This window comes from Pseudomonas fuscovaginae SE-1 (assembly GCF_000364705.1).
GTDB lineage: Bacteria > Pseudomonadota > Gammaproteobacteria > Pseudomonadales > Pseudomonadaceae > Aquipseudomonas > Aquipseudomonas fuscovaginae_A.
In genome coordinates this window covers 1-48,078 of the sequence record NZ_AQOH01000054.1, presented here as the reverse complement: position 1 = coordinate 48,078, position 48,078 = coordinate 1, and the positions used below count along the sequence as shown (strand labels likewise).

Here is a 48,078-nt window from a genome sequence, read left to right as displayed (position 1 = left end):
GGCGAGCGGGCTTGCCCGCGCTGGGGCGCGAAGCGGCCCTGAAACCAGCTACCGCGCTCTACCTGATGCAGCGCAGTAGCCGATTTTGCGGCTGCGTTGCAGCCGAGCTCGGGCAAGCCCGCTCGCCACACAAGCCTGTAACCACACGGAGCGGTTAACCAAGCCCGATCAACACAAGTAGGCGCCCCGCCAGGCGCCAGTGCCGGCTCAGTTCCAGCCGGCACGGTCCATCAGGCGGATCGCCTCGGCCTGGCGCTTGCCGGCAATCTCCACCGGCAGGGCGTCGGGGACGAACTTGCCCCAGCTCGCCACTTCCGCCGACGGCGGCACCGCCGGGTTGGCCGGGAACTCCTGGTTCACGTCGGCGAAGATGCGTTGGGCCTCCGGCGTAGTCATCCACTCCACCAGTGCCTTGGCCGCTTCCGGGTGCGGGGCATGCCTGGTCAGGCCGATCCCCGACAGGTTCACGTGCACGCCACGGTCGCCCTGGTTCGGCCAGAACAGCTTCACCGCCAGGTTCGGGTTCTGCTTGTGCAGGCGCCCGTAGTAGTAGGTGTTGACGATCCCGACGTCGCACTGCCCGGCGTTGATCGCCTCGAGCACCGCGATGTCATCGGAGAACACGTCGGTGGACAGGTTGTTCACCCAGCCCTTGAGGATCTGCTCGGTCTTTTGCGCACCATGGACTTCGATCAGGGTGGCGGTCAGCGACTGGTTGTAGACCTTTTTCGCCGTGCGCAGGCACAGGCGGCCTTCCCATTGCTTGTCGGCCAGCGCCTCGTAGGTGGTCAGGTCGGTCGGCTTCACCCGCTCGGTCGAGTAGGCCAGGGTCCGCGCACGCAGGCTCAAGCCGGTCCACTGGTGGGCCGAGGAGCGGTACTGCAGCGGAATGTTGCTGTCGATGGTCTTGGAGGTGAACGGCTGCAGGATGCCCATCTGCTCGGCCTGCCAGAGGTTGCCGGCATCGACGGTCAGCAGCAGGTCGGCGGTGGCGTTCTCGCCCTCGGCCTTGATCCGCTGCATCAGCGGCGCTTCCTTGTCGGTGATGAACTTCACCTTGACCCCGGTCTTCTGGGTATAGGCGTCGAACACCGGCTTGATCAACTCGTCGATCCGCGAGGAGTAGACCACCACTTCATCGGCAGCGTGGGCGGCGCCCGCCACCAGGGTCAGGGCCAGGGCTGTCAGTAGACGCTTCGGTACCGGCATGGGAGCGTTCCTTCGGATTCGGAATGAGCGCGAAATGATAAGGACTCACATTTACGCGCTCAACCGAAGTCGGAACGGAGGCGTTACCAGATGTTGCACGATCCCCTGGAAACGCCTCAGGCCCTGGCCAGCTCCGGCAGGTCGCCCGTCAAACCCAACGCCTGGCGCACGAACAGCGCCTTGGCCTCGGGCATCTGCTCGACCATTTTCAAGCCGGCGTTGCGCAACCAGCGCAACGGCAGCGGATCGGCCTGGAACAGCCGCTCGAAGCCCTCCATCGCCGCCATCAACCCCAGGTTGTGGGGCATGCGCCGGCGCTCGAAGCGGCTGAGCACCTTCACACTGGCCAGCCGCTCACCGCGCTCGATCGCCCGCAGCAGCACTTCGGCCAGGACCGCGGCATCGAGGAAACCCAGGTTCACGCCCTGTCCCGCCAGCGGGTGGATGGTGTGGGCCGCATCGCCGATCAATGCCAACCCCTCGGCGACATAACGCTTGGCGTGGCGTTGGCGCAGGGGCACGCAGACTCGCGGGTCAACGGCGAGCACCTCGCCGAGACGCCCCTCGAAGGCGCGCTCCAGCTCTTGGCGGAAGGCTGTTTCATCCAGCGCCATCAGGCGCTCGGCTTCGCCCGGGGTGGTCGACCAGACGATCGAGCACCAGTCCTGCTGGCCATCACGCTCCAGCGGCAGGAACGCCAGCGGGCCGTCATCGGTGAAACGCTGCCAGGCGGTCATCCGGTGCGGCTTGCCGCTGCGCACGCTGGTGACGATGGCATGGTGCATGTAGTCCCATTCCCGCGTTGCACAACCGGCCAGGCGCCGTACCGCCGAGTTGGCACCATCGGCGGCCACCACCAGCGGTGCCCGCAGCTTGCGGCCATCGGCCAGGGTCAGCAGCCAGTCATCGCCCGAACGGCGCATCTGCTCCAGCCGCGCATTGGCCAGAAGGCCCACGTCGCAGTCGTGCAGACGATCGAGCAAGGCATCCTGGACCACCCGGTTCTCGACGATATGCCCGAGCACCTCGGCATGCACGCTGGCCGCCGAGAAGTGGATCTGCCCGGTGCCGCTGCCGTCCCAGACCTGCATGTCGCGGTAGGGGCTGGCACGCCGGCCGGCAATACCCGGCCAGACGTCCAGACGCTCGAGAATGCGCTGGCTGGCAGCCGACAGGGCGCTCACCCGGGGTTCGAACGGCGCCCGCGGATCGAACGGTTTGACACTCATCGGCCCGCCATCGAGCAGCAGCACCTGCAGGCCGCTGCCCTTCAACGCCAGGGCCAGGGCACTGCCCACCATCCCGGCCCCGACAATCAGCACATCTGCGCGCATTTCCATGCTTCAAGCCTTAAAAGTTATGTAGGAGCGTGGCTTGCCCGCGAAGCTTTCGGCGGCCTTGATGCCCTCTTCGCCGACGGCGCGATGCAGCTGTCGTACCGCGTCATCGTTGATCGCCAGCAAGCGGAGCGCCGCCCGGCCGGCTCCCACGGGATGTGAAGTGGTTGGCCGGTCAGACATCGGCACGCGTTCCCAGGCCCATGGCCTGGCGGGCGAACCAGCGCTTGGCCGGTGGTAGCAAATCGAGGCCCAACAGGCCGAGGTTGCGCCCCAGCGCGACCAGCGGCTGGCCACTGCCGAACAACCGGGTGACCCGGTCCGAGAAGCCGACAGTCAGCGTCTGGTCCAGGCGCTGGCGTTCCTGGTAGCCGCGCAGGGTGGCAAAGTCGCCCAGCGGCGCCTCGCTGGCCAGCAGGGCCTCGGCCAGGGCCTGGGCATCACGCAATGACAGGTTGAAACCCTGCCCGGCGATCGGGTGCAGGCTGTGCGCGGCATTGCCCAGCACCGCCAGGTGCGGACGAACCTGCTCCTCGGCCTCCACCAGCGTCAGCGGATACAGGTGTCGCGCACCGACCTGCTTCAGGGTGCCCAGGCGATAACCGAACACACCCTGCAACTCGCTAAGGAAACTGCGTTCGTCCAGCGCCGCGAGCCGCTGGGCGTCCATTCCGGGGCGGGTCCAGACCAGCGCACAACGGTTGTCCGGCAACGGCAGCAAGGCCATCGGCCCTTCCTCGGTGAACCGCTCGAAGGCCATGCCATGATGGGCTTCGCTCGGCGAAATGTTGGCGATCAGCGCGCTCTGGTTGTACGGCCGCTTGCGTACGCCGATGCCCAACTGCTCGCGCAGGCCGGAGCGGCCGCCATCGGCCAGCACCGCCAGGTCGCAATCGAGCACGGTCTCATCGTTGAGGCTCAGGCGATAGCCGTCCTCCAATGGTTGCAGGCGAGTCACCTCGGCCGGGCAGCGCCAACTGACCACCTCCCGATCCAGCCCCTGCCAGAGGCATTGGCCGAGCCAGGCGTTTTCCACCACATAGCCAAGGGCCGGCACGCCCTCCTCCATGGCCGACAGCCGCGCCGTGGAAAAACGGCCGCGGTCGGACACGTGAATCTGCTTGATCGGCTCGGCGCGCTGGGCAATCGACTGCCACAGGCCGAGCCGCTGGTAGATCTGCCGGGAGCCGAAGGACAGCGCCGAGGACCGGGCGTCGTAGCTCGGCTGGTAGCTGTCGCCGGGAGCGAAGGGTTCGATCAGCACGATCTTCCAGCCGCGCGCCTTGGCCCCGGCCTGAAGTGCCAGGGCCAGGCTGGCACCGACCAGGCCGCCGCCGATGATCGCCAGGTTGACCCGGCTCATGCTGCCGACACCCGGGCAGCGGCCATCAGGGCCTCGATCTCGGCCACGGTCTTGGGCACGCCGCCAGTCAGAATTTCACAACCTTGCCGGGTCACCACCACGTCGTCCTCGATGCGCACGCCAATGCCGCGCCATTTCTTCGCCACATTCTGGTTGTCGGGGGAGATGTAGATCCCCGGCTCCACCGTCAGCGCCATGCCGACTTCCAGCACGCGCCATTGGTCGCCGACCTTGTAGTCGCCGACATCATGCACATCCATCCCCAGCCAATGGCCGGCGCGATGCATGTAGAAGGCCCGGTAGGCCTCGCTTTCGATCAGTTCGTCGACGTCGCCTTCCAGCAACCCCAGCTCCACCAGCCCGCGGGTGATCACCCGCACCGTGGCTTCGTGGGCCTGGTTCCAGTGCTTGTTCGGGGCGATCTCGGCAAACGCCGCTTCCTGGGCCGCCAGCACCAGTTCGTAGATCGCCTTCTGCTCGGGCGAAAACTTGCCGCTGACCGGCCAGGTCCGGGTGATATCGCTGGCATAGCAGTCGATCTCACAGCCGGCATCGATCAGCACCAGGTCCCCATCGCGCAGCACGGCGTCATTCTGCTGGTAATGCAGGATGCAACTGTTGCGCCCGGCGGCGACGATCGAGCCGTAGGCCGGCATCTTCGACCCACCCTTGCGGAACTCGTAGTCCAGCTCGGCTTCCAGGCTGAACTCATGCAACCCGGCCCGTGCCGCCTGCATGGCCCGCACATGGGCACGGGCGGAAATCGCCGCGGCCTCGCGCATGACCTTCACTTCCGCTGCCGATTTATACAGGCGCATGTCGTGCAGCAGATGATCCAGGGCAACGAATTCGTTCGGCGGTTGCGCGCCGAGGTGCGCCTTGGAGCGGATCACGTTGATCCAGTCCATCACGTGCCGGTCGAATTCCGGATTGCTGCCCATTGCCGAATACACCCGGTCGCGCCCTTCGATCAGGCCTGGCAGGATGTCGTCGATATCATTGATGGGAAATGCGTCGTCCGCCCCGTAGTCGCGGATCGCGCCCTCCTGGCCGGCACGCAGGCCGTCCCAGAGTTCGCGCTCGGCGTTGCGTTCGCGACAGAACAGCACGTATTCGCCATGGGCCCGGCCGGGAATCAGCACGATCACCGCCTGGGGCTCGGGAAAACCGCTGAGGTACTGGAAATCGCTGTCCTGGCGATAGACATGCTCGACATCGCGGTTGCGGATCATCACCGCCGCCGCCGGCAGGATCGCGATGCTGTTGGGTTCCATCCGCGCCATCAACGCCTTGCGACGCCGGGCGTATTCCGCTTTGGGGATATGGGTCATGGGCAGACGGAACTCCCTGTTCGCACTCAGTGCAGCGAAGGCTTGGCCGCCGGCTCGGCCGGCCTGTTGACCTCGGTGAACAGCAGCAGCGGCGCGACACGCAGGTACTCCATGACCTCCATGTAGTCGTTCTCGCCGTCGTCGGACTCTTCCAGGGCGTCCTGGACCTGGGCAATGGCGGCCAGGTCCTGCAGCACCTCGGTGGCCTCGATGCTCAGGGCATTGGCGCGGTAGGTCAGGCCGAAACCGGCGAGGAAGCCCTGACACCACTGGCCCAGGGCGGCGGCACGCTCGGTCAGCGGTGCGTCGTCGCTGGGCAGCAGCAGGACCACGGTCATGTCGTCGCTGGTCAGTTCGCCCTTGACCATCTCCTGCAGGCCGATCAGGGCGTTACGCACGTTGTCCTGGGGTTCGCCTTCGAGCAGCTCGGCGGCATCCACCAGCCAGCTGTCGGCCTCGAAGCCGGCACCGGCACAACTGCGACCGAGCAACAGGCCATGCAGTTCGGCCGGCGACACCGGATGGCCGTTGCTGCTCAACAGGGTGGCAAAGGCGTTATAGGGGGAATTCTGAATAGGCATGGGCGGCTAGGCGCCGAACGGCGCAATGTCTAGAATGAAGGCCTTGTATCCTAGCATTCGGGGACCCGCCAAGACCATCGAGGCGGACAACTCGTTTGCCAGGGTCTGGACGAAATGTTTTCAACGCAGTCTGGTCGAGCACAGATACATTTCGTACAGAGCCTAAGCGCTCCAGTCACGACCGCTCATCAGTCATATTCAGTCGACATCAAAGTAGATAACGAATGGAAGACAACGACCTGCACGCGCTGATGGCCAGACTCGAACTGTTGATTACCCGGGTCGAGCAACTAAAAAGCCAAAATGGACTCCTATTAGCTCAGGAAAAGACCTGGCGCGAGGAGCGCGCACACCTTATTGAAAAGAACGAAATCGCCCGGCGCAAGGTTGAATCGATGATTGCGCGCCTCAAGGCCCTGGAGCAAGACTCATGAGTTCAAGCAATAACGTTACCGTGCAGATACTCGACAAAGAGTACTCGATCATCTGTCCCCAGGAAGAGCGCAGCAACCTGGTGAGCGCCGCGCGCTATCTGGACGGCAAGATGCGCGAGATCCGCAGCAGCGGCAAGGTGATCGGTGCCGACCGCATCGCCGTGATGGCCGCGCTGAACATCACCCACGACCTGCTGCACAAGCAGGAGCGTCCGGACGTGCAGGCCAGCAGTTCGACACGCGAACAGGTGCGTGACCTGCTGGAACGGGTCGATCTGGCGCTGTCTTCCGATTCGGACACCAGCAAAGGCTGATTCCCACAGCCCTTTCAGTTATACTGGCATCACTCCCTGGGGTGCTTGCCAGTTGACGATGTCCCTGAGCCGATTTGCACTACCCTGGAATTTGCACGTTGGGCCGGTGTGCATGTCCGCTAGACGGAAAGCCTTAACGCCTACTGCACCTTCCACCTTGAACTTTCGGGTTCAAGGGCTAAGTCGACAGCGGTTCATCCGGGGAGCCTGACTTCCAGGCCAGTGTCGGCACATGCCGACATTCGCCTTCACGGGCTGCCGTCCTGGCCGCTCCACTGCCTACAGCACGAATCCATGACCGAACCTGCGCCGCCTTCCCGCCCGCAACTTCGACGGCTGCTGCGCAAGGCGCGTCGCGCCCTCACGCCCAGCGAGCAACGCCAGGCTGCACGCGGCCTGTATCGGCAATTGGCGCAACACCCCCTGTTCCGCCAGGCCCGCCATGTTTCCCTGTACCTGCCGAACGACGGTGAAATCGATCCGCGCCTGCTGCTGCGCGAGGCCCAGCGCCGGGGCAAGCATACCTATCTGCCGGTGTTGAGCGCCTGGCCGCGGACCAAGATGGTGTTTCAGCGGGTTCGCCCCGGGGAAAAACTGCGGCCCAACCGCTTCCGCATTCTCGAACCACGGATCAACCCGGCCGCCCAGCGCAAGGTCTGGGCGCTCGACCTGGTGCTGCTGCCGCTGGTCGGTTTCGACCCGCTCGGCGGGCGCCTGGGCATGGGCGGAGGTTTCTACGATCGCAGCCTGGCCTACCAGTCGCGCCGCAAGAGCTGGCGCAAGCCAACGCTGCTGGGGCTGGCCCATGAATGTCAGAAAGTGGCGAGACTGGATCAGGCCAGTTGGGATGTGCCGCTGCGCGCAACGGTCACGGACAGTGCGTGGTATATCGCAGGCTGAAACGAGTGGAACAAAGGCGTCAACGCGAATGGCGACGCCCTTCTGGCGCAATCAACGCTTGAACAGGGTCGACTGCTGGGGCTGCTGCTGGGCGATCTCGACCGGAGCGTCCTTCTTGCCGGACCACAGGCCCTGGGCATAACCCGTTGTCACCACCCCCAAACCGAACAAAATAACCAAAGTCCATAGTAGATCCGGTTTGCGTTTCATCGATTGCCCCCCTAGGCAAATCACATACGATGACAGCAGCGGTTTGATGATTAGGCCGTGCAGCAGCGTCAAGCTTAAAATCCCGGCATTTTGCGATAACGTGAACCACTACGCAAACGCTGGCGTCAACCGACCGTCGGTTTGTGTGAAATTGCCCGACAAACTGCCCAAGGAGCACCACCATGGCCTACTGGCTGATGAAATCCGAGCCCGACGAACTCTCGATCGAAGGCTTGGCCAAGCTGGGCGAGACCCGCTGGGACGGGGTACGCAACTACCAGGCGCGCAACTTCCTGCGGGCGATGGCGGTGGGCGACGAGTTCTTCTTCTATCACTCCAGTTGCCCGGAGCCGGGGATCGCCGGGATCGGCAGGATCGTCGAGGCGGCCTACCCGGACCCGACGGCACTGGACCCGCAAAGCCACTACCACGACCCCAAGGCCACGACCGAGAAGAATCCCTGGAGTGCGCTGCAGGTCGGGCATGTCGAGACCTTCGCCAGGGTACTCGGGCTCGGCTACCTGAAACAGCAGGCCGCACTGGCGCAAATGCCACTGGTGCAAAAAGGTAGCCGCCTGTCGGTGATGCCGGTGACGGCGGAGCAGTGGGCAGCCGTGTTGGCCTTGCGCTGACGCCCTATTGTGGGGGCAGGCTTGCTGGCGATAGCGGGGGATCAGGAGACTCCACGCTGACTGAAAAATCGCTATCGCCAGCAAGCCGGCTCCTACAGGTGCGGCGTGGCACCAGAGAAGCCCGGGTTACTGCACGATCAGGTTGTTGAACAGCAGGTCTTCCACCTGCGGCTTGCCGGTCTCGTCGGTCAGCACCTGCTGGACCTGCTTGAGGGCTTCCTGGCGCATCTTTTCCTTGGCCTCGACGTTGCTCATCGAGTCCACGGTCTGCTGGGCGAACAGCGCCACCAGCTGGTTGCGGATCAGCGGCTCGTTGGCCTTGACCGCCTGGGCCGCCGCATCACCGGTCACACGCACCGCCACGTCGGCCTTGTAGACCTTGAGCTTCGGAGTGCCGTCCAGGCCATAGTTGCCCACGAATGGCGGGCTCAGGCTGATATAGCTGACCTTGGGCGCCGCGCCCTCGCCTTCCTTGGCTTCTTCCGCCATTGTCGCCATCGGCAGCGACAAGGCCACCATCAACATGATCCACGCTTTCACGATTCGCTCCTCAATCCAGATTGCGGTCTAGCATAGCGAGCCGTGCCAGATAGCCCAAGCACAAAGCTTATAGGCGACTATCAGGCCAGGGCATGCTCGTTGACCCTTCGACTCACACTCCTACACTTATCGGCCATCACTCCCAAAGGAATAGCCCGATGAAAGCCGTACTGTGCAAAGCCTTCGGCACTGCCGAAACGCTGGTGCTGGAGGAAATCGCGAGTCCGACGCCGAAGAAGAACGAAATCCTGCTGCAGGTGCATGCCGCCGGGGTGAACTTCCCGGATACGCTGATCATCGAGGGCAAATACCAGTTCAAGCCGCCCTTCCCGTTCTCGCCCGGTGGCGAGGCCGCCGGCGTGGTCACGGCCGTGGGAGAGAAGGTCAGCCACCTCAAGGTCGGAGACCGGGTCATGGCCCTGACCGGTTGGGGCAGCTTCGCCGAGGAAGTGGCGGTACCCGCCTACAACGTACTGCCGATCCCCGCCACGATGGACTTCACCAACGCCGCCGCCTTCAGCATGACCTACGGCACCTCGATGCATGCGCTCAAGCAACGCGCGCAGTTGCAGCCCGGGGAGACCCTGCTGGTACTCGGCGCCTCCGGCGGTGTCGGCCTGGCGGCGGTGGAGATCGGCAAGGCGATGGGTGCGCGGGTGATCGCCGCCGCCAGCAGCGCCGACAAGCTCGCCGTGGCCAAGGCCGCCGGCGCCGATGAGCTGATCAACTACAGCGAAACCAGCCTCAAGGACGAGATCAAGCGCCTGACCGATGGCAACGGCGCCGACGTGATCTACGACCCGGTAGGCGGCGACCTGTTCGACCAGGCCGTGCGCTCCATTGCCTGGAACGGCCGGCTTCTGGTGGTCGGCTTCGCCAGCGGGCGCATCCCCGAGCTGCCGGTGAACCTGGCGCTGCTCAAGGGCGCCGCGGTGGTCGGGGTGTTCTGGGGCTCCTTCGCCCAGCGCCAGCCACAGGACAATGCGGCGAACTTCCAGCAACTGTTCGCCTGGTTCGCCGAGGGCAAGCTCAAGCCGCTGGTGTCGCGGACCTATCCGCTGGCCGAAGCGGCCCGCGCCATCGATGAGCTTGGCCAGCGCAAAGCCGTGGGCAAGGTGGTGGTCCAGGTCCGCTGACACAGGTTTCATCCGGCCCTCGCGCCGAACAAGGCTATATTCAGCCCCATGGACCGACAGCGCCCAGCCCGGGCGCTGCTCCCGATCCCATGGAGGCACATCAATGATTGCGCTGCTGCACAAACTGCTACCCGGCGCCCTGCTGTTGTCGGCGCTGATACTGCCCGTCACGGCCCAGGCCCAGAAGACGCAGGGCCTGCGCGACACCACCGTGCTGATCGTCCGGCACGCGGAAAAACCCGACCAGGGCCGCGGCCTGAGCCCCAGGGGCGAACAACGCGCCCAGGCCTACGCCAGCTACTTCGACCCGCTCGAACTCAAGGGCCAGGACCTGATACCGCAACGCCTGATCGCCACCCGCGACAGCAAGGAAAGCGACCGCCCGCGCCTGACCCTCACCCCGCTCGCCCAGCGCCTGCAACTGCCGATCGAACAACCGTACGCCGACGACCAGGTCGACAAGCTGGTCAAGTCACTGGGCAAGGACAACCCGGCACCGGTGCTGCTGATCGCCTGGCATCACGGCCATATCGACAACCTGATCGAGGCCTTTGGCGGCGACACGAAAAAGCTGCTCGGCCACAAGCACTGGCCGGATGACGTCTACGACTGGCTGCTGGTCCTGCGTTTCGATGATCAGGGCAAACTGGTCGAATCGCGCAGCGAAAAGATCCAGGAACACCTGCTGCCCGGCGATGGCGGCCCACCCTGAAAACGTCCTTCACTTAATCCTTCGCGACATGTTCAAAAAACAACATCAAGAATGCTCCATTTCTTACATTTGTAGATGAGAAAGCCTGCTATTTTCGGTAACGAAAATGTAACATTCGCATCCGCAGTCAAAACAAGAAATCTGGAGCTCTTGAATGTTTGCCTTCTTTCGACCTGCCGCACACCGGGCTCCCCTGCCCGAGGAAAAAATCGACAGCACCTACCGACGCCTGCGCTGGCAGATTTTCGCCGGGATCTTCTTCGGCTATGCCGGTTACTACCTGCTGCGCAAGAACTTCTCGCTGGCCATGCCGTACCTGATCGAACAGGGCTATAGCCGTGGCGACCTGGGTGTGGCGATGTCGGCGATCGCCATCGCCTACGGCCTGTCGAAGTTTCTCATGGGCCTGGTGTCCGACCGCTCCAACCCGCGCTACTTCCTGACCTTCGGCCTGCTGATCTCTGCGGCGGTGATGTTCATTTTCGGTTTCGCACCCTGGGCCACGTCCAGCGTCACCATGATGTTCATCCTGCTGTTCATCAACGGCTGGGCCCAGGGTATGGGCTGGCCGCCGAGCGGACGGACCATGGTGCACTGGTGGTCGCAAAAGGAACGCGGCGGCGTGGTCTCGGTGTGGAACGTCGCGCATAACGTCGGCGGTGGCCTGATCGGCCCGCTGTTCCTGCTCGGCATGGGCTGGTTCAATGACTGGCACGCGGCGTTCTACGTACCGGCGACCGTAGCCCTGGCCGTTGCGGCATTCGCTTTCATCACCATGCGCGATACCCCGCAGTCGGTCGGCCTGCCGCCCGTCGAGAAGTACAAGAACGATTACCCCGAAGGCTACGACGCCAGCCACGAAAGCGAGTTCAGCGCCAAGGAAATCTTCGTCAAGTACGTGTTGCGCAACAAGATGCTCTGGTACATCGCCATGGCCAACGTCTTCGTCTACCTGTTGCGCTACGGCGTCCTGGACTGGGCGCCGACCTACCTCAAGGAAGCCAAGCACTTCGACGTCGACAAGACCTCCTGGGCCTATTTCTTCTACGAATGGGCGGGGATTCCGGGCACACTGCTGTGCGGCTGGATGTCGGACAAGATCTTCCGGGGCAACCGTGCCCTGACCGGCATGGTATTCATGGGCCTGGTGACCGTGGCGACGCTGGTGTACTGGCTCAACCCGGCCGGCCATCCGACCATCGACATGATCGCGCTGTTCTCCATCGGTTTCCTGATCTACGGCCCGGTCATGCTGATCGGCCTGCAGGCGCTGGAACTGGCGCCGAAGAAAGCCGCGGGCACCGCTGCCGGCTTCACCGGCCTGTTCGGCTACCTGGGCGGCTCGGTCGCCGCGAGCGCGGCGATGGGCTACACCGTGGACCACTTCGGCTGGGATGGCGGCTTCGTCCTGCTGGTGGCGGCCTGCCTGCTGGCCATGGCCTTCCTGGCGCCGACACTGCGGCACACCCGCGCGGTCAGCGAGAGCCGTAGCGCCATCGCGTAACCCACCTCTCCCTGTGGGAGCGCCGCCCGGCCGTCTCCCACAGGGACAATCCCATGTGTGCAGCGGGTTCAGTGCGAGCCCGAGCGACAGCGCTTGAGTCGCGCCTCCAGGTTTCGGTCCGGCATGGCGTGGCTGCGCAAGGCGCTGGCGGTCTGCTCGACATAGTCGCGGGTAGTGCCGTAGCGCCCGCAGGCGCTTTGCAGTACCTGGGTCAGAACGCTGTCGGGCAGGTTGCCGGCGTAGCTGGGCAGATGCCGCTCCAGGACGAAACCCAGCGCCTGCACGGTCTGCCCGGTTTCCAACCGGCAATTGAGCCAATGCGGCCGATAGGACGGCACCGGCATCTCGCGCTGCCACAGGGCATAGAGCGACGCCTCCAGCTGATCCTCCGGCAGCCGGTAGGCAAAGCCGCTGCAGGAGCCGCCACGGTCCAGGCCGAACACCAGCCCGGGCAACTCCGGCGTGCCGCGATGCTCATGGGACCACAGGTACAGGCCACGGTGATAGCCGTGCACCCGACCCCGCACGCGCTCCACCGCCGAACACTCCGGCCGCCAGATCAGCGAACCGTAGGCAAACAGCCAGACCGGACCACCCTTGTGCCGGGCCATCGTGGCCTGCATCGAGCTGAGCAATTGTTCGTGGGTCAGTTGCGCCCCCAGCTCAAGGCGCGGCGGATAAGCCAAACCCGATAACACAGGATCTGTAGCAGCCATGACGAATCGCGCGGGGCTCCTGAGTGGTTACCAGTTGTAAGTCACTTTACCGTAATAGAACGCGCCGCTGTAACCGTACGGCGAATAAGTGCTGTAGGCCAGGTTGCCGCCGCTGTTGGCGTAGGCGCTGAGCTTCTCCGGGTACTTGTCGGTGACGTTGTCGCCACCCAGGGTGAAGGTCCACTGCTTGAGCTTGTAGTCCGCCGCCAGGTCCAGCAGCCAGGCCGCCTTGAAGGTCTGGTCGTTGACCGCGTCGGCCTGATAGCTGGTGAACGAGCCGTAGCGGGTCAGGTTGCTGTGCAGCACCCAGTTGCCGAAGCTCAGGTCGTTGCCGAACGTCAGCTTGTGCCGGGGCGTGGTATCGCCCAGCAGGCCGAGCCGCTCACGCCGGTCCACCCGCACCAGGTTGACGCCCAGTTGATTGAGGATCGCCGGGTTGTCCTTCACATCGGTGACCTTGGTCCGGTTGTAGTTATAGCCCAGGGTGCTGTTCCAGCGCGCGCCGTTGTCCAGTTGATAGCGATAGTTGGCCACCAGGTCGATGCCGTTGGTGCTGGTATTGGTGGCGTTGGTGAAGTAACGCGCGCTGGTGTAGTTGATGTTGCCGACCCCGTTGGCCTGCAGATAGTTGATCGCCGCGTTGTTCAGCACCAGGTTGGACGACAGGCTGATGCGGTCACGGATGTCGATCCGGTAGAAGTCGGCCGTCACCGTCAGGTTGTCCGCCGGCTCCAGCACCAGGCCGAGGCTGTAGTTGCGCGACTTCTCCGCCTTCAGGTCCTCGGCCCCGAGCAGCCGCGCCACCTGGCTGTTGGCGGCGAAGGTTCCGGCCTCCTGGACGGTCGAGCCGATCAACTGCGACGAGGTGTAGGTGAAGTGCTGCTGGGCCAGGGACGGCGCGCGGAAACCATTGGAGATGCTGCCGCGCACCGCCACCTGCGGAGTGAAGTCGTAGCGCGCCGACAACGAGCCGCTGACGTTCGAGCCGAAGTCGCTGTAGTCCTCATGCCGCACCGCCGCCGAAGCGCTGAGCTTCTCGGTGAAGTGGGTCTCCAGGTCAAGGTACTGGGCGAAGTTGTGCCGCGCGTAACTGCCGGCATCCGCTGCGCGGAAACCACCCAGGCCGGAACTGCCGCTCTGGTAATAGGACTCGGGCTGGCCGGCGCTGATCTGGTAGCCCTGGCGCAGGTACTCGGCACCCAGCGCCACCGATACCGGGTACGGCAGCCAGCCGAGGCTGAACTCACGCGACAGGTCGAGGTTCAGCTGGCGCTGGTCGTTGCTCAGGGTGCCGTTGTCGAATTTGCGCGGGCTGTTCAGGCCCAGCGAGGTGTTGATGGTTTCGGTGCTCAGCTCGTACTCGTTCTTGCCGTAGTTGGCCGACAGGTCGTAGTGCCAGTCGTCCGCCAGCAGGCCGCGCAGGCCGACCACCAGCGAGGTGTCCTCGAGGTTGCCGTGGATCAGCGGCAGGTAGCCGTTGGGGAAAATCGCCGGAATGTTGTTCGACGCGTTGCTCGCCCGGTAGAACGCCGCGGTTTCGCCGCGACGCTTGCTGTAGCCGCCAAAGCTGTAGAGCTCGGCCGCGTCATTGAAGCTGTAGGCGGAGTTGAACTGCAACTGGCCTTCGTTGGTCGCCGGCTCACCCTGGCGGAACACCTGCTGGCCATAGGTCGTCGAGCCGACGCTGGCTGGACGGTAATCCTTGCCGGCACGGTTGGTGTAGTCGTTGTCGGAACCTTCCCCGGAAATGTTGAAGAAGCCGTTGTCGCCCAGCGCGAAGCCGCTGTTGCCATCGAGCTGGCGATGGATGCCGTCGCCCTTCCTGTATTCGCCGAACTTGCTGGAGATCGAACCACCGTGGTCGGCGCTCTTGAGAATCACGTTGATCACCCCGGCGATCGCATCGGAGCCATAGCGGGCCGACGCGCCGTCACGCAGCACCTCGATATGGTCGACCGCCGAAATCGGGATCGCATTCAGGTCGGCCGGGGCCGAGCCGCGTCCCACCGCGCCACCGAGGTTGACGAAGGCACTGGTATGCCGGCGCTTGCCGTTGACCAGCACCAGCACCTGGTCCGGCGACAAGCCGCGCAACTGCGCCGGGCGTACCAGTTCGGCACCGTCCACCAGCGACGGGCGCGGGAAATTGATCGAGGGAATCAGCCGCGCCAGGACCGTGCCCAACTCGTCCGAACCGTTGCTGCGCAGGCTGTCGCCGCTGATCACATCGATCGGTGCCAGCGAACCGCTGGCCGTGCGCTCCTGGGCGCGGGTACCGGTGACAATGATGGTATCGAGCTTCGGCGCATCGGCCGTGGTGTTCTCCGAATCGGCGGCAGCCACCGGGGTGAAGGTCATCGCGCCTGCGGCGGTCAGCAGATGAGCCGACAAAATCGCCGAGTACATCCGGTGTTGCGTGTTGCTCCCCATACCGCTCCCCTTGGAATCCAAAGTCGAGGCTTCATGCCTCGAGTTCGCACGATCGGTCCGTGTGGCGAACGGTGTCGGTCATTGTCTTGATGATTGGCAGATAAAAAGCCGGTGGTCCGATGGCATATAGCCTAATTGCATGTAACGAATAAATTAAATACCAGAAACGAATATGAATAAGCTAAACGCAGCATCGGTAAAAACCCCTACAGACCTTTCAGAGACCAAGGACTGACGCCCTGACCGCTCGCTACGTATAACGGCCACCTCCGCGAACCACCACGCCACCAGAGAGGCCGCCCACATGAACCGATCGATGCTCGCCGCCGCCCTTATCCTGTCGCTGGGCCCGGCCACCGCTGCGCTCGCCGCCGAGGAAGGCGCAAGGGAGAAGGGCTTCTGGTACGCCCAGACCAGCCTGTACAGCCGGCACTATTCGCCGGCCCCCGAACACAACAACCGCCAGGACCTGCTCGGCCTGGAGCGTCACGACGGTTCAGGGTGGCTATATGGCGCGGCGACCTTTCGCAATTCGTTCAGCCAGCGTTCGTACTACGGCTATGTCGGGAAACGCTTCGACAGCGCGCGCTACCCACTGTATGCGAAGGTGACGGGTGGGTTGTTGCAGGGTTATCGCGGCGAGTACCGCGACAAGATCCCGCTGAACCGCCTGGGGGTGGCGCCGGTGATCATTCCTTCGGTCGGCGCCCATTACGGACCGGTGGCGACCGAACTGGTGCTACTGGGGTTCAATGCGGCGATGATCACCACCGGGGTGCGATTTTGATGCATTCGCAGCGCTGTTGTGGCGAGGGGGCTTGCCCCCGCTGGGCGGCGCAGCCGTCCCCAGACCTGCCACCCGGAACTGTCAGGTAATGCGAGGTAGCCGGCATCAGGGGAGCTTCGCTCCCCAGCGGGGGCAAGCCCCCTCACCACAACAGCGCTCACGGTCTCAGTTGAAGGCCAATCAGGACCTGGGCGCGTAGGCGAACACATCGGCACGCATCTGGTGCGCGTCCATCCCCGCCTCGACCAGCGCATCCAGCGTCGCATAGATCATCGCCGGCGAGCCGCTGGCATACACCCGTACGCTCGACAGGTCGGCAATGTCCTCGCAAACCGCTTCGTGCAGCATGCCGCAGCGCCCTTCCCAGCCGCACAGGTCGCTGACCACCTTGTGCAGGAACAGGTTGGGCAACTTCTGCCACTCGTCCCAGTGCTCCAGTTCATAGAAGTCCTCGGGCCGTCGCACCCCCCAGTACAGATGCACCGGATGCTCGAAGCCGCGCGAACGGCAATGCTCGATCAGGCTGTGCATCTGTGCCATGCCGGTACCGGCGGCGATCAGCACCAACGGCGCATCCGGCAACTCGGCCAGGTGGGTATCGCCGAACGGCAGTTCGACCCGCGCCATGCGGTTGCGCCGCAACTGTTCGATCAGCTTGCGCGCGCTGGCTTCACGCGCCAGCACATGCAGCTCCAGGTCGCGCCCGGAATGCGGTGCCGAAGCCAGGGAAAACGCCGACTTCTCGCCGCTGTCACGCTCGATCATCAGGTATTGCCCGGCGTGGTAGCGCGGTGGCTTGCCCGCCGGCGCCCGCAGGCGCACCCGCCAGACATCGCCGCCGATCTCGACGCATTCGCTCAACTGACACGCCAGGCTACGCACCGGCAATTCTCCCAGGGCCAGGACACCATCCCAGAGCACCACACAATCTTCCAGGGGCTCGGCGATACACGTGTAGAACTCGCCATGGTCACGGACAGCGCCGGCCTGCGCGACCCGCCCTTCCACCAGCAGGGCCGCACAGACATGACAGTTGCCATTGCGGCAGCTTTGCGGGCAGTCATAGCCCAGCCGCCGGGCCCCGTCGAGAATCCGCTCTCCTGGCCGTATCTCCAGTACGGCTCCGGAGGGCTGCAAGGTCACACGCATCAATCTATTCCTAACTGATTCCAGATGGCATCGATCCGCCGGGTCACGGCTTCATCCTTGACGATCACCCGGCCCCACTCGCGCGTGGTCTCGCCGGGCCACTTGTGGGTGGCATCCAGCCCCATCTTCGAGCCCAGGCCGGAGATCGGCGAGGCGAAGTCGAGGTAGTCGATCGGTGTGTTGTCGATCATCACCGTGTCGCGCTTGGGGTCCATGCGCGTGGTGATGGCCCAGATCACGTCATTCCAGTCCCGGGCGTTGATATCGTCGTCGGTGACGATAACGAACTTGGTGTACATGAACTGTCGCAAAAACGACCAGACACCCAGCATCACGCGCTTGGCATGGCCCGGGTAGGACTTCTTCATCGTCACCACCGCCATGCGATACGAGCAGCCTTCGGGCGGCAGGTAGAAGTCGGTGATTTCCGGGAACTGCTTCTGCAGGATCGGCACGAACACCTCGTTCAGCGCCACGCCGAGAATCGCCGGCTCATCCGGCGGCCGGCCGGTGTAGGTGCTGTGGTAGATCGGCTTGATCCGGTGGGTGATGCGCTCGACGGTGAACACCGGGAAGTCGTCGACTTCATTGTAGTAGCCGGTGTGGTCGCCATACGGACCTTCCGGAGCCATTTCGCCCGGATGGATCACGCCTTCAAGGATGATCTCCGCGGTGGCCGGGACCTGCAGGTCGTTGCCACGGCACTTCACCAGCTCGGTGCGATTGCCCCGCAGCAGGCCGGCGAAGGCGTACTCGGACAGGCTGTCCGGCACCGGCGTGACCGCGCCGAGAATGGTCGCCGGGTCCGCTCCCAGGGCCACGGACACCGGGAATGGCTGGCCAGGGTGCTTCTCGCACCACTCACGGTAATCCAGCGCACCGCCACGGTGGCTGAGCCAACGCATGATCACCTTGTTGCGGGCGATCACCTGCTGGCGGTAGATGCCGAGGTTCTGGCGATCCTTGTTCGGCCCCTTGGTGACCGTCAGGCCCCAGGTGATCAGCGGCGCCACGTCGCCCGGCCAGCAGTGCTGCACCGGCAGTTTGCCAAGGTCGACGTCGTCCCCCTCGAGGACGATTTCCTGGCACGGCGCATCCTTGACCACCTTGGGTGCCATGGCAATGATCTTGCGGAAGATCGGCAGCTTCGACCAGGCATCCTTGAGCCCCTTGGGCGGCTCCGGCTCCTTGAGGAAGGCCAGCAGTTTGCCGATCTCGCGCAACTCGCCGACGTCATCGGCGCCCATGCCCAGGGCGACCCGCTCCGGGGTGCCGAACAGGTTGCCGAGCACCGGGATATCGAAACCGGTGGGCTTTTCGAACAGCAGCGCCGGGCCCTTGGCCCGCAGGGTGCGGTCGCAGACCTCGGTCATTTCCAGGATGGGGGACACCGGAACCTGGATGCGCTTGAGTTCGCCGCGCTGTTCCAGGCCGCTGATAAAGTCGCGCAAGTCGCGATACTGCATGCGTGAGCCTCGTAGGGTCCGTGGCGTTCGGGGAGGGCAGTGTACCCGGTTCGCCCCGATATCGTGCAAGCGACCACGCGCCCTGGCCGCCATCCAGACAGCAAAAAGCCGGGTTTCCCCGGCTTTTCTGCCCTGTTCGACTTACTTGCGCTTCATCGACAGGAAGAACTCATCGTTGGTCTTGGTCGTTTTCAGCTTGTCGACCAGGAACTCGATGGCCGCCACTTCATCCATCGGATGCAGCAGCTTGCGCAGAATCCACATGCGCTGCAGCTCGTCGTCGGCAGTCAGCAGCTCTTCGCGGCGGGTACCGGACTTGTTGATGTTGATGGCCGGGAATACACGTTTCTCGGCGATACGACGGTCCAGGGGCAGCTCCATGTTGCCGGTACCCTTGAACTCTTCGTAGATCACCTCGTCCATCTTCGAGCCGGTTTCAACCAGCGCGGTGGCGATGATGGTCAGCGAACCGCCTTCCTCGATGTTCCGCGCGGCGCCGAAGAAACGCTTCGGTTTCTCCAGGGCGTGGGCGTCGACACCACCGGTCAGGACCTTGCCGGAGCTCGGGATCACGGTGTTGTAGGCACGGGCCAGACGGGTGATGGAGTCCAGCAGGATCACCACGTCCTTCTTGTGCTCGACCAGGCGCTTGGCCTTCTCGATGACCATCTCGGCGACCTGCACGTGACGGGTCGGCGGTTCGTCGAAGGTCGAGGCAACCACTTCACCGCGAACGGTGCGCTGCATCTCGGTCACTTCTTCCGGACGCTCGTCGATCAGCAGGACGATCAGGTGGCACTCGGGATTGTTACGGGTGATGTTGGCCGCGATGTTCTGCAGCATGATGGTCTTGCCCGCTTTCGGCGGGGCGACGATCAGGCCACGCTGGCCCTTGCCGATCGGGGCGCAGAGGTCGATGACGCGGCCGGTGAGGTCTTCGGTGGAACCGTTGCCGGCTTCCATCTTCAGGCGCTCGTTGGGGAACAGCGGCGTCAGGTTTTCGAACAGGATCTTGTTCTTGGCGTTTTCCGGACGATCGTAGTTGATCGTGTCGACCTTGAGCAGGGCGAAATAACGCTCGCCTTCCTTAGGAGGGCGGATCTTGCCAACGATGGTGTCACCGGTGCGCAAGTTGAAACGACGGATCTGGCTCGGCGACACGTAGATGTCATCGGGACCGGCCAGGTAGGACGCGTCGGAAGAACGAAGGAAGCCGAAGCCGTCCTGGAGGATCTCCAGCACGCCATCACCGGAGATTTCCTCACCGCTTTTCGCGTGCTTTTTCAGCAGGGAGAAAATCACATCCTGCTTGCGCGAACGGGCCATGTTCTCTATGCCCATCTGTTCGGCCAATTCGAGCAGTTCGGTAATCGGCTTTTGCTTGAGTTCAGTCAGATTCATATAGGAATGACGTAATCATTTATGGAGGGGGGAAATTAAGCTTTTGGCTTAATGAGGCCGCGCCGCGGAGAAGGCGACAGGATCGCGTACTTGTTCGAAAAGGAGAGCGTCGGCGACGGCTAGCAGGGGGCAATGGCGAAACCAGTGCGGGGCCGAATGTAACACCTGCATTTCGCAGAGTCTAGCCCCATACAACGAAAAAGCCCCGCTATTTGCGGGGCCTTTTGACGACGATCAGAGGTGCGAGTCGAGGAAAGCTCGCAGTTGCGACTTCGACAGGGCGCCGACCTTGGTCGCCTCGACCTGGCCGTTCTTGAACAGCATCAGGGTCGGGATACCACGCACACCGTGCTTGCCCGGGGTATCCGCGTTTTCGTCGATGTTCAGCTTGGCGACGGTCAGTTTGCCTTCGTAGTCGGCGGCGATCTCGTCCAGGACCGGAGCGATCATTTTGCAGGGACCGCACCACTCAGCCCAGTAGTCAACCAGCACAGGGCCTTCGGCCTCCAGGACATCGGCTTCGAAGGACGCGTCAGTGACGTGCTTGATAAGATCGCTGCTCATGGAAATCTCCGCAGTGGTAAGCCAAAAAAAACGTTGCCCATCATAGCCGTCCTTCCTACGTACAGGAAGCCGCAGATGATTGAGTCTAACTATGGTGCTCCATGAGTTTGAGTATCGCCCAACCTGCGGGAGCCGGCACCCCGACTCATCCGCGGGCAGGCGCAAGGCAGACTCAGACAGGCGTGACGAAAGCGATCCCGGTGCGCAGCGCCGCATTGCGCACGTGTTCCTGCATCGCCTTCTGTGCCGGCCCCGAGGCATGCCGGGCCAGGGCACGAAGGATCTTGCGGTGCTCCTGCCAGGTTTCCATGGCCCGTTCGGCCCGGATGAACGGCAGTTTCTGGCTCTCCAGGAACAGTTCGGCCGTGGCACTGAGAATGCCGACCATGGCCTGGTTGCCGCTGGCCAGCAGAATCCGCCGGTGGAAGTCGAAGTCCAGCCGGGCGGCAGCCTCGAAATCCCCGGCGAGCAGTTCGGTACGCATGGCGTCGACATTGTCCTGCAGGACATCCAGTTCATCCGCCGTCAGCGTGACCGCCGCCAGCCCGGCGGCGAACCCCTCGAGGGCATAGCGCAGCTGGAAGATATCCTCGGCCGAGGCCTGGGCCGCGAACGGCCAGGCCAACCCACTGCCGGACGGCGCCTGCCCCTGCGCCTGGACGAACACCCCCTTGCCCGGCTGCACGCTGATCACCCCCAGCGCACTCAGGGACGACAGCGCCTCGCGCAGCGAGGCCCGGCTGATCCCCAGGCGCTGCGCCAGGTCACGCTGCGAGGGTAGCGCGTCGCCCGGGCCATAGCCCTCCTCGCTGATCAGTTTACGAATGGCTTGCAGCGCCACTTCAGGTACGGCGCGGGAAATCGAGTTCATGGTGCCCAGGCTGGAAGGTCCGATAAAACACTAGTTGTAAAGCTATTGCAGGCGGGCGGCAAGTCACGCCCAGCACTGGTTCGGCTCCCGCGGCGAATGCCCGATAACGGTGCGAAAAGGCCATTAACTGTTCAGACCAGTAAGACCATGAAAGCCCCGTGAATGCCCGTAGCCATGGGCTTTACGTCCTGCATGGCATGGGGTGTGCAATGCCTATCGAACCGCAACATCCCCTTTTCGCATTCGGAGATCCGCCATGACCAAAGGCTTCAATGCCCTGCTCGCCGCCCTCTTCGCCAGCCTGATGCTGGGCCAGGCAGTCGCCCATGCCAATGGCCTGGACGATGTCGTCGCCCGTGGCACCCTCAAGGTCGCCGTGCCCCAGGACTTCCCCCCCTTCGGCTCGGTCGGCCCGGACATGAAACCGCGCGGCCTGGACATCGACACCGCGAAACTGCTGGCCGACCAGCTCAAGGTCAAGCTGGAACTGACCCCGGTCAACAGCACCAACCGCATCCCGTTCCTCACCACCGGCAAGGTCGACCTGGTGATCTCCAGCCTCGGCAAGAATGCCGAGCGGGAAAAGGTCATCGACTTCTCCCGTGCCTACGCGCCCTTCTACCTCGCGGTGTTCGGCCCGCCCGACGCCGCGATCAATGGTCTGGATGACCTCAAGGGCAAGACCGTCAGCGTCACCCGTGGCGCCATCGAGGACATCGAACTGACCGCCGTGGCGCCCCAGGGCGTGACCATCAAGCGCTTCGAGGACAACAACTCGACCATCGCCGCCTACCTCGCCGGCCAGGTCGACCTGATCGCCAGCGGCAACGTGGTGATGGTGGCCATTTCCGAACGCAACCCGAAACGGGTTCCGGCGATGAAGGTGAAGCTCAAGGACTCCCCGGTCTATGTCGGCGTCAACAAGAACGAGCCGGCCCTGCTGGACAAGGTCAACCAGATCCTCGCCGCCGCCAAGGCCGACGGCAGCCTGGACAAGAACGCCCAGCAGTGGCTCAAGCAACCGCTGCCCGCTGATCTCTGATCCGGTTTTCCCGAGGCCCGTTCCATGGCTTATCAGTTCGACTTTCTGCCGGTGTTGCACAACGCCGACCTGCTGCTGCGCGGCGCCCTGTTCACGCTGGAGCTGACCACCATCGGCACCCTGCTGGGAGTCGGCCTCGGCATCCTTGGCGCAGCCGTGCGGGCCTGGAAGATCCAGCCGTTCTCGGCCCTGTTCGGGGTGTACGTGGAGCTGATCCGCAACACGCCGTTCCTGGTGCAATTGTTCTTCATCTTCTTCGGCCTGCCGTCCCTGGGGTTGCAGATTTCCGAGTGGCAGGCGGCGGTGCTGGCGATGGTGATCAACCTCGGCGCCTACAGCACCGAGATCATCCGCGCCGGCATCGAGGCGATTCCACGCGGGCAACTGGAAGCCGCCGCCGCCCTGGCCATGAGCCGCGTCGAAGCCTTCCGCCATGTGGTCCTGCGCCCGGCGCTGGGCAAGGTCTGGCCAGCCCTGAGCAGCCAGATCATCATCGTCATGCTCGGCTCGGCGGTGTGTTCGCAGATCGCCACGGAAGAGTTGAGCTTCGCCGCCAACTTCATCCAGTCGCGCAACTTCCGCGCCTTTGAAACCTATGCCCTGACCACCCTGATCTACCTGGGCATGGCCCTGCTGATCCGCCAGTCGCTCAACTGGCTGGGGCGACGCTACCTGGCGAGGGGCCGCTGATGGATTTCACCTTCTGGGACATCCTCAACAACCTGCTGACCGGATTGCAGTGGACCCTGGTGCTGTCGCTGGTGGCCTTCCTCGGCGGCGGCCTGCTCGGCCTGCTGGTGATGGTGCTGCGCATTTCCGAAAAGCCCCTGCTGCGTGGCCTGGCCCGCGCCTATATCGAGCTGTTCCAGGGCACGCCGCTGCTGATGCAGTTGTTCATGGTGTTTTTCGGCGTGGCCCTGCTTGGGGTGGACATCTCACCCTGGCTGGCGGCCGCCATCGCCCTGACCCTGTTCACCGCTGCCTACCTGGCGGAGATCTGGCGTGGCTGCGTCGAGTCCATCGCCCGCGGCCAGTGGGAGGCCTCGGCCAGCCTGGCGCTCAACCGCTACGAACAACTGCGCCACGTGATCCTGCCGCAGGCCCTGCGCATCGCCGTGGCACCGACCGTGGGCTTTTCGGTGCAGGTGATCAAGGGCACCGCGGTGACCTCGATCATCGGCTTTACCGAACTGACCAAGACCGGCGGCATGCTGGCCAACGCCACCTTCGAGCCCTTCATGGTCTACGGCCTGGTGGCCGTCGGCTACTTCCTCCTGTGCTACCCCCTGTCGCTCAGTGCGCGCTACCTGGAAAGGAGACTGCATGTCGCTTCTTAGAATTTCCGCCCTGCACAAGTACTACGGCGACCATCACGTGCTCAAGGGCATCGACCTGAGCGTCGAACAAGGCCAGGTGGTGGCGATCATCGGCCGCAGCGGCTCGGGCAAGAGCACCCTGTTGCGGACCCTCAACGGCCTGGAGTCGATCAACGACGGCGTGATCGAGGTCGACGGCGAATACCTCGACGCCGCGCGCGCCGACTTGCGCAGCCTGCGCCAGAAGGTCGGCATGGTGTTCCAGCAGTTCAACCTGTTCCCGCACCTGAGCGTTGGCGAGAACGTCATGCTCGCCCCACAGGTGGTGCAGAAGGTCCCCCGGGCCAAGGCCGCCGAACTGGCCCGGCAGATGCTCGAACGGGTCGGCCTGGGCGACAAGTTCGATGCGTTCCCGGACCGCCTCTCCGGCGGCCAGCAGCAACGGGTAGCCATTGCCCGGGCCCTGGCGATGTCGCCGAAAGTGCTGCTCTGTGATGAAATCACCTCGGCCCTCGACCCGGAACTGGTCAATGAAGTGCTCAGCGTCGTCCGGCAATTGGCCAGGGATGGCATGACCCTGATCATGGTCACCCACGAAATGCGCTTCGCCCGGGAAGTCGGCGACAAGCTGGTGTTCATGCACCAGGGCAAGGTCCACGAGGTTGGCGACCCCAGGGTGCTGTTCGCCAACCCGCGGACCGTCGAGCTGGCGAACTTCATCGGCAGCGTGGAGGCCCCGGTCTGAGATCGCTCATTCGCTCGGTACCAGCTCGAAACGCCCTCGGCCTTCGACGGCGGTCTCATCGCGCAGTTGGGTCATCGCGGTAGACAGGCGAGGGTCGATTTCGACCTGTGCCGAGAAGAACCGGCCCTTGGCCGGCATACCGTGCACCAACGCCCGCAGGCTACGGCCGGGCACCATCAGCCAGGCGTCCTGCCGCTCTGTCGGACGACCCGCCAACGCCAGGGTGACCGGCTCTCCATCCAGGCGAGCGTTGCTCAGGCCGACGGTGAAGTACCCCTGTCGGGCCAGACGATAGGCCTGCGGCCCCGCCGCGTCCCCCTCGAACCGCAGCACCATGGCCGTGGGGCGGGGGCAGACGATGGTCAGCGTCAGCCTGCGGGGCCCCAGCGAAATCTCGGACTGCCCGGGCAGCAGCGAAAAGCGCCCCAGGCGCAGCATCCCCAGGTCCACCTGCGGCTGGCTCAACGACAACGTGCAGTCATGGGCCACGGCTGGGAACGAACACAGGACAAGGGCCAGGCAACAGCCGCGAAAGAGGGTACCGAGGCAAGCATTCATGGCGGTTTCCACTGGGTCAGATCGCCCGGCAAACTGCCGTGGCGGTTTCATAGGGCCGGTCGTCGTCCACGACTTCGGCCGGTTCGACAGTCAGAACACAGTCCGTATGGTCGACCAGGCGGACGCGCAGTCGCTGCCCGGCCTCGACATCGCTCAGGAACACCATGCCGTCACCGACGACGGTGGTCAGCAGGCCGCCCTCCGCGCTGGACACCGCTGCCCCCTTGGGCAACGGCTCGGCGTTTTCGTCCGTGACCTTGAGCAACAGCCGCCGGAAGCTCACCACCGCGAAATCGACCCGGCTGAACGAGCCGCGCCCGGTCTCCAGGCGCTTCACCCCATTGAGCAGGTCGACACGTCGCGGCAATGAGCGGCTGTCGACTTCCACCTGGCTGTCGCGATAGGCCGGCAGGCCGGGAACCACCGCCTGGCCGCTGAAGTCGGTCCAGACCGGCCCCAGGGGCGTGACCAGTCTGACGCCGGACAACTCGCCCACCGAGGCCACCCCGAAGGTTTCCTGGATGGCGTAGGGCGAGAACGTCACGCCCCCGGCGTGCAAGGCGATGCCGCCGGACAATTGCCCGTTGTAACCGGTACCCGAAGAGTTGCGGGTCGCGCCCAGCCCCACCTGGGTATAGCGCGGCAGGAGGCTCACGCTGCCCCGGGTGATCTGCTTCCGGTCCTTGAGGTCGCGCTCCAGGCCCAGGTCGTAACTGAGGGTATCGCTGACCCGCTCACGGTAATCGCCGCCGATGTCGAACCGCTCGCCCCGGCGACTGAGGAAGGAGCCGACCCGCCGGTCCCCACCCAGTGGAATGCTGAGCCCCAGGCGTAACCCCAGCCCGGGATCGAGGGCGTGACGGTCGTCGCCTGACCCGATACTGGAATCCACGCTCAGGTTGACGCTGGCGTACCGATAGCTCTTGCTCCAGAAACCATGCAGGCGCTGGGACGAACGCCCATCGAACATCAGGTTGCGCGAGTAGCCCAGGCTGAAGCCGCCCCACTGGGTATCCGCCCAACCGAGCGCGGCGGTGTACTGCCGCCGCAGGCGCAGGCCGGAATCGGTTTTCCGGTCGGCGTCGCCCACCTCGTGCAGGTCACGATAACCGGCACCGCGCAGGGTGGCGCTCAGACTCAGGTCGAAAGCCCCCGGCAAAGGGCTGCTCAGCGACAGGCTGTCCTGGCGCCCACTCAGCGAGGGGCGGGCCGCCTGGGAGAGCGTGCTGCGCAGGCCGATACCGAGCGACTCCCGGATACGGCTGTCGAACGCCCAGCCGCCGGCACGGTAATCGTCGCTGGCCAACAGCCCGGCGCTCAGCGAACCGGCCCGACCGAGCCCCCAGGTGCCAGTCCCGCTCGCCAGCAATGGCTCGCTCCCGGCACTGTCCTCCACCTCGCGCAGCCGCCCCAGGGTCAGGTAGTAGCCCGGCTGGATCGAGGCGGCTCCCGGAAAGGAGGCCGCGGGCACGACAAAACGGTGTTCGCCGCCCGTCTCGCCGATGACCCGGACCTCCAGGTCACTGCCGTCGCTGAGCAACGGCAGCCCGGCCAGGCTGAAGGGGCCCTGCGGCACCAGGGTGGCATGGATCAGGACGCCGGACTGGCGGACCTCGACCCGCGAGGCATCGAAGGCCACGCCCTGGACCACCACGCCCCGTCCCACCTGGCCAGGCGCCGAACCATCGGGCATGAACTGCACGCCAGACAGCTGCACACCGGCGAACACCGGCCCGGCGCTGTTGATCTGCCCGGCCTGGAACGTCGTCTGCAACGCGCGCCAGTCCCGTTGTGCGTAGGCATACAGGTGCTCTGTCCGCCGCTTCCCCTCATTGGCGACATGCAACTGGCGACTGCGCACGACCCAGTCGCCCGCATTGAATCCCGCTTCGGTCGCAGCCGAGAAAAATCGCTCATTGCGCTGGCGTGAACGGCTCTCGACACCCAGCACATCGTAATTGAGCAGTGCCGCCGAGCCGCCACGGCTGTAGGCCCCCTCGGCGAGCCGCGGTCCGCGCAGGGCCTGGGTCGGCACCAGCAGGACGACCTCCTCGCGATTGGGACGCAAGGTCACCCGGGCCTGCGGATACGCCTGCAGGAAACCGTGACAATCCTGGTCAAGCACCCTCCCGTCGCGGGCGCCAGGAAGTCTCAGGCCGGCCTTGTCCAGCAGAGCGGCGGTGAAACATAACTGGCCCTGCCGATCGAAATGCACCGGCGTCGGTCCCAGGGAATTGCCGTTGAGCTCCAGGTTCACGAGCTGCAGGCCTTCGCGAAAGCGTGGCGCCGAGCGGAAGTAATCGGCGACTCCTGGGTCGATGCCACGTCCGGAAAGCACGGACAGGTCGAACTCCACCTCGCTGACCTGCTCCTTCTTCTGGGCGGCAGCGGACTCGCCAAGCCCCAGCAACGCCAGGCTGCCCAGCACCTTGATCAGCCGATGGGCCACCCTCGGGGGCGCAAGGGGTCGGTTGGATGATTCAGTGACCAATCGTTCAGGCTTTCTCATGGAAGCATCACTGTGCTTCGGCAAGAATCGGCGCCTCATAGCTGGCGACCGCGAACCCGTAGACAGTCGCCGGCTGCAGGGTGACCGACGTGGACGCGGGCAACGCCGGGTCCACCTCGATCTCCAGGCTGTCCCCTGGCAGCACATAACTGCGACTGAGCATCACCATGGTCTTGTGAGGATTGAGCTGGAGCTCCGGCGACAGCCGCACGACATAGGGGCTGTCATTGCGTACCACCAATCGGGATCCGCCCTGATGCCACGTCAGTTCCTTCCAGGGCGTGGCATTGCGGGCCAACCCCTTGGGGTGCAGGATCAGCGGCAGGTTCTGGCGCAGGCTGATCCCCACGGTGGCCCCGCTTGCGGTCTTGCGCTGCGGGATGCCCTCGAAGGTGATCCGCTTCAGTCGCTGGGTCTTGAGAGGCTGCTCGTTGATCGCCAGAAGCCCCACCTGCTGCGTCTCGCCGCCATCGACCCGGGCCACCGGAGTCGTCACCACCACCAGCGCCTCCAGATCCTCGGGAAGGGACTCGATGGCCGAATGCAGCAGCGCCGGGCCGCTGTCGGTGTTCTGGACATGGATACTGGCCTTGCCCTCTTCCTCATAGAGAATGACCACCGTGGTTTCCGGCTGCATGCCATCGGCCCGGGCACTCCCCCAGAACACGCCCAGAAGAAAGAACAACGCACCGGCACAAGAAGATAGACGAGGCACAGTTTCCAAGTGACACGCTCCCCGGCGAACCGATATCCGGTTCGCTCAATACAGATGTGACAAGACTGCCGGCACGCTACCGCATGCCGGCGTCTGTTCTACTTGCTACTTGAATCGACGGTATTTAGAGGTAACGCAGTTCCAGCGTTGCCAAACCGTCCAGGAAGACTTCCTGGGTCACATCCAGTTCGGAAGTCCTGTTGATTACCGCCTGAACTTCCAGCGTACCGGTTACGCGCTGTACCGAGGCGGGATGGGTGGCGAAGAAGCCACTCCAGGACATGATGTTCTGATACTGGCCCAGGGCGCCGTTGCCACGACTCCAACTCAACCCGTTGTTGCTCGACACGATGGTGTTGACCAGTGGGAAGTCGGCCACGGAGTCCTTGATGGTCAACGCGTAACCACCGATCCGCTGGCCACCCGTCGTCATGCCCAGGCCATAGTTGTAGGTGTCGCCATAGGCCGAGCCGATGGCCGTCTGCAGAATCCCCGGCACCTTGCTGGCGGCACGGTTGTCGAGCGTCTTGACGCCCACCCGGGTGCCCCCGTCGCAGTTGACCGAGAACGGCACGCCCCTGGCCGGCAGGCGGGTATAACCGTTCGGACTCAACGAGGCGGCGCGAATCTTCCCGTAATCGACAACCCCCCCATTTTGCAGGCTCAGGGTGCAGCTGGCGGGAACGATCGTCCCCTTCACCAGCAGGTCAGCCGCGCTGGCGTACCCTCCCACCGCAACCAGCAGGGTTCCGAGCGTCAACTTGGATAGCAACTTCATTTCCCACTCCATGTCATTCCAGTTCTAGCGGCATGAGTTATTCAGGGCAGCATGTTTCAAACCGCAATCGCACTTCTTTCAGGAAGCGCCCTCATCTTTCCACAGGCTGAACACTAAATAACTAACACCACGGCAGAATTGCCGAACGCTAGTTTCCCTATTGGCCTACAACAGAAAAACCGGAACATTCCCAACAATCCAAAGGAATAAAGAGCAGGCAGAATCGGACACACTAAACATAGAGGTCATCGCAATCAAACCCGGTCAGTAATGAATGCGACATATTCGTGTAGGAAAATTGAAGCAATGACTTTTCACCTACCCCGCAACCGATCCCGAGCCGATGCCCACGGGCGCCCTACGTTGGCGTCGGAGCCTGATCGTGGCACGATGGCGGGGTTATCGACCGAGATCCTTCAACCATGCCCCATTCCCAAGCCAAGAATCTTTCCCTGATCGCCGCTATCGACCTGGGCTCGAACAGCTTCCACATGGTCGTGGCCAAGGCCCAGAACGGTGAAATCCGGATCCTGGAGCGGCTCGGCGAAAAGGTTCAGCTGGCCGCCGGCATCGATGAGGAGCGCAAACTCAACGAAGAATCGATGCAGCGTGGGCTCGATTGCCTGAAGCGTTTCGCCCAACTGATCAACGGCATGCCATTGGGCGCCGTACGGATCGTCGGCACCAACGCCCTGCGCGAGGCACGCAACCGCGCCGAGTTCATCCATCGTGCGGAGGCGATTCTCGGCCACCCGGTGGAGGTCATCTCCGGCCGCGAGGAAGCCCGCCTGATCTACCTCGGCGTCTCCCACACCCTCGCCGATACCCCGGGCAAGCGCCTGGTCGCCGACATCGGCGGCGGCAGTACCGAGTTCATCATCGGCCAGCGCTTCGAGCCACTACTGCGCGAGAGCCTGCAGATGGGTTGCGTCAGCTACACCCAGCGCTACTTCCGCGACGGCAAGATCACCCCGGCCCGCTACGCCCAGGCCTACACTGCGGCGCGTCTGGAGATCATGAGCATCGAGAACGCCCTGCACCGCCTGAAATGGGACGAGGCGATCGGCTCGTCCGGAACCATCCGCGCCATCGGCCTGGCGCTCAAGGCTGGCGGCCAGGGCAACGGCGAGGTGAATGCCGAAGGCCTGGCCTGGCTCAAGCGCAAGCTGTTCAAGCTGGGCGAGATCGAGAAGATCGATTTCGAAGGGATCAAGCCGGACCGCCGCGCCATCTTCCCCGCCGGCCTGGCGATTCTCGAAGCGATTTTCGACTCCCTCGACCTGCAGCGCATGGACCACTGCGACGGCGCCCTGCGCGAAGGCGTGCTCTACGACCTGCTCGGCCGTCATCACCATGAGGACGTCCGCGAACGCACCCTCACCTCGCTGATGGAGCGCTACCACGTCGACCAGGAGCAAGTGGTGCGCGTCGAGCGCAAGGCACTGCATGCCTTCGACCAGGTGGCCAAGGACTGGGAACTGGAAGACGGGATCTGGCGCGAACTGCTCGGCTGGGCAGCCAAGGTCCACGAAGTCGGCCTGGACATCGCCCACTACCACTACCACAAGCACGGCGCCTACCTGATCGAACACTCCGACCTGGCCGGCTTCTCCCGGGAAGACCAGCAGATGCTCGCGCTCCTGGTTCGCGGGCACCGTCGCAACATTCCCAAGGACAAGTTCGCCGAGTTCGGTGACGACGGCATCAGGCTGATTCGCCTGTGCGTGCTGCTGCGCTTCGCGATCCTGTTCCACCACATCCGTGGCACCCAGGAAATGCCGCAGGTCGCCTTGCGCGCCGACGGCGATACCCTGGATGTGGCGTTCCCCAAGGGGTGGCTGGAGCAGAACCAGCTGACTCAGGCCGACTTCGCCCTGGAGGCGGAGTGGCTGACCCGAGTCGGCATCACCCTCAACGTACGCTGAGGACCGGGCTGCTCAGGCGATCCAGCAGGGTCGTCTGGGCGCTGCGCGGGTTCTGGTTGCCGGTCGGCGTATTGCGGATGTAGCGACCGTCCGACTGCAGGCTCCAGCTGTGGGTGTTGTCGGTGAGATAGCTTTCCAGCTCTTTCTTGACCCGCAGGATCAGCTTCTTGCCCTCGACCGGGAAGCAGGTCTCGACCCGTTTGTCGAGGTTGCGCTCCATCCAGTCGGCACTGGACAGGAACATCTGCTCCTCGCCACCGTTGAGGAAGTAGAACACCCGGGTGTGCTCCAGGAAGCGGCCGATGATCGAACGCACATGGATATTGTGCGAAACCCCGGCGATGCCCGGACGCAGGCAGCACATGCCACGCACCACCAGGTCGATACGCACGCCGCACTGGCTGGCCTTGTACAACGCGCGGATGATCTTCGGATCGGTCAGCGAGTTGAACTTGGCGATGATGTGCGCCGGTTTGCCATCGATGGCGAACTGGGTCTCCCGGGCAATCATGTCGAGCATGCCCTTCTTCAGGGTGAACGGCGCATGCAGCAGCTTTTTCATGCGCAGGGTCTTGCCCATGCCGATCAACTGGCTGAACAGCTTGCCGACGTCTTCGCACAGGGCGTCGTCGGAAGTCAGCAGGCTGTAGTCGGTATACAGGCGGGCGTTGCCGGCGTGGTAGTTACCGGTACCGAGGTGCGCGTAACGCACGATCTCGCCGGCCTCGCGACGCAGGATCAGCATCATCTTGGCATGGGTCTTGAAGCCGACCACACCGTAGATCACCACCGCACCGGCCGCCTGCAGGCGACTGGCCAACTGCAGGTTGGACTCTTCATCGAAGCGCGCCCGCAACTCGATCACCGCGGTGACCTCCTTGCCGTTGCGCGCCGCGTCCACCAGGGCGTCGACGATCTCCGAGTTGGCACCGCTGCGGTACAGGGTCTGGCGCACGGCCAGGACGTGCGGGTCCTTGGCGGCCTGGCGCAGCAGGTCGACCACCGGAGTGAAGGATTCGAACGGGTGCAGCAGCAGGATGTCCTGCTTGCTGATCACGCTGAAAATGTTCTCGCTGTTCTGCAGCAGTTTCGGGATCTGTGGGGTGAACGGCGTGTATTGCAGCTCCGGATGGCTGTCCAGGCCAGTGATGCTGAACAGGCGGGTCAGGTTCACCGGACCGTTGACCTGGTACAGCTCGGTCTCGGACAGGTTGAACTGCTTGAGCAGGTAGTCCGACAGGTGTTTCGGGCAGGTATCGGCCACTTCCAGGCGCACGGCATCACCGTAGCGACGGGAGAACAGTTCGCCACGCAGCGCGCGGGCCAGGTCCTCGACGTCCTCCGAGTCCAGTGCCAGGTCGGCGTTGCGGGTCAGGCGGAACTGGTAGCAGCCCTTGACCTTCATGCCCTGGAACAGGTCGTCGGCGTGCGCGTGGATCATCGACGACAGGAATACATAGTTGTCACCCGGGCCACCGACGTCTTCCGGTACCTTGATGATCCGCGGCAACAGACGCGGTGCCGGAATGATCGCCAGGCCCGAGTCGCGGCCGAAGGCATCGATACCCTCGAGCTCGACAATGAAGTTCAGGCTCTTGTTCACCAGCAACGGGAACGGATGCGTCGGATCGAGGCCGATCGGAGTGATGATCGGCGCGATCTCGTCGCGGAAATAGCGGCGGACCCAGGTCTTGAGCTTGGCGGTCCAGTAGCGGCGACGGATGAAGCGGACCTGGTGCTTCTCCAGCTCCGGCAACAGGATGTCGTTGAGGATCGCGTACTGACGGTCGACCTGGCCATGCACCAGCTCGCTGATGCGCGCCAGCGCCTGGTGCGGCTGCAGGCCGTCGGCGCCGGCCTGTTCACGGGCGAAGGTGATCTGCTTCTTCAGCCCGGCGACACGAATTTCGAAGAACTCATCGAGGTTGCTGGAAAAGATCAGCAGGAACTTGAGCCGCTCCAGCAACGGATAGGACTCGTCCAGCGCCTGCTCAAGCACGCGGATGTTGAACTGCAGCTGCGACAACTCGCGGTGGATGTAGAGACTGCTGTCATCCAGATTCGGAATCGCCACCGCCGCCGGCACCGCCACATGCGGCGCCTCGGCAACCACCGGCGCCGGCTCCAGCTCCGGCGGGGTTTCGACGATCTGCTCGACCACCGGTTGAGCTTCTTTTACTTCAACTTCGCTGAGTCCTTCGGTATTCATCGAGTGTTCCTGTGAGGGCTATTTTTGCTCTCGTAGCAATTGAGCGGCACGAACGGCAAAGTAAGTCAGGATGCCATCAGCTCCGGCACGTTTAAAAGCGGTCAGGGATTCAAGAATGACCCCTTCACTCAACCAACCATTCTGGATCGCCGCCATGTGCATGGCGTATTCACCGCTGACCTGATAGACAAAGGTCGGCACCTTGAATTCATTCTTGACCCGGTAAAGGATGTCCAGGTACGGCATGCCCGGCTTGACCATGACCATGTCGGCCCCTTCGGCCAGATCGGCGGCCACTTCATGCAGCGCTTCGTCGCCGTTGGCCGGGTCCATCTGGTACGAGGCCTTGTTCGCCTTGCCCAGGTTCGAGGCCGAACCGACCGCATCGCGGAACGGACCATAGTAGGCACTGGCGTATTTCGCCGAGTAGGCCATGATCCGTACGTTGACGTGACCGGCCAGCTCCAGCGCCTCGCGGATCGCCTGGACTCGACCGTCCATCATGTCGGACGGTGCCACCACCTGGGCACCGGCCTCGGCGTGGGACAGCGCCTGGCGGACCAGGGCATCGACGGTGATATCGTTCTGGACGTAGCCTTCCTCGTCGAGGATACCGTCCTGGCCATGGGTGGTGAACGGGTCCAGGGCCACATCGGTGATCACCCCCAGTTCCGGGAAGCGCTCACGCAGGGCGCGGGTGGCGCGCTGGGCAATGCCTTGCGGGTTCCAGGCCTCGCTGGCATCCAGCGACTTGAGTTCGGCCGGCGTGACCGGGAACAGCGCCAGTGCGGGAATTCCCAGTTCGACCCAGTTGGCCGCCTCTTCGAGCAGCAGGTCGATGGTCAGGCGCTCCACCCCCGGCATCGACGCCACCGCCTCGCGACGGTTCTCGCCATCGAGCACGAAGACCGGCAGGATCAGGTCATCGACGGTCAGAACATTCTCGCGCACCAGGCGTCGGGAAAAATCGTCGCGACGATTGCGGCGCAGGCGGGTGGCGGGGAACAAGCGATTGGCGGGGGTAAAGCTCACGGCAGACTCCTGAGCCCGCACGGGCGGGCGAGCATGGCAGTTATAAGCGGCCATTATGACGAAGGAATGACAGTTGTGCTTACTCCTGCGACGGGGCGCCGCAGCCGCTACTTTTGTAGGAAATGTTAACGTCGAGACACATTTGGACACTTTCCTCTCTGTCGTCGAAGGGGTAGGCTGCGCGTTCATTTCGCCAGCATCCAGACAATGCTCCAACAATTTCTGCAGGATTTCGGCTACTTCGCCCTGTTTCTCGGAACGTTCTTCGAAGGCGAGACCATTCTGGTCCTCGCAGGCTTCCTGGCGTTTCGCGGATACATGGACATCAACCTGGTGGTTATCGTGGCGTTCTTCGGCAGCTATGCCGGCGACCAGCTGTGGTACTTCCTGGGGCGCAAGCATGGCCGCAAGTTGCTGGCACGCAAGCCGCGCTGGCAGTCGATGGGTGACCGGGCGCTGGAACATATCCGGCGCCACCCGGACATCTGGGTGCTAAGCTTCCGCTTCGTCTATGGCCTGCGCACGGTGATGCCGGTGGCGATCGGCCTGTCGGGCTATCCGCCGGGACGCTATCTGCTGCTCAATGGTATCGGCGCGGCGATCTGGGCCGCGGCCCTGGCGGCGGCGGCCTATCACTTCGGGGCGATCCTCGAAGGCATGCTGGGCAGCGTGAAGAAGTATGAGCTGTGGGTGCTCGGCGGCCTGCTGCTGGTCGGCCTGATCCTCTGGAGCTGGCGGCGCTTCAAGAGTGCCCGCCTGGCGCGCAAGGTCGAAGCCGAGCAGTCCCTGGCCGGCCCTACGAACCCGCCAGGCGAATGACCCGGCTGCGGCAGCAGTAGAGTCCGATCACGCTCAGCAGGCTGTAGCTGAGCAGACCGATCCAGCCCAGCGGGCTGGCCGGCCACAGTCCGACCAGTGGAGCCAGCCAGACCAGCGGCACATTCAGCAGCAACCGCGTCACTTCCAGCTTCAATGCCCACGGCCGATTCTCCAGGCCCGCCCCGAGCACGAACAGGCCCAGAAGCATCGCGCCCCAGCCGAGCACCAGCGCCGCCTGGGGCAGTTTTTCGGCGAAATTCATCAGGTAGCTGCCCAACGCCACGTACACCGCGAACTGCAAGGCGATATAGACCTGCTGGCGCGGTTCCAGCGGCACCTCGAACTTGCGAAAGTGCGCCAGATCATGTTTCGCCAATGGATACTTCGCCGCGACGTCCGCCGGGCGCCAGCCGGTGGGCATGAACCAGATGCGCAGTTTGTCCCGGTAGCTTTCGGTACGCCGGGCGTCGCTGGCCAGTTGCGCATAAAACTGCAGGTTGGCCCACAGCGGGTTCCAGCTGGCCAATGGCGTGGTCACCCCGAACACCACCGGTTCGGCATCGTCTTCTTCCTGGAAGGTGCCGAACAGCCGATCCCAGAGAATGAACACACCGCCGTAATTGCGATCCATATAAAGAGGATTCTGCGCGTGATGCGCACGGTGGTTGGAGGGGGTGACGAAGAACCACTCGTACCAGCCGAGCTTGGGAATGTGCCGGGTATGCACCCAGAACTGATAGAGCAGGTTCAGCGCCGCGACAGTGATGAACACCGACAGGGGCACCCCGAGCACCGCCAACGGCAGGTAGAAGATCCAGCTCAGCAGGAAACCGCTGCTGGTCTGGCGCAGGGCCGTGGACAGGTTGTACTCCTCGCTCTGGTGATGCACCGAGTGCGCGGCCCAGAGGATATTGCGCTCATGCCCCATGCGGTGCAGCCAGTAGTAGCAGAAGTCGTAGACCACGAAGGCCATGACCCACACCCAGGGGCTGTCGGCCGGCAGGTCGAACAACGCCAGGTGGTCGAGGGCGACGGCGTAGGTCACCAGGCCCACGCCCTTGGTCAGAATGCCAGTGGTGGTCGACAACACACCGGTGCTGAGGCTGTTGATGGAGTCGGCCACCCGATAATGACGGGTGCCGCGCCGATAGTCGGTCAGCAGTTCGACAACGATCAGTACGACGAAAAACGGAATCGCATAGGGAATGAGGTCCATGGCGCTACCCAAGAGGAACGATTGGCCCAAGATTAGGTGTAGTCGCTGCAAATTCCGCTGACAATGACTGCCAGATTGGTAGACATTTAACGCCAGAAATCAGGAGATACAACATGACCAGGAAAATCGCGGTAATCCTGTCCGGCTGCGGCGTATACGACGGCGCCGAGATCCACGAAAGCGTGCTGACGCTCTTGCGCCTGGACCAGCGCGGCGCCCAAGTGCAGTGTTTCGCGCCGAACATCCCCCAATTGCAGGTGATCAACCACCTGACCGGCGAGGAAATGCCCGAGTCGCGCAATGTGCTGGTGGAGTCGGCACGCATCGCCCGCGGCCAGGTCCGCGACCTGCACGAGGCCGACGCGCGGGATTTCGACGGGCTGATCGTGCCCGGAGGTTTCGGCGCGGCGAAGAACCTCTCCAACTTTGCCATCGAAGGCGCCGGCTGCAGCGTGCAGGCCGAGGTCCTGGCCCTGGCCGAAGCCTTCGCCGAGGCCGGCAAGCCAGTGGGGCTGATCTGCATCACCCCGGCGCTGGCCGCGAAGATCTACGGCCCGGGCGTGACCTGTACCATCGGCAACGATGCCGACACGGCCGCGGCGCTGGGCAGGATGGGCGCCAACCACCAGGAATGCGCGGTGGACGAAATCGTCGAGGACAAGGCCCGCAAGCTGGTGACGACCCCCGCCTACATGCTTGCCCAATCGATTGGCGAAGCGGCGGCGGGGATCAACAAGTTGGTGGACCGGGTGCTGGAGCTGGCCCAGGAGGATCAGGAGGCCTAGGAAGCCCGGGCGAGCCGCGTCAGGATCCGATCCAGCGAATTGGCGAACGCCTGTTTCTCGCGCTCGCCATAGGGTGCCTGACCACCGCCGACCTGCCCCTGTTCGCGCAGGTCGGTGAACAGGTTGCGCACCGCCAGCCGCTCGCCCATGTTCTGCTCGTCGAACGGCTTGCCCCGTGGATCGAGGGCCGCCACGCCCTTTTTCACCAGACGGTCGGCCAGCGGCACGTCGCTGCAGATCACCAGTTCGCCCGGCACCGCATGCTCCACCAGATAGTCATCGGCGGCATCCGGCCCGCTGGGCACCACGATCAGCCTGACAATGGCAAACGGCGGGCGGGGCTGCGGCTGACCCGCCACCAGCACCACCTCGAACTGCCGCTTGAGGGCGAACTTGACCACCAGGTCGCGAGCGATCCGCGGGCAGGCGTCGGCATCGATCCACACGCGCATGCTCAGGACGCCTGCAACCGGCGCTTCTCCGCCAGCCGGCTACGGCCGTAGAGCACGATGATCGCCAGCAACGCGACGGCCTGGGCACCCAGCGAGTAGGCGTCGGCGTGAATGCCCAGCCAATCGAAGTCGAAGAACGCCACCGGCCGCGTGCCGAAAATCCCGGCTTCCTGCAACGCCTTGACGCCATGCCCGGCGAACACCACCGACAGGGCGCAGAGCAGCCCGGCATTGATGCCGAAGAACATCGCCAGCGGCAGTTTCGCCGAACCGCGCAGGATCACCCAGGCCAGGCCGATCAGCAGCACCAGCGCCGTCGCGCCACCCGCCAGCACCGCATTGTGCCCGGCAGGGCCGGCCTGCAGCCAGAGGGTTTCGTAGAACAGAATCACTTCGAACAATTCGCGATACACCGAGAAGAACGCCAGCACGGCAAAACCGAAACGGCCGCCGCCACTGACCAGGCTGCTCTTGATGTAGTCCTGCCATGCGGCGGCGTGCCGACGGTCATGCATCCACACGCCCAGCCACAGCACCATCACGCTGGCGAACAGCGCCGTGCAGCCTTCGAGCAGCTCACGCTGGGAACCGCTGACGTCGATCACGTAGGCCGCCAGCGCCCAGGTTCCAGCACCGGCCAGCAGGGCCAGGCCCCAGCCGATGTTGACGCTGCGCACCGCCGACTGCTGGCCGGTGTTGCGCAGGAACGCCAGGATCGCCGCCAGCACCAGGATCGCCTCCAGGCCTTCGCGCAGCAGGATCAGCAGGCCGGAGATGAAGCTCAGCGACTGGCTCAGGCCGTCGCTGCCCAGCAGGCCGGCGGACTCCTTGAGCTTGTCCTTGGCAACGCCCAGGCGTTGCTCCACCTGCTCTACCGGCAGGCCGTCCTGCAGGGATTGCCGGTAGGCCATCAGCGACTTCTCGGTGTCCTTGCGCACGTTGGCATCGACGTTGTCCAGAGAGCTTTCGACCAGTTCGAAACCTTCCAGGTAGGCCGCCACGGACAGGTCGTAGGCCTGCTCGCGATCGCCGGCGCGGTAGGCGGCCAGGCTCTTGTCCAGGGTGGTCGCGGTGTAGTCGAGCAACTGCGACGGCCCGCGCTTGACCTGCGGCGGCTGGGCGCGCTGGGCACGGAACAGCGCCGCGGCCTCGTCGCCTTCGGCGGCCTGGATTTCGCTGGGGGTCTGGCGGGCCAGGTCGGCGATGTTGTAGGCCTTGTCGGTCGGCGCCACGGGCGCGGCGCTGAAGCTGGCGATGTAGGTGGCCAGGTCCCAGCGCTGGCGCTCGTCGAGCTGATCGGCGAACGACGGCATGTCCGTCCCTTCGACCCCCAGGGTCAGGGTGTTGTAGATACCGTAGAGGCTCAGGCGATCCAGGCGCGAAGCGTCACGCAGGTTGGCCGGCGGCGGCGTCATGCCGCTGCCCGCCGGACCGTCGCCAGCCCCGCTCTCGCCGTGGCAGACCGAACACTGCTGGGCATAGAGCGGCGCGCCGCGGGCCGGGTCCGGGGTAATGGCCGGCGCCTGGCTGACCTCGTAGGCCACCGCCAGCCTGGCCCCCAGTTGCCGGGCCTGACGCGCCACGATCGCACCCTCCTGGCGGGCGTCGATGGACTTGCGCAGGTCGACCACGCCCTGCTCAAGTTCCGCCCGCTCGGCACGGGCCGGCAGCGCAACGATCAGCTTCTGCAGCGCGTTGAGGAATTCCAGTTGCTCGTGGTATTCGGTTTCGTCGATGACCTTGCCATCCGCCACCGTGGCCGGGTAGTCCGCGCCGATGTAATCGATCAGGTGCAAGGCCTGGGGGGCACCCTCCACCGTATTCGCCAGCAGGCTGGAGCTGCATAGGGCGAACATCGGCAGCATCAGCCAGGCCAGGAAACGCGTGGGAACAATCATTGAAACGACCTAAATGGAAATGCGAAGTAACATATTGTTCCCTCTCACCGCGTCTCACTCAAGGGTTGCGCGGTGCAAAGAGACAAATAGCCGCTTCGAACGCCCACAAGGAAGACAATAAAGAACCATGGTCCGGCGCCTGCTCACTCCCCTGCTGTTCTGCTGCCTGCTGGACAGTTGTGCCATCTACCGAGACTATGACGGCGAAATGCAGTTGACCAACGAGCAGTTGCGCGCCGGCAATGCCGAGCTGGCCCTGTACCTGCTCGAACGCCACAACCCCTGGGACGACAAGGACCTGCTGTACTACCTGGAAAAGGGCGAACTGCTGCGGGCCAAGGGCGACCTGGCCGCCAGCGAGGAAGCCTGGCGAGTGGCGGACCACGCGGTGCTGGTGCGCGAGGACTCGACGGACATCGACTACTTCAAGATCCTGGCCAGCCTCGGCACCCTGGCGATCAACGACAAGATCCGCCGCTACGACGGCTACGACTACGAAAAGGTCATGCTGACGACGCAGATGGCCCTCAACCGCCTGGCGCTGAATGACTTCGACGGGGCCCGCGTCGATATCAAAAAGACCCACGAACGCGAGACGCAGATCGCCGAGCGGCGCGACCAGGAGTACCTGCGCCTGGAGGCCGAGGCGCACGAGCAAGGTATCGACCTGCGCTACAAGAACCTGCAGGGCTACCCGGTGCAGATCCTCGACGCACCGCAGGTGCTGGCCCTGAAGAACGGCTACCAGAGCGCGTTCAGCCATTATCTGTCCGGCTTCGTCTACGAGGCCCTGGGCGAACGCGACCTGGCGGCCCCCGGTTATCGCCAGGCCATCGAGCTGCGGCCGAACACGCCATTTCTCGAACAGGCACTGTCGAACCTCGGCAAACCACCGCAAGCGGTGGACGGCAGCGATGTGCTGATCATCGTCCAGACCGGCCTGGCACCAGCCCGCAGCTCGATACGCCTGCCCTTTCCCGTGCAGATGCGGGACGGCCAGACCATCACCTCCGTGGTTTCTTTCCCCATCCTGGTACCGGATAACGCGACCGCCCGGCCGAGCTCGGTCGGCATCGATGGACGCAAGCAGCCACTGACCCTGCTCAACAGCATCACCGACATGTCCCTGCGTACCCTGCGGGATGATATGCCAGGCATCATTCAACGCACCCGGCTACGCGCCACCGCCATCGCGCAGGTGCAGGCCACGGATAACAGGAAACACCCGGAAAAAGCCAAGCAGATCGCCGACGCCCCCTTCGAACAGGCCGATACCCGGACCTGGCGTACCCTGCCGGACAACACCCTCGTCGCCCGCCTGCGGCTCAAGCCGGGGCTGCACCAGTTGCGCCTGTCCAAGACCGAGACGGTGGCCTTCAACATCGACCAACCGTTCCAGGTGATCGGGCTGCGGCTCATCGGCGAGCGGGTATTCGCCAGCGGCTACGCGATTCAATCATCCCAGGCAAAGCCCTGAAATTTCCTGCGCGAAGGCAGGACACCCAGACGCAGACCCTGGAAGTTGCAGAAACACCCGACAACTGCGGATCTGACCTGCACAGTCAGATGCGGACTCCTACGCGATCTTCGTCCCCCGACACGTCGACGTCGCCACTCGCCCCCTATTAACGTGATCAGGCACCACGCCCCCTCGACGCGCTAATGAGCCATCAGTTTGGGGCAAAAAAGCCATTACATAGCCATCATTCACTGCCTATAATGCCGCGCCGGTGTTATGGGCAAACGCAATAAAAGCTCCTCTTTTAATGAGGAATTGTCAGGACAATCTTCCCCTGCCAATGGGTTCATCCAGCCAGACCCGCGCTACGGCTGCTTTCATCATCAGGGAAGATGTCGCGCATGACACCCAGCACCCGCCTCCTTATCGCCCTTGGGGCCGTGACCCTGCTGTCCGGCTGCTCGGTGTTCCGCAACTACGACAGTGAACTGGCCCAGACCAACCAGCAGTTGGCTTCCGGTAATGTCGACGCCGCCTTGTCGATGCTGGAGAAGAACAATACCGGCGAAGACCGCGACCTGCTGTACTACTTCGAGAAAGGCGAACTGCTGCGGGCCAAGGGCGACATCCCCGGCAGCCAGCAGGCCTGGGGCAGCGCCGACCAGGTGGTTGGCCAATGGGAAGATGCGGTCAAGGTCGACTACGCCAGGTACGCCGCCCAGTTCGGCAGCTTCCTGGTCAACGACAAGGTCCGCCGCTACGAAGGCTACGACTACGAAAAGGTCATGCTGACCACCCAGATGGCCCTGAACTTCCTCGCCAGCAACGACTTCGAGAGCGCCCGCACCGCGATCAAGAAGACCCACGAACGCGAAGCGGTGATCGCCGAGCTGCGCGACAAGGAATACCTCAAGCGCGAAGAGGAAGCCGACAAGCAGGGCATCAAGACCCAGTACAAGGACCTCAAGGGCTACCCGGTGGCCAGCCTGGACGCGCCTGAAGTCGTCAGCCTGAAAAACAGCTACCAGAGCGCCTTCAGCCACTACCTTGCCGGCTACATCTATGAAGCGCTGGGCGAGAAGGACCTGGCCGCACCGGGCTATCGCCAGGCGGCCGAACTGCGTCCGAACACCCCGCTGCTCGAACAGGCCCTGGTCAATCTCGACAAGCCGGCCGGCAAGGACGCTGACAGCGACATCCTGATCGTCGTGCAGAGCGGCCTGGCGCCGGCCCGCGACTCGATCCGCATTCCGCTGCCGCTGCTGATCTCCGACAACGTGGTGATCACCCCGCTGTCCTTCCCGATCATCAAGGCCGACACCTCGACCCCGGGCTTCAGCCAGATCGGCGTCGACGGCCAGCAGGTCAACCTGACCGCCCTCAACAGCACCACCGCGATGTCCAGCCGCGCCCTGCGCGACGACATGCCGGGCATCATCCTGCGCACCAGCGTGCGGGCCATCAGCCGCGGCATCGCGCAGAAGAACCTGAACAAGGTCAATCCGATCGCGGGCCTGGCCGTGGGTATCACTTCCGCCGTGCTCGAAGGCGCCGATACCCGCACCTGGCGCACCCTGCCGGACACCACCCAGGTGGTCCGCCTGCGCCTGAAGAAGGGCGAGCACCAGGTGTCGCTGCCCAGCGCGGTCGGCGGCTCGCTGGTCAAGGTCACCATCGATCGGCCCTACCAGGTCATCAGCCTGCGGGCCATCGGCAACCAGGTGTTCACCAGCGGCCTGGCGGCCCAACGGGTGCCGAGCGCCAACCCGACCGCCGTCGCCAGCATCAAACAACCTTGAGAACGGAGTCCTTTTCCATGCGTTTCAAACTGACCGCTGTCGTTGCCCTGGCCCTGCTGGCCGGTTGCGCAACCCCTCCGCCGCCACCGGCGCCAGGCAGCGCCGCGAGCAAGATCGTCGCCATGGGCGAGATGGAAGACATCCAGGTCGGCGCCATCCGCGTGGCCCGGGAAAACGGCTTCCTGACCGTCAAGGTGCAACTGAGCAACACGCGCACCAAGAACAAGATGATGTACTACCGCTTTGCCTGGCTGGGCAACGACGGTTTCCCGGTCGCCGATGAAGAAACCTGGAAGACCCTGAGCCTGTATGGCGCCCAGAGCACCTTCCTGCCGGCCATCGCCCCGACGCCGAAGGCCGTCGACTTCCGCCTCGAAGTCAAGACTCCCTGAGACGACGCCACCCCTTGCGCCCCCTTGAAGAGAACCTCTCCATGTTTGCACGCTTTTCGCTCCTCGCCGTCGTCGCCCTGCTGGCCAGCGGTTGCGCCAACAATTCGCCGGTCCTCGGCGGCAAGAACATCAGCTACGGTGATACCAAGGCTGTCGAGCTGGTCACCAACGAGTTCGGTTCCACCGACCTGCAGATGATCGCCGAGTCCATGACCCGCTCCCTGGCCCAGTCCGGCGTGCTGCAGGGTCGTCCGGTGGTCCAGGTGTATGACGTGAAGAACAAGACCAGCGAATACATCGACACCCGCGAGATCACCACCTCGATCAAGACCCAACTGATGAAGTCCGGCACTGCCCGCTTCGCCAGCGACAACACCGAGATGCAGAGCCAGGTCGACCAGCTCAAGCTGCAGAACCAGAGCGGCCTGTACAAGAAGAGCACCATCAGCAAGACCGGCAACATGATCGCCGCCAAGTACCGCCTGGAAGGCTCGATCAGCTCGATCGTCAAGCGCAGCAGCGACTACAAGGACGTGTTCTACAAGTTCAGCCTGCAACTGATCGACGTCGAGAGCGGCCTGGCCGAATGGATGGACGAGAAAGAGATCCGCAAAACCACGGAGCGTTAAGCAATGCGAGCATGGATTGGCATCATCGGTCTGCTCTGCGCCTTTGGCGTGCAGGCCGCGCCGAAGGTCGCGGTCGCCGACCTGGCGTACCAGGCGCAGGTTGAACAGTACATCCGTAGCGTTTCGGCCCGCGCCAACTACCAGCAGAGCTACTACGGTGCCTCCGGCGCCGCGAGCTATGACGAGTACGAGAGCCGCAGCAGCTACATCGAGCAGGGCGAGCTGCGCAAGTTCACCGGCGACATCAAGGGCGAGATCCTGCGCAGCGGCATGTTCCAGCTGATCCAGAGCACGCCCTATACGTCCGACTCCAAGGGCGATGTCTACGACGTCATCCGACGGATCAAGGCCGGCAACTTCAAGGGCGCCGACTACGTGCTGTTCGGCACCGTGTCGGACATCGACTTCACCCAGGACATCAATGAACTGGCCAACACCAACAGCTACTCGGCGGTGCTGGGCCTGACCCTGGTGGGTGATTTCAGCCTGATCAACACCCGCACCTACCAGATCACCTCGGCGTTCACCGCCATGGGTGAAGGCCAGGACACCAAGCTGGTCAACAGCCGGGATATCCGCGTGTCACTGAACCGCCCGCGGGTGGTACGCGATGTGTCGAAGTCCCTGGGCGAGGATGTCGCGCGGCAACTGAGCCTGCAGTTGGGCGGCCCGAACCTGTACCCGGACTCGCGCCCACCGCTGCAACGCAACAACCTGCCACCGGACGAGCCGGCCAGGGTGCTGCAGTAATTCCCGGCGACACAAAAAAGGCGACCTCCAGGGTCGCCTTTTTCTTGCGCCATTGCGCCTCAGGTCGTGGCCTTGTGCAGAGTCGCCAGAAACCCCGCCGCGCCCACGAACAGCCCGGCAAAGGTACGGTTCATCCGGCGTTGCTGCCGCGGCGTGCGCAGCAGGCGCAGGACCTTGGCCGCCAGGCCCGTGTAGCCGGCCATGACGATCATGTCGACAGCGATCATGGTGACCCCGAGAATCAGGTACTGATGCACCAGCGGCGCATGCGGGTCGATGAACTGCGGCAGCACCGCCAACATGAACACCAGGGCCTTGGGGTTGCTGACGTTGACCAGGAAACCGCGGAACATCAGGGTCAGCGGCTTGCCGACCGAACGGATCGTCGCCTCTTCGGTCATGTCGCTGGGCAGCGCACGCCATTGCTTGACCGCGAGATAGACCAGGTAGACCACGCCGAACCACTTGATGGCGTAGAAGGCGGTGGAGGACGCCGCCAGGATCGCGCCAACACCGGCAGCGATCACTGCGATCTGCGCCGCCAGGCCCAGTTGCAGGCCGAGTGCGTTCCAGTAGCCGCGCAGGAAGCCGTATTGCAGGCCACTGGACATCGAGGCGATGGCGCCAGCCCCCGGAGACAGGCTGATCACCCAGCATGCAGCAAAAAAGGCCAGCCATGTCTCAAGCAGCATCACGCACCTCGGATAAGAGTTGTAACAAACCTCTAAGCTAATCCGAAGGCTTGAACTTGACCACCGTTTTCTTGGCCTGCGAAAAGCCGAGGCAGCGGCGTGCCCGTCAGGACAACGCCTCCAGTTCCGCCTGCATGCTTTCCAGCAGCTCCAGGGCCGCCATCCAGGCCTCTTCCAGCTCGGACTCACGGCCTTTGAGCTTGGCCTGCTCGGCCAGCAGATCACGCAGTTCATCCTTGCGGGCGGCTTCGTAGAGCGCGCTGTCGCCCAGGCTCGCCTCGACCGCCGCCAGGCGTTCGTGCAGCTTGCCCAGCTCGGCTTCGAGCTTGTCCGCTTCACGCTTGTGCGGTGCCAGTTGCTGACGCAGGGCAGCGGCAGCCTGGCGCTGGGCCTTCTTGTCGGTCTTGTCGGGATTGACCGGCGTGCTGCTGACCGGCGCATTGCGCTGGCGATACTCCACCAGCCAACGGGCGTAGTCATCCAGGTCGCCATCGAATTCCTCGACCTTGCCGTCAGCGACCAGGAAGAAGTTGTCGGTGGTGCTCTTGAGCAGATGACGGTCGTGGGAAACCACCAGCACCGCGCCACTGAACTCCTGCAGGGCCATGGTCAGCGCCAGGCGCATTTCCAGGTCCAGGTGGTTGGTCGGTTCGTCGAGCAGCAGCAGGTTCGGCCGCTCCCAGGCGATCAGCGCCAGGGCCAGCCGGGCCTTCTCGCCGCCGGAGAAATTCAGTACCGGCTCGTCGATGCGCGCCCCACGGAAATCGAAACCGCCAAGGAAGTCGCGCAGGGTCTGCTCGCGTTCGGTCGGTGCCAGGCGTTGCAGGTGCAACAACGGGCTGGCCTTGGAGTCCAGCGAGTCGAGCTGATGCTGGGCGAAGTAACCGACCACGGTGTTCTCGCCACGGGTCAGGCGACCCGACAGCGGCGACAGGTCACCGGCGAGGTTCTTGATCAGTGTCGACTTGCCCGCACCATTGGGGCCGAGCAGACCGATCCGGGCACCCGGGGTCAGTTGCAGCTTGACCTTCTCCAGGATGGTCTTGTCGCCATAGCCCAGGCGCGCGTCGGAGAGGTCCAGCAACGGGCTGGAGATCTTGTGCGACTCGCGGAAGGTGAAGTCGAACGGCGAATCGACATGGGCCGCCGACAGCTCCTCCATCCGCTCCAGGGCCTTGATCCGGCTCTGCGCCTGGCGGGCCTTGGTGGCCTGGGCCTTGAAGCGGGCGATGTAGCTTTCCATGTGCGCACGCTGCGCCTGCTGCTTCTCGTAAGCCTGTTGCTGCTGGGCCAGACGCTCGGCACGGGCTCGCTCGAACGCGGTGTAGCCGCCGCGGTAGAGCACCAGCTTGCGCTGGTCGACATGGGCCACGTGATCGACCACTTCATCGAGGAAGTCGCGGTCATGGGAAATCAGCAGCAGGGTGCCGGGGTAGCTCTTGAGCCAATCCTCCAGCCAGATGATCGCATCGAGATCGAGGTGGTTGGTCGGCTCGTCGAGCAGCAGCAGATCCGACGGGCACATCAGTGCCTGCGCCAGGTTCAGGCGCATCCGCCAGCCACCGGAGAAATCGCCGACCCGACGATCCATCTGTTCGTTGATGAACCCCAGGCCGGCCAGCAGCTTGCGGGCACGGGCATCGGCGGTATAGCCGTCGGCGCTGTCGAGTTCCGCGTGCAGACGGGCCAGGGCCGCGCCATCCTGAGCCGCTTCGGCGGCCGCCAGGTCGCGCTGCACCTGACGCAGGCGCACGTCGCCGTCGAGCACATAGTCGACCGCCAGGCGCTCGAGCGTATCGACCTCCTGGCGCATGTGGGCAATACGCCAGTCGGCCGGCAGAAAGCAGTCGCCCGAATCCGGGTGCAGCTCACCCCGCAGCAGGGCGAACAGGCTAGATTTGCCGGCGCCGTTGGCACCGATCAGGCCGGCTTTCTGGCCGGCGTGCAGGGTCAGCTCGGCGTCTTCTAGCAGACGCTGCGGGCCACGCTGTAAAGTCAGGTTCTGAAGTCGAATCATAATGGCGGCGGAGTCTACCAGCTTCCCTCGCAACTGGCGCGGATCTCACCATGCATGCTGACCTGTGGACGTTTTCCCTGGATATTTACGCCAAACCCGACGTGGAAAAGGCCTGCCTGGCGCTGCAAGAGCATGGCGCGGATGTCTGCCTGCTGCTTTGCGCGGCCTGGCTCGGGGCACGCGGCATCCGCTATGAGCCTGGGCGGCTGGCTAGTCTGCGAGAGATCGCACAACCCTGGCAGGAACAGGTGGTGCAGCCATTGCGGCAACTGCGCGGGCAATGGCGGGCCATGACCTTGCAGGACTGTGAGCTGAAGGGGTTGCGGGAACGGGTCAAGGCACTCGAACTGGAAGCCGAACGGCACCTGCTGTCGCGGCTGGAGGCATTGAGTCGGGACTGGCCACAGACGGCGGCCGGGGACCTGACCGCGTGGCTGGAGGCGGCGGCGGGCGTTGCGGCCCACCTGAGCCACGACGCGCTGCATCGGCTGCGCGTCGTGGTGAGCCAGGCTTAGGAAGCGCTGGTAGGCGTGCTGTTGGCGGCCGAGGTGGTCGCTGGAGCAACAGGAGCGGGCGCAGGCGTCGCGGCGGCAACTGGTGCCGGAGCCGAGGCTGCGGGTGCGGCCGCCGGAGTGGCAGGCTTGGCAGCGGCTGGTTTCGCGGCGGGCTTGGCGACGGCGGCTTTGGCTGCGGCCGGTTTCGCGGCGGGCTTGGCGGCGGCTTTGGCAGCGGCCGGTTTCGCGGCAGGCTTGAC

46 protein-coding genes and 1 other RNA gene are annotated in these 48,078 nt (G+C 64.1%); 22 read left to right on the top strand and 25 right to left on the bottom strand.

Annotated elements, in window-relative coordinates; translation table 11 throughout:
• Window positions 1-207: 207 nt before the first annotated feature.
• The 5 genes from K675_RS0106260 to K675_RS0106235 form a co-directional block, all read right to left on the bottom strand.
• On the bottom strand, window positions 208-1,209 hold the full coding sequence (locus K675_RS0106260) for an extracellular solute-binding protein (RefSeq protein ID WP_017902656.1): 1,002 nt from the start codon (window positions 1,207-1,209) through the stop codon (window positions 208-210).
• Between the two features lie 116 nt (window positions 1,210-1,325).
• Window positions 1,326-2,543 (bottom strand): 2-octaprenyl-3-methyl-6-methoxy-1,4-benzoquinol hydroxylase, encoded by a 1,218-nt coding sequence (locus K675_RS0106255; RefSeq protein ID WP_198291617.1) that lies wholly within the window; start codon window positions 2,541-2,543, stop codon window positions 1,326-1,328.
• Window positions 2,544-2,721: 178 nt separating this feature from the next.
• Window positions 2,722-3,909 (bottom strand): 2-octaprenyl-6-methoxyphenyl hydroxylase, encoded by a 1,188-nt coding sequence (ubiH, locus tag K675_RS0106245; protein ID WP_017902653.1) that lies wholly within the window; start codon window positions 3,907-3,909, stop codon window positions 2,722-2,724.
• Window positions 3,906-5,240 carry a Xaa-Pro aminopeptidase gene (pepP, locus tag K675_RS0106240; protein ID WP_017902652.1) on the bottom strand — a complete coding sequence of 445 codons (1,335 nt, stop codon included), beginning with the start codon at window positions 5,238-5,240 and terminating at the stop codon, window positions 3,906-3,908. The genes ubiH and pepP overlap by 4 nt, the downstream gene beginning before the upstream one ends.
• A gap of 26 nt (window positions 5,241-5,266) precedes the next feature.
• On the bottom strand, window positions 5,267-5,821 hold the full coding sequence (locus K675_RS0106235; RefSeq protein WP_017902651.1) for a YecA family protein: 555 nt from the start codon (window positions 5,819-5,821) through the stop codon (window positions 5,267-5,269).
• 224 nt (window positions 5,822-6,045) lie between these two features.
• On the opposite strand from K675_RS0106235, the gene K675_RS0106230 reads away from it, so the two are divergent.
• The 4 genes from K675_RS0106230 to K675_RS0106220 all read left to right on the top strand — a co-directional run bounded on the left by K675_RS0106230 (window position 6,046) and on the right by K675_RS0106220 (window position 7,469).
• On the top strand, window positions 6,046-6,255 hold the full coding sequence (locus K675_RS0106230) for a TIGR02449 family protein (RefSeq protein WP_010448091.1): 210 nt from the start codon (window positions 6,046-6,048) through the stop codon (window positions 6,253-6,255).
• Window positions 6,252-6,569 carry a cell division protein ZapA gene (locus K675_RS0106225; protein ID WP_017902650.1) on the top strand — a complete coding sequence of 106 codons (318 nt, stop codon included), beginning with the start codon at window positions 6,252-6,254 and terminating at the stop codon, window positions 6,567-6,569. The genes K675_RS0106230 and K675_RS0106225 overlap by 4 nt, the downstream gene beginning before the upstream one ends.
• Window positions 6,570-6,599: 30 nt before the next feature.
• Window positions 6,600-6,778: non-coding RNA, 6S RNA (gene ssrS / locus K675_RS32100), on the top strand.
• A gap of 85 nt (window positions 6,779-6,863) precedes the next feature.
• Window positions 6,864-7,469 carry a 5-formyltetrahydrofolate cyclo-ligase gene (locus tag K675_RS0106220; protein WP_017902649.1) on the top strand — a complete coding sequence of 202 codons (606 nt, stop codon included), beginning with the start codon at window positions 6,864-6,866 and terminating at the stop codon, window positions 7,467-7,469.
• Between the two features lie 51 nt (window positions 7,470-7,520).
• On the opposite strand, the gene K675_RS30450 is transcribed toward K675_RS0106220, so the two are convergent.
• The gene (locus K675_RS30450) at window positions 7,521-7,751 is read right to left on the bottom strand and encodes a hypothetical protein (RefSeq protein ID WP_017902648.1); all 231 of its coding nucleotides are present in this window, start codon (window positions 7,749-7,751) and stop codon (window positions 7,521-7,523) included.
• A gap of 110 nt (window positions 7,752-7,861) precedes the next feature.
• Here K675_RS30450 and K675_RS0106210 point away from each other — a divergent pair, with 110 nt between their 5' ends.
• Window positions 7,862-8,311, top strand: a complete 450-nt coding sequence (locus K675_RS0106210; RefSeq protein ID WP_017902647.1) for an EVE domain-containing protein — start codon at window positions 7,862-7,864, stop codon at window positions 8,309-8,311.
• Between the two features lie 126 nt (window positions 8,312-8,437).
• Here the strand turns inward: K675_RS0106210 and K675_RS0106205 are convergent, their stop codons facing one another.
• Window positions 8,438-8,851, bottom strand: a complete 414-nt coding sequence (locus tag K675_RS0106205) for a flagellar basal body-associated protein FliL (RefSeq protein ID WP_017902646.1) — start codon at window positions 8,849-8,851, stop codon at window positions 8,438-8,440.
• A gap of 158 nt (window positions 8,852-9,009) precedes the next feature.
• Between K675_RS0106205 and K675_RS0106200 the strand changes: the two genes are divergently transcribed.
• The 3 genes from K675_RS0106200 to glpT all read left to right on the top strand — a co-directional run bounded on the left by K675_RS0106200 (window position 9,010) and on the right by glpT (window position 12,203).
• The gene (locus K675_RS0106200; protein ID WP_017902645.1) at window positions 9,010-9,987 is read left to right on the top strand and encodes an NADPH:quinone oxidoreductase family protein; all 978 of its coding nucleotides are present in this window, start codon (window positions 9,010-9,012) and stop codon (window positions 9,985-9,987) included.
• A gap of 103 nt (window positions 9,988-10,090) precedes the next feature.
• A complete protein-coding gene (locus K675_RS0106195; protein ID WP_017902644.1) occupies window positions 10,091-10,699 on the top strand; it encodes a hypothetical protein in 609 nt (202 codons plus the stop codon).
• A gap of 154 nt (window positions 10,700-10,853) precedes the next feature.
• Window positions 10,854-12,203, top strand: coding sequence for a glycerol-3-phosphate transporter (glpT, locus tag K675_RS0106190; RefSeq protein ID WP_017902643.1), 1,350 nt, complete (start codon window positions 10,854-10,856; stop codon window positions 12,201-12,203).
• A gap of 68 nt (window positions 12,204-12,271) precedes the next feature.
• Here the strand turns inward: glpT and K675_RS0106185 are convergent, their stop codons facing one another.
• Window positions 12,272-12,919, bottom strand: coding sequence for a gamma-glutamylcyclotransferase (locus K675_RS0106185; protein WP_026144976.1), 648 nt, complete (start codon window positions 12,917-12,919; stop codon window positions 12,272-12,274).
• A 27-nt stretch (window positions 12,920-12,946) separates the two neighbouring features.
• A complete protein-coding gene (locus tag K675_RS0106180; RefSeq protein WP_017902641.1) occupies window positions 12,947-15,349 on the bottom strand; it encodes a TonB-dependent receptor plug domain-containing protein in 2,403 nt (800 codons plus the stop codon).
• 304 nt (window positions 15,350-15,653) lie between these two features.
• Here K675_RS0106180 and K675_RS0106175 point away from each other — a divergent pair, with 304 nt between their 5' ends.
• A complete protein-coding gene (locus K675_RS0106175; protein ID WP_026144975.1) occupies window positions 15,654-16,136 on the top strand; it encodes a hypothetical protein in 483 nt (160 codons plus the stop codon).
• 180 nt (window positions 16,137-16,316) lie between these two features.
• Here K675_RS0106175 and K675_RS0106170 read toward each other — a convergent pair whose 3' ends face one another.
• From K675_RS0106170 to K675_RS0106150, 5 genes are all read right to left on the bottom strand, one after another.
• Window positions 16,317-17,285 carry a CDP-6-deoxy-delta-3,4-glucoseen reductase gene (locus K675_RS0106170; RefSeq protein WP_017902639.1) on the bottom strand — a complete coding sequence of 323 codons (969 nt, stop codon included), beginning with the start codon at window positions 17,283-17,285 and terminating at the stop codon, window positions 16,317-16,319.
• A complete protein-coding gene (gene ubiD / locus K675_RS0106165) occupies window positions 17,285-18,751 on the bottom strand; it encodes a 4-hydroxy-3-polyprenylbenzoate decarboxylase (RefSeq protein ID WP_017902638.1) in 1,467 nt (488 codons plus the stop codon). Before ubiD ends, K675_RS0106170 begins: the two co-directional genes overlap by 1 nt.
• Before the next feature lie 141 nt (window positions 18,752-18,892).
• On the bottom strand, window positions 18,893-20,152 hold the full coding sequence (gene rho / locus K675_RS0106160) for a transcription termination factor Rho (protein WP_017902637.1): 1,260 nt from the start codon (window positions 20,150-20,152) through the stop codon (window positions 18,893-18,895).
• Window positions 20,153-20,386: 234 nt separating this feature from the next.
• Window positions 20,387-20,716 carry a thioredoxin TrxA gene (trxA, locus tag K675_RS0106155; protein ID WP_017902636.1) on the bottom strand — a complete coding sequence of 110 codons (330 nt, stop codon included), beginning with the start codon at window positions 20,714-20,716 and terminating at the stop codon, window positions 20,387-20,389.
• A gap of 172 nt (window positions 20,717-20,888) precedes the next feature.
• Window positions 20,889-21,587, bottom strand: a complete 699-nt coding sequence (locus K675_RS0106150) for a FadR/GntR family transcriptional regulator (protein ID WP_026144974.1) — start codon at window positions 21,585-21,587, stop codon at window positions 20,889-20,891.
• Between the two features lie 256 nt (window positions 21,588-21,843).
• On the opposite strand from K675_RS0106150, the gene K675_RS0106145 reads away from it, so the two are divergent.
• From K675_RS0106145 to K675_RS0106130, 4 genes are read left to right on the top strand one after another with little or no spacing between them, the layout of a single operon-like run.
• The gene (locus K675_RS0106145; protein WP_017902634.1) at window positions 21,844-22,629 is read left to right on the top strand and encodes a transporter substrate-binding domain-containing protein; all 786 of its coding nucleotides are present in this window, start codon (window positions 21,844-21,846) and stop codon (window positions 22,627-22,629) included.
• Window positions 22,630-22,653: 24 nt separating this feature from the next.
• The gene (locus K675_RS0106140; RefSeq protein ID WP_017902633.1) at window positions 22,654-23,319 is read left to right on the top strand and encodes an amino acid ABC transporter permease; all 666 of its coding nucleotides are present in this window, start codon (window positions 22,654-22,656) and stop codon (window positions 23,317-23,319) included.
• Window positions 23,316-23,966, top strand: a complete 651-nt coding sequence (locus K675_RS0106135) for an amino acid ABC transporter permease (RefSeq protein WP_026144973.1) — start codon at window positions 23,316-23,318, stop codon at window positions 23,964-23,966. The genes K675_RS0106140 and K675_RS0106135 overlap by 4 nt, the downstream gene beginning before the upstream one ends.
• Window positions 23,953-24,690, top strand: coding sequence for an amino acid ABC transporter ATP-binding protein (locus tag K675_RS0106130; RefSeq protein ID WP_017902631.1), 738 nt, complete (start codon window positions 23,953-23,955; stop codon window positions 24,688-24,690). The genes K675_RS0106135 and K675_RS0106130 overlap by 14 nt, the downstream gene beginning before the upstream one ends.
• Window positions 24,691-24,696: 6 nt before the next feature.
• On the opposite strand, the gene K675_RS30445 is transcribed toward K675_RS0106130, so the two are convergent.
• The 4 genes from K675_RS30445 to K675_RS0106110 all read right to left on the bottom strand — a co-directional run bounded on the left by K675_RS30445 (window position 24,697) and on the right by K675_RS0106110 (window position 29,250).
• Window positions 24,697-25,248, bottom strand: coding sequence for a hypothetical protein (locus K675_RS30445; protein WP_017902630.1), 552 nt, complete (start codon window positions 25,246-25,248; stop codon window positions 24,697-24,699).
• 16 nt (window positions 25,249-25,264) lie between these two features.
• Window positions 25,265-27,697 carry a fimbria/pilus outer membrane usher protein gene (locus tag K675_RS0106120; RefSeq protein ID WP_017902629.1) on the bottom strand — a complete coding sequence of 811 codons (2,433 nt, stop codon included), beginning with the start codon at window positions 27,695-27,697 and terminating at the stop codon, window positions 25,265-25,267.
• A 67-nt stretch (window positions 27,698-27,764) separates the two neighbouring features.
• Complete coding sequence (locus K675_RS0106115) at window positions 27,765-28,472, bottom strand: fimbria/pilus chaperone family protein (protein ID WP_080635314.1); 708 nt, start codon at window positions 28,470-28,472, stop codon at window positions 27,765-27,767.
• A 124-nt stretch (window positions 28,473-28,596) separates the two neighbouring features.
• Window positions 28,597-29,250: a DUF1120 domain-containing protein gene (locus K675_RS0106110; RefSeq protein ID WP_017902627.1), complete on the bottom strand. Its 654-nt coding sequence runs from the start codon at window positions 29,248-29,250 to the stop codon at window positions 28,597-28,599.
• A gap of 422 nt (window positions 29,251-29,672) precedes the next feature.
• On the opposite strand from K675_RS0106110, the gene ppx reads away from it, so the two are divergent.
• The gene (gene ppx, locus K675_RS0106105) at window positions 29,673-31,175 is read left to right on the top strand and encodes an exopolyphosphatase (protein ID WP_017902626.1); all 1,503 of its coding nucleotides are present in this window, start codon (window positions 29,673-29,675) and stop codon (window positions 31,173-31,175) included.
• Here ppx and ppk1 read toward each other — a convergent pair.
• On the bottom strand, window positions 31,162-33,384 hold the full coding sequence (ppk1, locus tag K675_RS0106100) for a polyphosphate kinase 1 (protein WP_017902625.1): 2,223 nt from the start codon (window positions 33,382-33,384) through the stop codon (window positions 31,162-31,164). The genes ppx and ppk1 overlap by 14 nt on opposite strands.
• Window positions 33,385-33,402: 18 nt before the next feature.
• Complete coding sequence (gene hemB, locus K675_RS0106095) at window positions 33,403-34,416, bottom strand: porphobilinogen synthase (RefSeq protein WP_017902624.1); 1,014 nt, start codon at window positions 34,414-34,416, stop codon at window positions 33,403-33,405.
• Window positions 34,417-34,623: 207 nt separating this feature from the next.
• On the opposite strand from hemB, the gene K675_RS0106090 reads away from it, so the two are divergent.
• A complete protein-coding gene (locus K675_RS0106090) occupies window positions 34,624-35,235 on the top strand; it encodes a DedA family protein (RefSeq protein ID WP_017902623.1) in 612 nt (203 codons plus the stop codon).
• Here K675_RS0106090 and K675_RS0106085 read toward each other — a convergent pair.
• The gene (locus K675_RS0106085) at window positions 35,213-36,451 is read right to left on the bottom strand and encodes a sterol desaturase family protein (protein ID WP_017902622.1); all 1,239 of its coding nucleotides are present in this window, start codon (window positions 36,449-36,451) and stop codon (window positions 35,213-35,215) included. The two genes, K675_RS0106090 and K675_RS0106085, sit on opposite strands and share 23 nt — an antisense overlap.
• A gap of 113 nt (window positions 36,452-36,564) precedes the next feature.
• Here K675_RS0106085 and elbB point away from each other — a divergent pair, with 113 nt between their 5' ends.
• Window positions 36,565-37,236: an isoprenoid biosynthesis glyoxalase ElbB gene (gene elbB, locus K675_RS0106080; RefSeq protein ID WP_017902621.1), complete on the top strand. Its 672-nt coding sequence runs from the start codon at window positions 36,565-36,567 to the stop codon at window positions 37,234-37,236.
• Here elbB and K675_RS0106075 read toward each other — a convergent pair.
• Window positions 37,233-37,688: a YaiI/YqxD family protein gene (locus K675_RS0106075; RefSeq protein ID WP_017902620.1), complete on the bottom strand. Its 456-nt coding sequence runs from the start codon at window positions 37,686-37,688 to the stop codon at window positions 37,233-37,235. The two genes, elbB and K675_RS0106075, sit on opposite strands and share 4 nt — an antisense overlap.
• Before the next feature lie 2 nt (window positions 37,689-37,690).
• Window positions 37,691-39,586, bottom strand: coding sequence for a cytochrome c/FTR1 family iron permease (locus K675_RS0106070; protein WP_017902619.1), 1,896 nt, complete (start codon window positions 39,584-39,586; stop codon window positions 37,691-37,693).
• A 127-nt stretch (window positions 39,587-39,713) separates the two neighbouring features.
• Between K675_RS0106070 and K675_RS0106065 the strand changes: the two genes are divergently transcribed.
• The 5 genes from K675_RS0106065 to K675_RS0106045 all read left to right on the top strand — a co-directional run bounded on the left by K675_RS0106065 (window position 39,714) and on the right by K675_RS0106045 (window position 44,615).
• Window positions 39,714-41,063 (top strand): COG3014 family protein, encoded by a 1,350-nt coding sequence (locus K675_RS0106065; RefSeq protein WP_017902618.1) that lies wholly within the window; start codon window positions 39,714-39,716, stop codon window positions 41,061-41,063.
• 383 nt (window positions 41,064-41,446) lie between these two features.
• Window positions 41,447-42,844: a COG3014 family protein gene (locus K675_RS0106060; RefSeq protein WP_017902617.1), complete on the top strand. Its 1,398-nt coding sequence runs from the start codon at window positions 41,447-41,449 to the stop codon at window positions 42,842-42,844.
• A 17-nt stretch (window positions 42,845-42,861) separates the two neighbouring features.
• On the top strand, window positions 42,862-43,236 hold the full coding sequence (locus K675_RS0106055; RefSeq protein ID WP_017902616.1) for a YcfL family protein: 375 nt from the start codon (window positions 42,862-42,864) through the stop codon (window positions 43,234-43,236).
• Between the two features lie 41 nt (window positions 43,237-43,277).
• Window positions 43,278-43,865, top strand: a complete 588-nt coding sequence (lpoB, locus tag K675_RS0106050; protein WP_017902615.1) for a penicillin-binding protein activator LpoB — start codon at window positions 43,278-43,280, stop codon at window positions 43,863-43,865.
• A 3-nt stretch (window positions 43,866-43,868) separates the two neighbouring features.
• Window positions 43,869-44,615, top strand: coding sequence for a hypothetical protein (locus K675_RS0106045; RefSeq protein ID WP_017902614.1), 747 nt, complete (start codon window positions 43,869-43,871; stop codon window positions 44,613-44,615).
• A gap of 59 nt (window positions 44,616-44,674) precedes the next feature.
• Here the strand turns inward: K675_RS0106045 and K675_RS0106040 are convergent, their stop codons facing one another.
• A complete protein-coding gene (locus K675_RS0106040; RefSeq protein WP_017902613.1) occupies window positions 44,675-45,307 on the bottom strand; it encodes a LysE family transporter in 633 nt (210 codons plus the stop codon).
• Between the two features lie 106 nt (window positions 45,308-45,413).
• Window positions 45,414-47,324 carry an ATP-binding cassette domain-containing protein gene (locus K675_RS0106035; protein ID WP_017902612.1) on the bottom strand — a complete coding sequence of 637 codons (1,911 nt, stop codon included), beginning with the start codon at window positions 47,322-47,324 and terminating at the stop codon, window positions 45,414-45,416.
• A 50-nt stretch (window positions 47,325-47,374) separates the two neighbouring features.
• Between K675_RS0106035 and K675_RS0106030 the strand changes: the two genes are divergently transcribed.
• Entirely contained in the window at window positions 47,375-47,839 is a 465-nt protein-coding gene (locus K675_RS0106030) for a TIGR02444 family protein (RefSeq protein WP_017902611.1), read from the top strand.
• The last annotated feature ends 239 nt before the right edge of the window (window positions 47,840-48,078 follow it).

Coding starts and splice junctions, on each gene's coding strand:
- K675_RS0106260 (WP_017902656.1), bottom strand. CDS start 1,209: ATGCCGGTACCGAAGCGTCTACTGACAGCCCTGGCCCTGACCCTGGTG.
- K675_RS0106255 (WP_198291617.1), bottom strand. CDS start 2,543: ATGCGCGCAGATGTGCTGATTGTCGGGGCCGGGATGGTGGGCAGTGCC.
- ubiH (WP_017902653.1), bottom strand. CDS start 3,909: ATGAGCCGGGTCAACCTGGCGATCATCGGCGGCGGCCTGGTCGGTGCC.
- pepP (WP_017902652.1), bottom strand. CDS start 5,240: ATGACCCATATCCCCAAAGCGGAATACGCCCGGCGTCGCAAGGCGTTG.
- K675_RS0106235 (WP_017902651.1), bottom strand. CDS start 5,821: ATGCCTATTCAGAATTCCCCCTATAACGCCTTTGCCACCCTGTTGAGC.
- K675_RS0106230 (WP_010448091.1), top strand. CDS start 6,046: ATGGAAGACAACGACCTGCACGCGCTGATGGCCAGACTCGAACTGTTG.
- K675_RS0106225 (WP_017902650.1), top strand. CDS start 6,252: ATGAGTTCAAGCAATAACGTTACCGTGCAGATACTCGACAAAGAGTAC.
- K675_RS0106220 (WP_017902649.1), top strand. CDS start 6,864: ATGACCGAACCTGCGCCGCCTTCCCGCCCGCAACTTCGACGGCTGCTG.
- K675_RS0106210 (WP_017902647.1), top strand. CDS start 7,862: ATGGCCTACTGGCTGATGAAATCCGAGCCCGACGAACTCTCGATCGAA.
- K675_RS0106200 (WP_017902645.1), top strand. CDS start 9,010: ATGAAAGCCGTACTGTGCAAAGCCTTCGGCACTGCCGAAACGCTGGTG.
- K675_RS0106195 (WP_017902644.1), top strand. CDS start 10,091: ATGATTGCGCTGCTGCACAAACTGCTACCCGGCGCCCTGCTGTTGTCG.
- glpT (WP_017902643.1), top strand. CDS start 10,854: ATGTTTGCCTTCTTTCGACCTGCCGCACACCGGGCTCCCCTGCCCGAG.
- K675_RS0106185 (WP_026144976.1), bottom strand. CDS start 12,919: ATGGCTGCTACAGATCCTGTGTTATCGGGTTTGGCTTATCCGCCGCGC.
- K675_RS0106180 (WP_017902641.1), bottom strand. CDS start 15,349: ATGGGGAGCAACACGCAACACCGGATGTACTCGGCGATTTTGTCGGCT.
- K675_RS0106175 (WP_026144975.1), top strand. CDS start 15,654: ATGAACCGATCGATGCTCGCCGCCGCCCTTATCCTGTCGCTGGGCCCG.
- K675_RS0106170 (WP_017902639.1), bottom strand. CDS start 17,285: ATGCGTGTGACCTTGCAGCCCTCCGGAGCCGTACTGGAGATACGGCCA.
- ubiD (WP_017902638.1), bottom strand. CDS start 18,751: ATGCAGTATCGCGACTTGCGCGACTTTATCAGCGGCCTGGAACAGCGC.
- rho (WP_017902637.1), bottom strand. CDS start 20,152: ATGAATCTGACTGAACTCAAGCAAAAGCCGATTACCGAACTGCTCGAA.
- trxA (WP_017902636.1), bottom strand. CDS start 20,716: ATGAGCAGCGATCTTATCAAGCACGTCACTGACGCGTCCTTCGAAGCC.
- K675_RS0106150 (WP_026144974.1), bottom strand. CDS start 21,587: ATGAACTCGATTTCCCGCGCCGTACCTGAAGTGGCGCTGCAAGCCATT.
- K675_RS0106145 (WP_017902634.1), top strand. CDS start 21,844: ATGACCAAAGGCTTCAATGCCCTGCTCGCCGCCCTCTTCGCCAGCCTG.
- K675_RS0106140 (WP_017902633.1), top strand. CDS start 22,654: ATGGCTTATCAGTTCGACTTTCTGCCGGTGTTGCACAACGCCGACCTG.
- K675_RS0106130 (WP_017902631.1), top strand. CDS start 23,953: ATGTCGCTTCTTAGAATTTCCGCCCTGCACAAGTACTACGGCGACCAT.
- K675_RS30445 (WP_017902630.1), bottom strand. CDS start 25,248: ATGAATGCTTGCCTCGGTACCCTCTTTCGCGGCTGTTGCCTGGCCCTT.
- K675_RS0106110 (WP_017902627.1), bottom strand. CDS start 29,250: ATGAAGTTGCTATCCAAGTTGACGCTCGGAACCCTGCTGGTTGCGGTG.
- ppx (WP_017902626.1), top strand. CDS start 29,673: ATGCCCCATTCCCAAGCCAAGAATCTTTCCCTGATCGCCGCTATCGAC.
- ppk1 (WP_017902625.1), bottom strand. CDS start 33,384: ATGAATACCGAAGGACTCAGCGAAGTTGAAGTAAAAGAAGCTCAACCG.
- K675_RS0106090 (WP_017902623.1), top strand. CDS start 34,624: ATGCTCCAACAATTTCTGCAGGATTTCGGCTACTTCGCCCTGTTTCTC.
- K675_RS0106085 (WP_017902622.1), bottom strand. CDS start 36,451: ATGGACCTCATTCCCTATGCGATTCCGTTTTTCGTCGTACTGATCGTT.
- elbB (WP_017902621.1), top strand. CDS start 36,565: ATGACCAGGAAAATCGCGGTAATCCTGTCCGGCTGCGGCGTATACGAC.
- K675_RS0106075 (WP_017902620.1), bottom strand. CDS start 37,688: ATGCGCGTGTGGATCGATGCCGACGCCTGCCCGCGGATCGCTCGCGAC.
- K675_RS0106070 (WP_017902619.1), bottom strand. CDS start 39,586: ATGATTGTTCCCACGCGTTTCCTGGCCTGGCTGATGCTGCCGATGTTC.
- K675_RS0106065 (WP_017902618.1), top strand. CDS start 39,714: ATGGTCCGGCGCCTGCTCACTCCCCTGCTGTTCTGCTGCCTGCTGGAC.
- K675_RS0106060 (WP_017902617.1), top strand. CDS start 41,447: ATGACACCCAGCACCCGCCTCCTTATCGCCCTTGGGGCCGTGACCCTG.
- K675_RS0106055 (WP_017902616.1), top strand. CDS start 42,862: ATGCGTTTCAAACTGACCGCTGTCGTTGCCCTGGCCCTGCTGGCCGGT.
- lpoB (WP_017902615.1), top strand. CDS start 43,278: ATGTTTGCACGCTTTTCGCTCCTCGCCGTCGTCGCCCTGCTGGCCAGC.
- K675_RS0106045 (WP_017902614.1), top strand. CDS start 43,869: ATGCGAGCATGGATTGGCATCATCGGTCTGCTCTGCGCCTTTGGCGTG.
- K675_RS0106040 (WP_017902613.1), bottom strand. CDS start 45,307: ATGCTGCTTGAGACATGGCTGGCCTTTTTTGCTGCATGCTGGGTGATC.
- K675_RS0106035 (WP_017902612.1), bottom strand. CDS start 47,324: ATGATTCGACTTCAGAACCTGACTTTACAGCGTGGCCCGCAGCGTCTG.
- K675_RS0106030 (WP_017902611.1), top strand. CDS start 47,375: ATGCATGCTGACCTGTGGACGTTTTCCCTGGATATTTACGCCAAACCC.